The organism is Bradyrhizobium daqingense, assembly GCF_021044685.1.
Taxonomy (GTDB): domain Bacteria; phylum Pseudomonadota; class Alphaproteobacteria; order Rhizobiales; family Xanthobacteraceae; genus Bradyrhizobium; species Bradyrhizobium daqingense.
Genome location: NZ_CP088014.1, coordinates 3147037 through 3203906, shown reverse-complemented (window position 1 = coordinate 3203906; position 56870 = coordinate 3147037). Strand labels below are relative to the sequence as shown.

52 protein-coding genes, 1 tRNA gene and 1 pseudogene (2 of these 54 only partly in view) are annotated in these 56870 nt (G+C 64.5%); 28 read left to right on the top strand and 26 right to left on the bottom strand.

Features of this window, described 5'->3' with window-relative positions:
- Window positions 1–377, top strand: the final stretch of a protein-coding gene (locus LPJ38_RS15290) for a flavin-dependent oxidoreductase (protein WP_145636933.1). The gene continues 901 nt to the left of window position 1, outside the view; 377 of the gene's 1278 nt are visible here — the last part of the coding sequence; its start codon lies off the left edge, out of view; its stop codon occupies window positions 375–377.
- A 204-nt stretch (window positions 378–581) separates the two neighbouring features.
- Here LPJ38_RS15290 and LPJ38_RS15285 read toward each other — a convergent pair whose 3' ends face one another.
- Complete coding sequence (locus tag LPJ38_RS15285; RefSeq protein WP_145636929.1) at window positions 582–1004, bottom strand: PaaI family thioesterase; 423 nt, start codon at window positions 1002–1004, stop codon at window positions 582–584.
- A gap of 68 nt (window positions 1005–1072) precedes the next feature.
- Window positions 1073–2194, bottom strand: coding sequence for an A/G-specific adenine glycosylase (mutY, locus tag LPJ38_RS15280; protein WP_167520549.1), 1122 nt, complete (start codon window positions 2192–2194; stop codon window positions 1073–1075).
- Window positions 2195–2355: 161 nt separating this feature from the next.
- Here mutY and LPJ38_RS15275 point away from each other — a divergent pair, with 161 nt between their 5' ends.
- From LPJ38_RS15275 to LPJ38_RS15235, 9 genes are all read left to right on the top strand, one after another.
- Complete coding sequence (locus LPJ38_RS15275) at window positions 2356–2847, top strand: DUF721 domain-containing protein (RefSeq protein ID WP_145636923.1); 492 nt, start codon at window positions 2356–2358, stop codon at window positions 2845–2847.
- 137 nt (window positions 2848–2984) lie between these two features.
- Window positions 2985–3641, top strand: a complete 657-nt coding sequence (locus LPJ38_RS15270; RefSeq protein ID WP_145636920.1) for a DsbA family protein — start codon at window positions 2985–2987, stop codon at window positions 3639–3641.
- 216 nt (window positions 3642–3857) lie between these two features.
- Window positions 3858–7322 (top strand): chromosome segregation protein SMC, encoded by a 3465-nt coding sequence (smc, locus tag LPJ38_RS15265; protein WP_145636917.1) that lies wholly within the window; start codon window positions 3858–3860, stop codon window positions 7320–7322.
- 109 nt (window positions 7323–7431) lie between these two features.
- Window positions 7432–8409, top strand: coding sequence for a small ribosomal subunit Rsm22 family protein (locus LPJ38_RS15260; protein WP_145636914.1), 978 nt, complete (start codon window positions 7432–7434; stop codon window positions 8407–8409).
- Between the two features lie 138 nt (window positions 8410–8547).
- Window positions 8548–9108, top strand: a complete 561-nt coding sequence (locus LPJ38_RS15255; RefSeq protein ID WP_028179392.1) for a LemA family protein — start codon at window positions 8548–8550, stop codon at window positions 9106–9108.
- Window positions 9109–9142: 34 nt separating this feature from the next.
- Window positions 9143–10354: a M48 family metallopeptidase gene (locus LPJ38_RS15250; protein WP_145636911.1), complete on the top strand. Its 1212-nt coding sequence runs from the start codon at window positions 9143–9145 to the stop codon at window positions 10352–10354.
- Window positions 10355–10561: 207 nt separating this feature from the next.
- Entirely contained in the window at window positions 10562–11314 is a 753-nt protein-coding gene (locus LPJ38_RS15245; RefSeq protein WP_145636908.1) for a P-loop NTPase family protein, read from the top strand.
- A 60-nt stretch (window positions 11315–11374) separates the two neighbouring features.
- The gene (locus tag LPJ38_RS15240) at window positions 11375–12043 is read left to right on the top strand and encodes a hypothetical protein (protein ID WP_145636905.1); all 669 of its coding nucleotides are present in this window, start codon (window positions 11375–11377) and stop codon (window positions 12041–12043) included.
- A gap of 47 nt (window positions 12044–12090) precedes the next feature.
- On the top strand, window positions 12091–12396 hold the full coding sequence (locus LPJ38_RS15235) for a hypothetical protein (RefSeq protein ID WP_145636902.1): 306 nt from the start codon (window positions 12091–12093) through the stop codon (window positions 12394–12396).
- A gap of 36 nt (window positions 12397–12432) precedes the next feature.
- Here the strand turns inward: LPJ38_RS15235 and LPJ38_RS15230 are convergent, their stop codons facing one another.
- The 5 genes from LPJ38_RS15230 to petA all read right to left on the bottom strand — a co-directional run bounded on the left by LPJ38_RS15230 (window position 12433) and on the right by petA (window position 19157).
- Complete coding sequence (locus LPJ38_RS15230) at window positions 12433–12972, bottom strand: adenine phosphoribosyltransferase (protein WP_025038155.1); 540 nt, start codon at window positions 12970–12972, stop codon at window positions 12433–12435.
- A 118-nt stretch (window positions 12973–13090) separates the two neighbouring features.
- The gene (locus LPJ38_RS15225; RefSeq protein WP_145636899.1) at window positions 13091–15256 is read right to left on the bottom strand and encodes an anthranilate synthase component I; all 2166 of its coding nucleotides are present in this window, start codon (window positions 15254–15256) and stop codon (window positions 13091–13093) included.
- Window positions 15257–15562: 306 nt separating this feature from the next.
- On the bottom strand, window positions 15563–16252 hold the full coding sequence (locus tag LPJ38_RS15220) for a dienelactone hydrolase family protein (protein WP_145636896.1): 690 nt from the start codon (window positions 16250–16252) through the stop codon (window positions 15563–15565).
- A gap of 239 nt (window positions 16253–16491) precedes the next feature.
- Complete coding sequence (gene fbcH, locus LPJ38_RS15215) at window positions 16492–18564, bottom strand: cytochrome b/c1 (protein ID WP_145636893.1); 2073 nt, start codon at window positions 18562–18564, stop codon at window positions 16492–16494.
- 62 nt (window positions 18565–18626) lie between these two features.
- Window positions 18627–19157, bottom strand: coding sequence for a ubiquinol-cytochrome c reductase iron-sulfur subunit (gene petA, locus LPJ38_RS15210; RefSeq protein ID WP_060736750.1), 531 nt, complete (start codon window positions 19155–19157; stop codon window positions 18627–18629).
- Window positions 19158–19435: 278 nt separating this feature from the next.
- Here petA and LPJ38_RS15205 point away from each other — a divergent pair, with 278 nt between their 5' ends.
- From LPJ38_RS15205 to LPJ38_RS15175, 7 genes are all read left to right on the top strand, one after another.
- Window positions 19436–19897, top strand: coding sequence for a tRNA (cytidine(34)-2'-O)-methyltransferase (locus tag LPJ38_RS15205; RefSeq protein ID WP_145637233.1), 462 nt, complete (start codon window positions 19436–19438; stop codon window positions 19895–19897).
- Window positions 19898–19911: 14 nt separating this feature from the next.
- A complete protein-coding gene (gene queE / locus LPJ38_RS15200) occupies window positions 19912–20544 on the top strand; it encodes a 7-carboxy-7-deazaguanine synthase (RefSeq protein ID WP_145636890.1) in 633 nt (210 codons plus the stop codon).
- Window positions 20545–20561: 17 nt separating this feature from the next.
- Window positions 20562–20927, top strand: coding sequence for a 6-pyruvoyl trahydropterin synthase family protein (locus LPJ38_RS15195; protein ID WP_145637230.1), 366 nt, complete (start codon window positions 20562–20564; stop codon window positions 20925–20927).
- 15 nt (window positions 20928–20942) lie between these two features.
- A complete protein-coding gene (gene hemF / locus LPJ38_RS15190) occupies window positions 20943–21830 on the top strand; it encodes an oxygen-dependent coproporphyrinogen oxidase (protein WP_404438550.1) in 888 nt (295 codons plus the stop codon).
- Entirely contained in the window at window positions 21821–22567 is a 747-nt protein-coding gene (locus LPJ38_RS15185) for an HAD family hydrolase (RefSeq protein WP_145636887.1), read from the top strand. The genes hemF and LPJ38_RS15185 overlap by 10 nt, the downstream gene beginning before the upstream one ends.
- A 285-nt stretch (window positions 22568–22852) precedes the next feature.
- Window positions 22853–23899, top strand: coding sequence for a hypothetical protein (locus tag LPJ38_RS15180; RefSeq protein ID WP_145636884.1), 1047 nt, complete (start codon window positions 22853–22855; stop codon window positions 23897–23899).
- Between the two features lie 115 nt (window positions 23900–24014).
- Window positions 24015–24215 (top strand): YodC family protein, encoded by a 201-nt coding sequence (locus LPJ38_RS15175; RefSeq protein WP_145636881.1) that lies wholly within the window; start codon window positions 24015–24017, stop codon window positions 24213–24215.
- Between the two features lie 153 nt (window positions 24216–24368).
- Here LPJ38_RS15175 and LPJ38_RS38290 read toward each other — a convergent pair whose 3' ends face one another.
- From LPJ38_RS38290 to LPJ38_RS15165, 3 genes and pseudogenes are all read right to left on the bottom strand, one after another.
- A complete protein-coding gene (locus LPJ38_RS38290) occupies window positions 24369–24788 on the bottom strand; it encodes a GFA family protein (protein ID WP_430640291.1) in 420 nt (139 codons plus the stop codon).
- Window positions 24789–25585: 797 nt separating this feature from the next.
- Window positions 25586–26468: pseudogene (locus LPJ38_RS15170) on the bottom strand (LysR family transcriptional regulator).
- A 112-nt stretch (window positions 26469–26580) separates the two neighbouring features.
- Window positions 26581–27585 carry a zinc-dependent alcohol dehydrogenase family protein gene (locus tag LPJ38_RS15165; protein ID WP_145636875.1) on the bottom strand — a complete coding sequence of 335 codons (1005 nt, stop codon included), beginning with the start codon at window positions 27583–27585 and terminating at the stop codon, window positions 26581–26583.
- 153 nt (window positions 27586–27738) lie between these two features.
- On the opposite strand from LPJ38_RS15165, the gene LPJ38_RS15160 reads away from it, so the two are divergent.
- Both LPJ38_RS15160 and LPJ38_RS15155 read left to right on the top strand, forming a co-directional pair.
- Window positions 27739–28647 (top strand): LysR family transcriptional regulator, encoded by a 909-nt coding sequence (locus tag LPJ38_RS15160; RefSeq protein ID WP_145636871.1) that lies wholly within the window; start codon window positions 27739–27741, stop codon window positions 28645–28647.
- A gap of 81 nt (window positions 28648–28728) precedes the next feature.
- The gene (locus LPJ38_RS15155) at window positions 28729–28941 is read left to right on the top strand and encodes a hypothetical protein (protein WP_145636868.1); all 213 of its coding nucleotides are present in this window, start codon (window positions 28729–28731) and stop codon (window positions 28939–28941) included.
- Window positions 28942–29516: 575 nt separating this feature from the next.
- On the opposite strand, the gene LPJ38_RS15150 is transcribed toward LPJ38_RS15155, so the two are convergent.
- The 5 genes from LPJ38_RS15150 to LPJ38_RS15130 form a co-directional block, all read right to left on the bottom strand.
- A tRNA-Lys gene (locus LPJ38_RS15150) sits at window positions 29517–29592 on the bottom strand.
- 178 nt (window positions 29593–29770) lie between these two features.
- Window positions 29771–30373, bottom strand: a complete 603-nt coding sequence (locus LPJ38_RS15145; RefSeq protein ID WP_145636864.1) for a Spy/CpxP family protein refolding chaperone — start codon at window positions 30371–30373, stop codon at window positions 29771–29773.
- 191 nt (window positions 30374–30564) lie between these two features.
- Window positions 30565–31569: a TRAP transporter substrate-binding protein gene (locus LPJ38_RS15140; RefSeq protein ID WP_145636861.1), complete on the bottom strand. Its 1005-nt coding sequence runs from the start codon at window positions 31567–31569 to the stop codon at window positions 30565–30567.
- 213 nt (window positions 31570–31782) lie between these two features.
- A complete protein-coding gene (locus LPJ38_RS15135; RefSeq protein ID WP_145636858.1) occupies window positions 31783–33345 on the bottom strand; it encodes a 2-isopropylmalate synthase in 1563 nt (520 codons plus the stop codon).
- Window positions 33346–33721: 376 nt separating this feature from the next.
- Entirely contained in the window at window positions 33722–33991 is a 270-nt protein-coding gene (locus tag LPJ38_RS15130; RefSeq protein WP_145636854.1) for a hypothetical protein, read from the bottom strand.
- 181 nt (window positions 33992–34172) lie between these two features.
- Here LPJ38_RS15130 and LPJ38_RS15125 point away from each other — a divergent pair, with 181 nt between their 5' ends.
- From LPJ38_RS15125 to LPJ38_RS15110, 4 genes are all read left to right on the top strand, one after another.
- Window positions 34173–35408 carry an SMP-30/gluconolactonase/LRE family protein gene (locus tag LPJ38_RS15125; protein ID WP_145636851.1) on the top strand — a complete coding sequence of 412 codons (1236 nt, stop codon included), beginning with the start codon at window positions 34173–34175 and terminating at the stop codon, window positions 35406–35408.
- Between the two features lie 99 nt (window positions 35409–35507).
- On the top strand, window positions 35508–36593 hold the full coding sequence (locus tag LPJ38_RS15120) for an NAD(P)/FAD-dependent oxidoreductase (protein WP_145636848.1): 1086 nt from the start codon (window positions 35508–35510) through the stop codon (window positions 36591–36593).
- Window positions 36594–36671: 78 nt separating this feature from the next.
- A complete protein-coding gene (gene uvrA, locus LPJ38_RS15115; RefSeq protein WP_145636845.1) occupies window positions 36672–39182 on the top strand; it encodes an excinuclease ABC subunit UvrA in 2511 nt (836 codons plus the stop codon).
- 144 nt (window positions 39183–39326) lie between these two features.
- Window positions 39327–40637: an ABC transporter substrate-binding protein gene (locus tag LPJ38_RS15110; protein WP_145636842.1), complete on the top strand. Its 1311-nt coding sequence runs from the start codon at window positions 39327–39329 to the stop codon at window positions 40635–40637.
- A 66-nt stretch (window positions 40638–40703) separates the two neighbouring features.
- Here the strand turns inward: LPJ38_RS15110 and LPJ38_RS15105 are convergent, their stop codons facing one another.
- The 8 genes from LPJ38_RS15105 to LPJ38_RS15070 form a co-directional block, all read right to left on the bottom strand.
- The gene (locus LPJ38_RS15105; RefSeq protein ID WP_145636841.1) at window positions 40704–41873 is read right to left on the bottom strand and encodes a Gfo/Idh/MocA family oxidoreductase; all 1170 of its coding nucleotides are present in this window, start codon (window positions 41871–41873) and stop codon (window positions 40704–40706) included.
- Window positions 41874–41992: 119 nt separating this feature from the next.
- Window positions 41993–42838, bottom strand: coding sequence for a CmcJ/NvfI family oxidoreductase (locus tag LPJ38_RS15100; protein ID WP_145636837.1), 846 nt, complete (start codon window positions 42836–42838; stop codon window positions 41993–41995).
- Between the two features lie 329 nt (window positions 42839–43167).
- A complete protein-coding gene (locus LPJ38_RS15095; RefSeq protein ID WP_145636834.1) occupies window positions 43168–44106 on the bottom strand; it encodes an ABC transporter substrate-binding protein in 939 nt (312 codons plus the stop codon).
- Window positions 44103–45203: an LLM class flavin-dependent oxidoreductase gene (locus LPJ38_RS15090; protein ID WP_145636830.1), complete on the bottom strand. Its 1101-nt coding sequence runs from the start codon at window positions 45201–45203 to the stop codon at window positions 44103–44105. Before LPJ38_RS15090 ends, LPJ38_RS15095 begins: the two co-directional genes overlap by 4 nt.
- Window positions 45204–45233: 30 nt before the next feature.
- Window positions 45234–46406: an acyl-CoA dehydrogenase family protein gene (locus tag LPJ38_RS15085; RefSeq protein WP_145636827.1), complete on the bottom strand. Its 1173-nt coding sequence runs from the start codon at window positions 46404–46406 to the stop codon at window positions 45234–45236.
- On the bottom strand, window positions 46400–47191 hold the full coding sequence (locus tag LPJ38_RS15080) for an ABC transporter ATP-binding protein (RefSeq protein WP_145636824.1): 792 nt from the start codon (window positions 47189–47191) through the stop codon (window positions 46400–46402). The genes LPJ38_RS15085 and LPJ38_RS15080 overlap by 7 nt, the downstream gene beginning before the upstream one ends.
- Complete coding sequence (locus LPJ38_RS15075; protein WP_145636819.1) at window positions 47185–48207, bottom strand: ABC transporter permease; 1023 nt, start codon at window positions 48205–48207, stop codon at window positions 47185–47187. The genes LPJ38_RS15080 and LPJ38_RS15075 overlap by 7 nt, the downstream gene beginning before the upstream one ends.
- A complete protein-coding gene (locus tag LPJ38_RS15070; protein ID WP_145636816.1) occupies window positions 48185–49288 on the bottom strand; it encodes an ABC transporter substrate-binding protein in 1104 nt (367 codons plus the stop codon). The genes LPJ38_RS15075 and LPJ38_RS15070 overlap by 23 nt, the downstream gene beginning before the upstream one ends.
- A gap of 475 nt (window positions 49289–49763) precedes the next feature.
- Between LPJ38_RS15070 and LPJ38_RS15065 the strand changes: the two genes are divergently transcribed.
- Complete coding sequence (locus LPJ38_RS15065; protein ID WP_145636813.1) at window positions 49764–50744, top strand: ABC transporter substrate-binding protein; 981 nt, start codon at window positions 49764–49766, stop codon at window positions 50742–50744.
- Between the two features lie 123 nt (window positions 50745–50867).
- Here LPJ38_RS15065 and LPJ38_RS15060 read toward each other — a convergent pair whose 3' ends face one another.
- Window positions 50868–51308 carry a hypothetical protein gene (locus LPJ38_RS15060; RefSeq protein ID WP_145636810.1) on the bottom strand — a complete coding sequence of 147 codons (441 nt, stop codon included), beginning with the start codon at window positions 51306–51308 and terminating at the stop codon, window positions 50868–50870.
- 283 nt (window positions 51309–51591) lie between these two features.
- Here LPJ38_RS15060 and glgC point away from each other — a divergent pair, with 283 nt between their 5' ends.
- The 3 genes from glgC to LPJ38_RS15045 are packed head-to-tail and all read left to right on the top strand — an operon-like array spanning window position 51592 to window position 54618.
- The gene (gene glgC, locus LPJ38_RS15055; protein ID WP_060737592.1) at window positions 51592–52854 is read left to right on the top strand and encodes a glucose-1-phosphate adenylyltransferase; all 1263 of its coding nucleotides are present in this window, start codon (window positions 51592–51594) and stop codon (window positions 52852–52854) included.
- Window positions 52851–54305 (top strand): glycogen synthase GlgA, encoded by a 1455-nt coding sequence (gene glgA / locus LPJ38_RS15050; RefSeq protein WP_145636807.1) that lies wholly within the window; start codon window positions 52851–52853, stop codon window positions 54303–54305. The genes glgC and glgA overlap by 4 nt, the downstream gene beginning before the upstream one ends.
- Before the next feature lie 52 nt (window positions 54306–54357).
- A complete protein-coding gene (locus LPJ38_RS15045; protein ID WP_008557016.1) occupies window positions 54358–54618 on the top strand; it encodes a SemiSWEET transporter in 261 nt (86 codons plus the stop codon).
- Here the strand turns inward: LPJ38_RS15045 and LPJ38_RS15040 are convergent.
- Window positions 54615–55418 (bottom strand): DODA-type extradiol aromatic ring-opening family dioxygenase, encoded by an 804-nt coding sequence (locus LPJ38_RS15040; RefSeq protein WP_145636804.1) that lies wholly within the window; start codon window positions 55416–55418, stop codon window positions 54615–54617. The genes LPJ38_RS15045 and LPJ38_RS15040 overlap by 4 nt on opposite strands.
- A 154-nt stretch (window positions 55419–55572) precedes the next feature.
- Here LPJ38_RS15040 and LPJ38_RS15035 point away from each other — a divergent pair, with 154 nt between their 5' ends.
- Complete coding sequence (locus LPJ38_RS15035; protein WP_060737591.1) at window positions 55573–55752, top strand: hypothetical protein; 180 nt, start codon at window positions 55573–55575, stop codon at window positions 55750–55752.
- A 7-nt stretch (window positions 55753–55759) separates the two neighbouring features.
- On the opposite strand, the gene LPJ38_RS15030 is transcribed toward LPJ38_RS15035, so the two are convergent.
- On the bottom strand, window positions 55760–56870 hold the 3' portion of the coding sequence (locus tag LPJ38_RS15030; RefSeq protein WP_145636801.1) for a carboxylesterase/lipase family protein. The gene runs 344 nt beyond the window's last position; only the last 1111 of its 1455 coding nucleotides appear in the window; its start codon lies off the right edge, out of view; the stop codon is at window positions 55760–55762.

Here is a 56870-nt window from a genome sequence, read left to right as displayed (position 1 = left end):
CGCTGATGGGCGACGCCGCGCATCCCATGTATCCGATCGGATCGAACGGCGCCTCGCAGGCGATCCTCGATGCCCGGGTCATCACGCGCGAGATTCTGGCGCGCGGCCCGACGCAAGCCGCGCTGCTCGCCTATGAGGCCGAGCGTCGGCCCGCGACCACCGACCTCGTCCTGCTCAACCGCAAGAACGGTCCGGAGCAGGTGATGCAGCTGGTCGAGGAGCGCGCGCCCGATGGCTTTGGTCTCGTCACCGACGTGCTCTCGCAGCAGGAGCTGGAGGACATCGCCGCCAACTACAAGCGCGTCGCGGGATTTCAGGTCGAGGCGCTGAATGCCAAGCCGGCGATTGTAAGTAAGGACGCGCGCGTGGGAGCGTGATGCTTTCGCTCAAAACGAGATGCATATTGATGTGCCCTCGCACCTTGTGGGAGAGGGCAGCTCCGCTGTAGACACGGGCTCACTTGGGTGAGGGGTCTGTCTCCGCGCACTTATCTCGTTTTTGGAGTTCGTGGATAGAACCCCTCATCCGGCGCTTCGCGCCACCTTCTCCCGCAAGGGGAGAAGGAAGAAAGCGCTGCAGCACTATCTTCCCACCACCCTCGCCGCTTCCAGCAGCCGCTCGCTCGCACTCGCCGTCGCCAACACGGTGCCGTCCTCGGCCATCAGCTTGCCCTCGACGAAGGCAATGGTCTTGCCGAGCTGTGTCACCTGGGCTTCGCCGATGATCGGCCCTGGCTTGGCGGGACTGAGGAAGTTCACGGTCATGCTGATGGTCGTGGTGTAGAGCCGGCCCTCGCTCATCACCAAAACCGCCGGCCCCATCGTGTCATCGAGCATCGCCGAGAGCATGCCGCCCTGGATGAACCCTGCGGGGTTGCAGAATTCCGGCCTGCCTTCGAAACCGAGCCGGATCCAGCCCTCCTGCGGCCGGGCATCGAGCAGGCGCCAGCCCAACAGCTCGGCGCAGGGCGGCCTTCGAAAATTGTCGAGCGCCGTCTTGACCATGCGAACCTCCGTTGCCCGCGATCCTTAGTGCAAGCCTGCTGACAGCATGGTGTCAGCAGGCTTGGGTGCTAGAGACCCAATCCGTGCGCAATCACCTTGCGCATGACATTGGGCAGCGCTTCGCCGGCGAGCGTGGCGATCGGCACCCAGCGCATGCCCTCAGGCGCGCGGGCGCGGGCCTCCACCTTCGCCGTGTAGACCACCAGCTCCAGCGGGAAATGCGTGAAGACGTGCGTGACGACACCCAGCTTGCGCTGCCAGCGAGACAGCCCTTTCAAGTCCGGCGCCTGCAGCTTCGCCGCGCCGTCGTCCTGGCCGGCGAGCCAGTCCGAACCCGGCACTTCGGTCATGCCGCCGAGCAGGCCCTTTTCCGGCCTTGAGCGGACAAGCAGTTCATCGCCGCGCGTGACGACGAAGGCGGCGCCCCGCCTGAGCGTTCCGCTCTTCTTCGGCGCCTTGCGCGGGAACGTCTCCTGCGTTCCTTGCGCGCGCGCCATACAGTCTTGGTTCAGCGGACACAGCGAACAGGCCGGCTTCTTCGGTGTGCAGATCGACGCACCCAGATCCATCAGCGCCTGCGCGCTGTCGCCGGCGCGAGATCTCTCGTCGCCGGCGCGGGAGTCGGCCAGCAGCGTTGCAGCCAATTGCTGTATCCGAGGCTTGGCCTGTGGCAACTCCTCCTCGACCGCAAACAGGCGCGACACCACGCGTTCGATGTTGCCGTCGACCGGCATGGTGCGGCGGTCGAACGCGATCGCTGCGATCGCCGCCGCCGTGTACGGCCCGATGCCCGGCAGCGCACGCAGACCGTCTTCGGTGTCGGGAAAGACGCCGCCATGCTCGCACGTCACCGCGACCGCGCAGGCATGGAGGTTGCGCGCCCGCGAGTAATAGCCGAGCCCGGCCCACATCCGCAGCACGTCATCCTGCGACGCCCGGCCGAGCGCCGTGACATCCGGCCAGCGCGCCACGAATTTTTCGAAATACGGACCGACCGCCTTCACCGTGGTCTGCTGGAGCATGATCTCCGACAGCCAGACGCGGTACGGGTCCGAGGCCTCGCCGGGCGCGGCGCGCCAAGGCAGACGGCGGCGGTGGCGGTCGTACCAGGCGAGCAGCAAGGTGGGGCGGGTCGAAACGACCGCCTCAAATGGTTCCGGCTTCGTCTTAAGGGCGGATTTCGAGCTCATGTTTTGACTGTAGCGATGACGCGCCGATCTCTCCACGTCATGCCCGCGCTCGTCGCGGGCATCCACGTCTTTCTTCGCAGGAAGAACGTGGATGGCCGGGACAAGCCCGGCCAAGACGACTAGGAACCTGCCGGTTGCACGCGGTGATGCTATAAGGCCCCATGTCCAAATTCCCTCCCAAGCCCGGTCCCATCAGCGCCAAGCCGCTGTCGCTCCTGCTCGACGGCGTCTTTGCCGAGGCCTATGCCAAGCAGGGCTTTGCCGCGCGCGAGCTGGTGACGCGGTGGGCGCAGATCGCCGGGCCGGAGATCGCGGCCCATGCCGAGCCGCTGAAGATGCAATGGCCGCGGCCGGTGGAGGGCCAGCCGCAGGAGCCCGCGACCTTGGTGCTGCGGGTCGAGGGGCCGATGGCCCTGGAGATCCAGCACTCCGCCGATGTGATCCTGGAGCGGGTCAACCGTTTCTTCGGCTGGAGCGCGGTCGGCAAGCTGGCCTTCCGCCAGGCGCCCCTATCGCGGCCCCGAGCCCGGAAGCGGCCCGGCCCGCCGGACGCCCAATCGGTGGCCAAGGTGGCGGAGAGCCTGGGCGATATCGAAGATGAACAGCTGAAGACGGCGCTGGCCCAGCTCGGGGCGGCCATCAAGCGAAATTGAGCCTCATTCGGCGGCTAATCTGGACCCAGACTTGCCGCTCGCCATTGCCTCAATCGACGTTTCAAGCTAGCGACAGGCCGCCCGGGCGGGAACTTGATAGACCCCTGGGGCGACATTTTGCCAATCGGGAGCCGACCGTGATCATCACCCGCCGCGCCTTCACCACGATGCTGTCGCTGACCGGGCTTGCCGCGCTCGCCGGGCTCTCGCCGCTGCGGTTCGTGTCCGAGGCCATGGCGCAGGCTGCCGCCGATGTGGCCAAGCCGGTGTCGCTGCCCGACATGGCGCTCGGCCCGAACGACGCCGCCGTCACCATCACCGAATACGCCTCGATGACCTGCCCGCATTGCGCCGCCTTCAACGAGCAGGTGTTCCCCAAGATCAAGAAGGAATACATCGACACCGGCAAGGTGCGTTACATCTTCCGCGAGTTCCCGCTCGACATCAAAGCGGCCGCCGGCTCGATGCTGTCGCGCTGCATCGCCAATGGCGACGCCTCGAAATATTTCGCGGTGACCGACATGCTATTCCGCCAGCAGAGCGACTGGGTGATGAAGAACACCACCGAGACCCTGACGCGGATCGGCAAGCAGGCCGGCCTCACCCAGCAGCAGGTCGAAGCCTGCCTGAAGGATCAGGCGCTGCTCGACAAAATCGCCGCCGACCAGAAATATGCCAGCGACGTGCTCAAGGTGGATTCGACGCCAACCTTCTTCATCAACGGCGAGAAGATCAAGGGCGAGACCTCGTTCGAGGATTTCGCCAAGAAGATCAATCCGCTGCTCAAAAGCTGATTCGCAACGCGACAAACCTGATTCGCGCATCGAGAGCCGTATCATCCCGGCATAAATCCCTTGGGAAAAGCGGCTTTCGCCGGTTGCCCTCGCGGCGCACCGCGGCCATTGTCCAGCCGCACGAGCCGCCCTGCGCGACTCGCCCAGACAGCGACATTGCCTTCCATGGTATTGTCCCGGCAGGGGATTCGCGCCTGCCAACAGAGATGCGTGCTTATGAAAATCACCCGCCTGCGCCTTCACGGTTTCAAGTCCTTCGTTGAGCCCACGGACTTCGTCATCGAGCCCGGCCTGACCGGCGTGGTCGGCCCGAACGGCTGCGGCAAGTCGAATCTCGTCGAGGCGCTGCGCTGGGCGATGGGTGAGACCTCGTACAAGTCGCTGCGCGCCGCCGACATGGACGCGGTGATCTTCGCCGGCTCCGGCAACCGTCCGGCGCGCAACCATGCCGAAGTGACGATGACGATCGACAATGCCGATCGCACCGCGCCGGCGGCGATGAACGACAGCCAGCTCCTCGAAATCTCCCGCCGCATCGAGCGCGAGGCCGGCTCGGTCTACCGCATCAACGGCCGCGACGTGCGCGCACGCGACGTGCAGATCCTGTTCGCGGATGCCGCCACCGGCGCGCGTTCGCCGGCCCTCGTCCACCAGGGCAAGATCGGCGAGATCATCCAGGCCAAGCCCGAGCAGCGCCGCCGCGTGCTGGAAGACGCCGCCGGCGTCGCCGGCCTGCACGCCCGCCGCCACGAGGCCGAGCTGCGGCTGAAGGCGGCCGAAACCAACCTCACCCGCGTCGAGGACGTGATCGGCCAGCTCTCCGGCCAGATGGAAGGCCTGAAGAAGCAGGCTCGCCAGGCCGTGCGCTACCGCGAGGTCGCGGCCAAGGTCCGCAAGGCCGAAGCCACGCTGTATCACCTGCGCTGGATCAGCGCTCATGCCGACGTCAACGAGTCCGGCCAGACCCATGATCTCGCCGTCCGCGAAATGGCCGAGCGCACCCAGCACCAGGCCGAAGCCGCCCGCATCCAGGCCATCCGCGCCGCCGAAATGCCGGCGCTGCGCGATGCCGAAGCGCGCGCCGCCGCCGGGCTCCAGCGCCTGACCAATGCGCGCGAGTTGCTCGACCGCGAGGAAGAGCGCGCCAAGGAGCGCGTCGCCGAGCTCGAGCGCCGCCTTGCCCAGTTCGAAGGCGACATCTCGCGCGCCCAGCAGCAGACCATGGACGCCGACGTCGCCCTGCAGCGGCTCGATACTGAAGACGCCGAGCTGAAGGAAGAGATCAAGTCGCGCGTCGAGAAGCGCTCCGGGGTCGACGAGCGCGTCGCCGAAGCCGAAGCGGTGCTGACCGAAACCGAGCAGCGCTTCGCCGAGCTTACCACCGCGCTCGCCGACCTCACCGCCAAGCGCAACCAACTCGAAGCCAACGTCCGCACCCATCGCGACAAGCTCGCCCGGCTCGACCAGGAGATTGCGAACGTCGCCGCGGAAGAGCAGAAGCTTGCGCAGGAGACCGGCGGCTTCGGCGATCTCGACGAGCTGACCGCACTGGTCGAGACCGCGGAGCAGACGCTGGCGGCTTCGGAAGCCGCCGCGCAGGCGAGCGAAGCCGCGCATGTCGCCGCCCGCCAGACGCTGGAATCCTCGCGCTCGCCGCTGGTCGAAGCCGACAAGCGCGCACAGCGGCTCGAAACCGAGGCGCGCACGATCTCCAAGATCCTCAACGGCGAGACCAAGAACCTGTGGCCGCCGATCATCGACGGCATCACCGTCGACAAGGGATTCGAAAAGGCGATCGGCGCCGCGCTCGGCGACGATCTCGATGCGCCGGTCGATCCGTCGGCGCCGATGCGCTGGACCAATGCCGGCGTCACCGATGGCGATCCCGAGCTGCCCGAGGGCGTCACCCCGCTCGCCAATCACGTGCAGGCGCCGGCCGAGCTGGCGCGCCGCCTGGCGCAGATCGGCGTCGTGCCGCGCGAGCGCGGCGCTGAGCTGGTCTCGCAGCTCAAGACCGGCCAACGGCTGGTCTCGCCCGAAGGCGACGTCTGGCGCTGGGACGGTTTTGTTGCCGCGGCTCACGCACCGACCGGCGCCGCGCGGCGGCTGGCCGAGCGCGCCCGCCTCGTCGACATCGAGAACGAGCTGGAGCAGGCCCGCATCGACGCGCAGATCAAGCGCCAGGCGCTGGAGAATGCCGAGTCCGAGCTGCAGATGGCCGCCAGCACCGAAGGCGCCAGCCGCGAAGCCTGGCGCGCCGCGCAGCGCGAGCTCAACATCGCGCGGGAGCGTCATGCCAATGCCGAGCGCGAGATCAGCCGCCACGCCGCGCGCAAGGCGACGCTGTCGGAAGCGCACAGCCGTCTCGCCGCCGATCGCGCCGAGGCCGAGGCCGCCTACGAATACGCCCAGGCCGGCATCGGCGAGTTGCCGTCCAGCGAGGACACCGAGACCCGTCTCGCGGCGGTCCGCAGCGACATCGAGGGCCATCGCCGCATGGCCGCCCAGGTCCGCGCCGAGGCGCAGGCGCTCGCGCGCGAGGCAGAGCTGGCCGACCGCCGCGTCCAGGCGATCCTCGCCGAACGCACCGAGTGGCAGAACCGCAAGGAGAGCGCGGCCTCCCACATCGACACCATCCACGCCCGCATCGCCGAACTCACGATCGAGCGCAGCGAGCTCGAAAACGCGCCGGCCGTGTTCGCCGAGAAGCGCAGCGCGCTGATCACCGAGATCGAGTACGCCGAGAACGACCGCCGCATGGCCGCCGACGCGCTCGCCACCGCGGAGACCGCGATGGCCGAGACCGACCGCGTCGCCAAGCTGACGCTGGAGGCGCTCTCCAGCTCCCGCGAGGCCACCGCCCGCGCCGAGGAGCGCATGGAAGGCGCCCGGCGCCGGCTCGAAGACATCGAGCGCGAGATCCGCGACATGCTCGAGGTCGAGCCGCAGGCCGTCGCGGGCCTCGCCGAGATCGAGCCGGGCGCAGAGCTGCCGCCGCTGCACGACATCGAGGAGGACCTCGAAAAGATGCGCCGCGACCGCGAGCGCCTCGGCGCCGTCAATCTGCGCGCCGAGGAAGAGCTGCGCGAGGTCGAGACCCAGCACACCGGCCTCGTCACCGAGCGCGACGATCTGGTCGAAGCCATCAAGCGGCTGCGCCAGGGCATCCAGAGCCTCAACAAGGAAGCACGCGAACGGCTGCTGACCTCGTTCGAGGTCGTCAACAGCCACTTCAAGCGCCTGTTCGTCGAGCTGTTCGGCGGCGGCGAGGCCGCCCTGCACCTGATCGAAAGCGACGACCCGCTGGAAGCCGGTCTCGAAATCATCGCAAAACCTCCGGGCAAGAAGCCGCAGACGCTGTCGCTGCTCTCGGGCGGCGAGCAGGCGCTGACCGCGATGGCGCTGATCTTCGCGGTGTTCTTGACGAACCCCTCGCCGATCTGCGTGCTGGACGAAGTCGACGCGCCGCTCGACGACCACAACGTCGAACGGTACTGCAACCTCCTGCACGAGATGACCGGCTCGACCGACACCCGCTTCATCATCATCACGCACAACCCGATCACGATGGCGCGGATGAACCGCCTGTTCGGCGTCACCATGGCCGAGCGCGGCGTCTCGCAGCTCGTCTCGGTGAGCCTCGCCGAGGCCGTGGACATTCTCGACCAGAACGTGGCGTGATATCGCTAGCGTCATTCCGGGGCTCGCGAAGCGAGAACCCGGAATCTCGCACGACAATCTCGAACTTCCGGGTTCGCGCTACGCGCGCCCCGGAATGACGGTGGGCAACATGATCTCCCCCACCCTCCCCGCCGAACTGAAGGCCGCCCTCGACGCAAAGCTCCAGGGCTTCTCGCGCACCGACGCGGCACAACGATCACAGAAAATATCGACCGCCTATCGCGCAGGCGGCACCTCCGGCACGATCAAGTCGGAAGCCGATGCGCTCGCTTATGCGCTGGCACGCATGCCGGCGACCTACGCAGCCGTGGCGGCAAGCGTGAATGCGCTGACCGAGATCGCGCCCGACCTCGCCCCGGAAACACTGCTCGACGTCGGCGCAGGTCCGGGTACCGCGAGCTGGGCCGCCGCGGAGGCGTTTCCGTCGCTGCACGACTTCACCCTGCTCGACGCCAATGCCACCCTGAGCCGGCTCGCGCTCGAATTGGCACGCGACAGCACACGCCTCGCCGAGTGCCGCTATCTGCCCGGCGACGCCGGCGGCAACCTCGCCGAGGCCTCGCCAGCCGATCTCGTCATTGCCAGCTACGTCATCGGTGAGCTCAGTGAGGCCGACCAGCGCGCGCTCACCGAGACGATGTGGGCGAAGGCGCGCCACGCGCTGGTGGTGATCGAGCCCGGCACACCCGCCGGCTATGCCCGCATTCTCGCGCTGCGCCAGCAACTGATCGCAGCTGGCGCCTACGTTGCCGCGCCCTGCCCGCACGAAAGGCCTTGCCCGCTCACCGCGCCCGACTGGTGCCATTTCTCCCAGCGCCTGCCGCGCTCACAGGCGCACCGGCAGATCAAGGGCGCAGAGGTGCCGTTCGAAGACGAGCGCTTCATCTACGTCGCCCTCACCCGGACGCCGCCCGCCGCGCGTGCCGCGCGCGTGCTGGCGCCGCCTGATGTCGGCAAGGCCGAGATCGCGGCGAAGCTCTGCACGGAAAACGGTGTCACGCTGGCGAAGGTCCCGCGGCGTAACAAGGCCGCCTATGCAAGTGCCCGGCGATGGCGCTGGGGCGACGCGGTCATTGCCGAAAGTTAACCTCGTTCAGGCCTTTCGCCTTGAACTCCGATGGCTCTTCGCCAGACCAAATCCTACCTCCCCTCCGCGACGGGCTCTCGTTCGGCGTCAATTTGGTCTACGCTAGCGCCCGCCTTCTTCCCTCTTCAGGAGTTCTCCATGTCGACCGGCTGGATCGTTCTCGGCGTCATCGTCGTCCTCGCGCTGTTCGCCTTCAGCGCCTACAACCGCCTGGTGGCGCTGAGCCAGCGCGTCGGCCAGGCCTTTGCCGACATCGATGTCCAGCTCAAGCAGCGCCACGATCTGATCCCGAACCTGGTCGAGACCGTGAAGGGCTACGCCTCGCATGAGCGCGGCACGCTCGACGATGTCATCAAGGCGCGCAACTCGGCGATGTCGGCGCAGGGGCCTGCGCAGGTGTCGGCCGCCGAGAACCAGCTCTCCGGCGCGCTCGGCCGGCTGATCGCGTTGTCGGAGGCCTATCCCGACCTCAAGGCCAACGCCAATTTCCAGCAGCTCGCGTCCGAGCTCTCCGATCTCGAGAACAAGATCGCGGCCAGCCGCCGCTTCTTCAACAACGCAGTCCAGGAATACAACACCGGCATCCAGCAGCTGCCCGCCGCCTTGTTCGCCGGCATGTTCGGCTTCACCAAGAAGGATTTCTTCGATCTCGGCGCCAGCCGCACCGAGGTCGAGACGGTGCCGCAGGTGAAGTTCTGATCTCGAGCCGATAGGCCGGCAGGACACCCGCGTCATGGCCGCGTATGGTCTCTACACGCACATCGCCTCGAACAAGTTTCGTTCGATGCTGCTGCTCGCCGGCCTGTTCGCGCTCGTCTACGTGCTGATCTATGCCGGCGCGCTGGTCGCCGAGGTCGTCATCAACGGCAATGGGACCGTCGCCTATTATCTGAGCGCCGCCTTCGCCGACCTGCTCAAGGCCGCGCCCTTCGCGACCATTGCGGCCATCGCCTGGATCGCGATCGCCTATTTCTTCCACCAGTCGATGATCGACGCCGTGACCGGCGGCCACGCCGTCACCCGGCAGGAACAGTCACGGCTCTACAATCTGCTCGAAAACCTCTGCATCTCGCGCGGCATCACCATGCCGAAGCTGAAGATCATGGAGAGCCCGGCGCTGAACGCGTTCGCGACCGGCCTCAATCCGCGGCAATATTCCATCACCGTCACCACCGGCCTCCTCGATACGCTGAACGACAAGGAGATCGAGGCGGTGCTGGGCCATGAGCTGACCCACATCAGGAACGGCGACGTGCAGCTGATGGTGGTCGCCGTCATCATCGCCGGCGTGGTCGGCTTCTTCGGCGAATTGTTCTTCCGCCTGTTCACGAATCTCAACTGGAGCTCCGGCTCCGGCGGCTCGTGGTCCTCGGGCTCGTCCTCGTCATCGCGGTCGTCCTCTTCGTCGAGCGACAGCAAGAGCTCCGGCGGCGGCGCGGTGATCGTCATCGTCATCGCGGTCGTGCTGATCGTGCTGGCCTGGCTGCTGTCGCAGGTGGTCAAGCTCGCGCTGTCGCGGTCACGCGAATATCTCGCCGATGCCGGCTCGGTCGAGCTGACGAAAGACCCTGATGCGATGATCTCGGCGCTGCGCAAGATCGAGGGCCGCGGCGAGCTGCCGGGCGCCACGTCGGCGGTGATGGAGCTCTGCGTCGACAATCCCCGCGAGGGCTTCGCCGATCTGTTCGCGACCCACCCCTCGGTGCCGTCCCGGATCGACGCGCTGGTCAAGTTTGCCGGCGGCCACGATCCCGGCCCGCTGCCGGACCCCGCGGATGACACTAATCAGGCCGAGGCAGAGGCGGATCCGCAGGGCGGGCCGCCGCCTCTGCGCCATGGCCCGTGGGACGATGCCGGAAACCCGGTCAATCCGCCGCCGGTGCCCGCGCCAGGTCCTTCAGGGACTCCGGCCGTCAATCCGATGGGACCCTGGGGCCGCCACTGAACCGGCGCGATTGGCCGCGATTGCGTCAGGTTCCCTGTGATCGGGAAAAACCTCGGGAATTGGCCCCACGATGTACCGAGGAATTGAATTCTCCCTTGTTTCTGCCATGTTCGCGCCCAACAGCAGACTGGGGACATCCTTCGGACATCGATTTGGGGCCCGGCCGATTGCGACCTCGCGATCGGGGGCGCGCGTTAGGGGACAGCAATGGCAAAGCCGGCAGTGGTTGTGGTGGGCGCGGACAAGGGCGGGGTCGGCAAGACCACGGTGTCGCGTACCTTGCTCGATTATTTCTCAGCCAACAACGTGCCGACGCGCGCCTTCGACACGGAGTCGCCGCGCGGAACCCTGAAGCGCTTCCACCCCGACATCACCGAGATCGTCGACATGACGACGACCTCAGACCAGATGAAGATCTTCGACACGCTCAACGCGGTCAGCCCGTCGGTCACCGTGATCGACGTCCGCGCCGGCCTGCTCTCGCCGGCCCTGGCCTCGCTGCGCGACATCGGCTTCCTCGACGCCGCCAAGGCCGGCCAGATCACCTTCGCCGTGTTCCACATTCTCGGACCCTCGATCGCCTCGCTGGAGGAGATCGCGGAGACGGCGGGCTTCATGACCGGCGCGAAATATTTCCTGGTGAAGAACTTCATCAACGACACCCAGTTCTTCCAGTGGGACCAGGCGACCTACAACTCTTACTTCCACCGCATCAAGGACGCGACCGAGCTGACCATCCCCAAGCTCAACGAAATGGCCTATGAGCAGGTCGAAGTGTCCTCCGTCCCGTTCCTGAAATTCGTCGCCAACAAGGGCATCAACGACGAGGCCGCGAACTATTCGTTCGTGCTGCGTGGCTATGTCCGGCATTGGCTGGCCAATGTCTGGAGCGAATTCGACCGTATCCGCCTGACCGACATCGTCGGATCGAAATCCGTCACCCGCAACAGCGAAAAATAGTTGCGAAGCCCGGGCTGATACGGCTGGATTGGGCGGTGAGTTGGCCTGATATAGCTGTCAATGCCCGCAACGCCCGTCTACATCATCTGCTCGCCCCGCCCGCTGGTCGGCAAGACCCTGCTGGCGCGGCTTTTGAGCGAATTCCTGCTGCTCAAGAACGGCAACGTCGCGGCCTTCGACGTCAATCTGAAGGAGCCGTCGCTGCTCGATTACCTTCCGAAGGTGACCGAGACCGCCGACGTGATCGACACCTACGGCAAGATGCAGCTGATGGACCGTGTCATCGTCGATGACGGTCTCGCCAAGGTGATCGATCTCGGCTTCCACGCCTTCGACGAGTTCTTCAAGATGACCGAAGAGATCGGCCTCTTGAAGGAGGCCGCGCGCCGCCATGTGGCGCCGATGATCCTGTTCGTCGCCGACACCGACCGCGCCTCGGCCCGCGCCCACGAGATGCTGCGCGGGCAGATCCCGCGCATGAACCTGGTGACGGTGGACAACGAATACGTCGTGCGCGGCGAGCTGCCGCCCGCGATGGCAGGCGGCCGGCTGTACCGCCTGCCGGCGCTACCGGGCTTCCTCAAGACCTATATCGACCGGCTGAACTTCTCCTTCACCGGCTACCTGCGCCAGGAGAAGGACTCCTCGACCGAGCTGCACCAGTGGACCCGGCGGAACTACATCGCCTTCCGCGAGCTGGAGCTGAGCCTAATCTTGCAGCGTTCGTAACCGAAAATCTACCCGAGCATACTGCCTAGGTACGTTGCGGAGTGCCCATGATGAACGACGTCGTGCAACAGTTGCTCGATCGAATGCGTGCGTCAGAACGCCAGGAGCTGCTGATGCTCTTGGCGGCGTCCATCCATGCGATGACCATTGTTGGTCGCATGCATTACGATGACGAAGATTCAGCAAACCATCTTCGTCAAACCAATGAATCGATCCACCGCCTGGTGGGCCACTTGTGGGATCTGTGCGATCCGAACGAAGCTTTCACCGAAAGCCGCGCCGGTGCAGTATGGCACCTTCTGGCAGTCCTTCCCTCATCCTTCGTCGTGCACATCTGCGGACTCAAGGCCTAGGGATGGCGCCACCACGCATCCTGCGTCCTCCCTCGATCAATGCCCCTCGAACGTCATCAGCGTGCGGACTGGCACGTCCATGGCGCGCAGCTTGGCGGCGCCGCCGAGCTCGGGCAGGTCGATGATGAAGCAGGCGGCGACCACATTGGCCCCGATCTGGCGCAGCAGCTTCACCGCGCCCTCGGCGGTGCCGCCGGTGGCAATGAGATCGTCGACCAGGATCACGCGCTCGCCGGGATGGATCGCGTCGACGTGCATCTCCATCTCGTCGATGCCGTATTCGAGCGAGTAAGCAATGCGCACGGTGGTGTGCGGCAGCTTGCCCTTCTTGCGGATCGGCACGAAGCCGGCCGAGAGCTGATGCGCCACCGCCCCGCCGATGATGAAGCCCCGCGCTTCCATTCCGGCGACCTTGTCGATCTTGTTGCCGGCCCAGGGATTGACGAGCTCGTCGACCGCGCGGCGGAACGCCCGCGCGTCCGCAAGCAGGGTCGTGATGTCGCGGAACATGATCCCGGGCTTCGGATAGTCCGGGATGGTGCGAACGCTGGCCTTGATGTCGTGATCAAAAGTCATGGTTATCTCGCTTTGGTTGTCTCCCCGTCATTGCGAGCGAAGCGAAGCAATCCAGACTTTCTTCCCGGCGGCAGCCTGGATTGCTTCGTCGCTCCGCTCCTCGCAATGACGGCCTCACTCAATTCGCTTCAGCACTAAGCCGGAACGCATTCTCGACGATCCTTAATCCCACCTCGCCGCTGAGCGACATCAGCGATTCCGGATGGAATTGCACGCCGGCCACTGGCAGCGTCTTGTGCTCCAGCGCCATGGCGACGCCGTCCTCGGTGCTCGCTGTCACGTTCAGCACCTCGGGCATGCTGTCGCGCTCGACATAGAGCGAGTGATAGCGGCCGATGACGATCTCGTTCGGCAGGTTGCGCATCAGGCGACCGCCGCGCACCTGCACCCGCGAGGGCCGGCCGTGGGCGGGATGGGTGAGCTGGCCGAGCTCACCGCCGAAATATTCGCCGATCGCCTGCACGCCGAGGCAGACGCCGAACACCGGCAGATTCTTCTCCAGCGCCGCATCGATGGTCTTCCTGATCGCGAAATCCTCCGGCCTGCCGGGCCCGGGCGACAGCACCAGCAAATCCCACTTCTTCTGCTCGAGCATGTCGAGCGCATGCACGTAGCGAACCACGGTGACGCTGGCGCCGACCTGGCGGAAGTAGTCGGCGAGCATGTGCACGAAACTGTCGTCGTGGTCGATCAGCAGCACCTGCTTGCCGCTGCCGGTCGCATCCGGCGCGAAGGTCGACAGCGGCTTCGGCGGATCGCCGCGCAGTGCCTGGAACAGCGCGGCCGCCTTGACCTGGCATTCGCGGTCTTCCGCGGCGGGATCTGAATCGAACAGGCAGGTCGCGCCGACGCGCACTTCGGCGAGGCCATCCTTCATGCGGATGGTGCGGATGGTGAGGCCGGTGTTGATGCTGCCGTCGAAATTCACCGCACCGATCGCGCCGGCGTACCAGCGCCGCGGCGAGCGCTCGTGATCCTCGACGAACTGCATCGCCCAGAGCTTTGGCGCACCTGTCACCGTCACCGCCCAGGCATGGGTCAGGAAGGCATCGAGCGCGTCGAAGCCGGGGCGCAGCATGCCCTCGACGTGATCGACGGTGTGGAACAGCTTCGAGTAGGTCTCGATCTGCCGCCGCGCCAGCACCTTGATGGTGCCGGGCACGCAGACGCGCGCCTTATCGTTGCGGTCGACGTCGGTGCACATGTTGAGCTCGAACTCGTCCTTCTCCGAGTTCAGCAGCTGGCGGATCTGCTCGGCGTCGCCGATCGCATCCCTGCCGCGCGCGATCGTGCCGGAGATCGGGCAGGTCTCCACGCGCCGGCCGTCGGAGCGCACGAACATTTCCGGCGAAGCCGAGACGAGAAACTCGCCTTCCCCGAGATTCATCAGCGCGCCATAGGGCGACGGGTTGATGACGCAGAGCCGCTGGAACACTTCGGCCGGGGAGCGGTCGCACGGCTCCGCGAAGAGCTGTCCCGGCACCGCCTCGAAGAGATCGCCGCGCGCAAAAGCGGCGCGCGCGGTTTCGACCGTGGCTTGGTATTCGCCGGGCGCGTGATCGGCGAAGCCCTGGCGGGGCGTCTTCAGATACGGGCTGTCGGCGGTCTCGCGCGGCAGGCCCTTGGTGGACTTGCCGTTCCAGGCGAAGTCGTATGCGAGCACGACGCCGCGGCCGGTGGCGCGGTCATAGGCCAACAGGCGATCGGGAACATAGAGCACGATGTCGCGCTGGTCGGCCTCGCGCGGGCGCTTCTGCACGAGGTCCTCGATCTGGAAGACGAGGTCGTAGGCGAAGGCGCCGAACAGGCCGAGCAGCCCGTCGTCACTGGCAGAGAAAGCGGCAATGATATCGCGCACCAGCGACATCACGCTGGCGCGCCGGGTGCGCTGGTCCTCTTCGACCGGGGCATCGCCGCGGATGATGTGGCCGGCCAGGCGCGTTGCCGTCCTCTCGGAGATCACCACGCAGGGCTCGCGCAGGACGTCGCCGAGGAAGGCGATCAGCACCTGCCCGCGTTCGTTCAGCGCTTCCAGCTTGAAATCGACGCCCGTGGTCTCGAGCTTGAGCGGGGGATCGGAGAAGCCGAGGTCGAAGCTCTCATAGCGGCCGGGCACGGTCGTGCCCGAGGACAGCACCACGCCGCGGCGGCGGTCGAGCAGGCTGATGAGGTCGTCGAGCCTGTTGGCGCCGCCGGTGAACTGCTCGGCCACGCGCGTGATCGCAAGACCTGCGCGGGTCATGTAGTCGCTTCGAGCCGGGAGGGCAAAGACGGTCCTGTTCATGTCGTCCTCTTACGAAACTTGCCGAGGGAACGCCACACAGGACAAACGATCGGGCCGCCGCGCTGTGCTGGCGACCTCAGACGATTTGGGAAAGGAAAATCGCACCGGCCACCTCGTCAGGAGGTGCGCCACCAAAAACGGGCTGGGCGGACGGCGATGCTCATGGGGGAACTAACATCATGGCGCGGAGGCGGCGTCAAGGGTACGTCGGAGTGGCAGCCCGGATGGAGCGCAGCGCAATCCGGGGTTCGTGCCACGATGAGAGGACCCCGGATTACGCTGCGCTCCATCCGGGCTACGGATTGATTAAGCTGCGCTGTTGCCTCCTAGATGATTGGCGAAGAACTTGATCGCCCTGCCCCAAGCGAGCTCGGCGGCTTCGCGGTCGTGGACGGCCTGGCGCTGCTCGTTGACGAAGGCGTGCTCGGCGTCATAGCGGAACAGCTCGAGCGACTTGCCGGCCGCCTTCATGGCCTTTTCGAAGCCGTTGACCAGCTCCGGCGTGCACCAATCGTCCTTGTTGGCGAAGTGGGCCTGGAGCGGGATCTTGACGTCGGCGGGCTTGGCCGCCTGCTCCGGGGGAATGCCGTAGAACACGACGCCGGCCGCGAGCTCCGGGATCTTGGTCGCGCCGATGATGGTCACGGCGCCGCCGAGGCAGAAGCCCGTCAGGCCGATCTTGGCGCCATTGCGCGACAGATATTGCGTGGCGCCGCGCACGGTCTGCGTGGTGGCATCCATGAAGTCGAGCGAGTTCATCTCCTTGTTGGCGCTGTCCGTGTCGTGGTAGGGCACCACCTTGCCCTTGTAGAGATCCGGCGCCAGCGCATCGAAGCCGGCGAGTGCGAAGCGGTCGCACAGGCCCTTGATCTGGTCCGACAGGCCCCACCATTCCTGGATCACGACCACGCCCGGCGCATTGCCGCGTGCGGCATTGGCGAGATAGCCCGAGGCGTCCTTGCCGTCCGGGCGCTTGAAGGTGATGCTGGTTCCCATGGTGTCCTCCGACGCGTTTTGGGGGAGCGGTTGGCGCTATTTTGGCGGGCGCGCGCGTGGGACGCAATCCACACTCTCGTCATTCCGGGGGCGCCGTGCAGCGCGAGCCCGGAATCCATCAAGCCGCGGCGTCGGAGGATGAATGGATTCGGGGCTCGATGCCCGCGCATCGCCACCGCATGACAGGCCAACAAAAAAGCCCCCTTGCGGGGGCTTTTTCATGTCTCATCTCGCGCCGCTCAGTGCGAGGCGGCCCAGACCTTCTTCTTGGTGAAGTACATCAGGCCCACGAAAATGATCAGGAAGACGAAGACCTGGAAGCCGAGGCGCTTGCGCGCTTCCATGTGCGGCTCGGCGGTCCACATCAGGAATGTCGTGACGTCCTTGGAATATTGCGCGACCGTGGTCGGCGCGCCGTCGTCATAGGTCACCTGGCCGTCACTGAGCGGCTTCGGCATCTTGATCGCATGGCCCGGGAAGTACTTGTTGTAGTAGGAGCCCTCCGGGAGGGTCACGCCCTCCGGCGTCTTCTCCTCATAGCCCTGGAGCACCGCGGTGACGTAGTCGGGCCCCTGCTCCTGGTACTGGGTGAAGACGTCGAAGATGAACCAGGGGAAGCCGCGCTTGTACGAGCGTGCCTTGGTGATCAGGGACAGGTCGGGTGGCGCCGCGCCTCCGTTCGCCGCACGCGCAGCCTGCTCGTTCGGGAATGGCGAGGGGAAATAGTCGGCCGGCCGGCCCGGCCGCTCGAACATGTCGCCCGCATCGTTCGGGCCGTCCTTGACCTTGTACTCGGACGCAAACGCCGAAGCCTGCGCCACCGAATAGCCGGGCCCGCCGGGCTCGGCGAGGTTGCGGAAGGCGACGTAGGACAGGCCGTGGCAGCTGGCGCAGACCTCCTTGTAGACCTTCAGGCCGCGCTGGAGCGCGCCGCGATCGAACTTACCGAAAGGACCCGAGAACGACCATTTGTTGCCCGGCGGCTTGTCGCCGCCCTCGGCCGCTTTCGCGCTGTCCATCGAGCCCGCGAACAACGAAGCGGCCAGCGCCAGCACGATCGCAGTCGAGACCATCGGCGTCGACCTGCTCCCGGTCTTGGCCAGCACCGCATCCGAGATCGAGTTCGGAACCGGCCGCGGCTTCTCGATGCGCGCGAGCAGCGGCAGCACGATCAGGAAGTAGGCGAAGTAGCAGAACGTCAGGATCCGGCCGGCAATGACGTAGATGCCTTCCGGCGGCTGTGCGCCGAGATAGCCGAGCAGGATGCAGACCGCGACGAAGATCCAGAAGAACTGCTTGGCCAGCGGACGGTACTTCGACGACCTCGTCTTTGCGCTGTCGAGCCAGGGCAGGAAGCACAGGATGATGATCGCTCCGAACATGGCGATGACGCCCGCGAGCTTGTCCGGGATCGAGCGCAGGATCGCGTAGAACGGCAGGTAATACCATTCCGGCACGATGTGCGGCGGCGTCACGCCCGGGTTCGCCGGAATGTAGTTGTCGGCGTCGCCGAGATAGTTCGGCATGTAGAAGATGAACCAGGCATAGAGCAGCATGAAGCAGGCGACGCCGAACATGTCCTTGATGGTGGCATGCGGCGTGAACGGCACCGTGTCCTTTTCCGTCTTCGGCTCGACACCATCGGGGTTGTTCTGGCCGGCGACGTGCAGAGCCCAGACGTGGAGCACGACCACGCCCGCGATCACGAACGGCAGTAGATAGTGCAGCGAGAAGAAGCGGTTCAGCGTCGGGTTGCCGACCGCGTAGCCGCCCCACAGCAGCGTCACGATGCTCTCGCCGACATAGGGAATCGCGGAGAACAAATTGGTGATGACGGTAGCGCCCCAGAAGCTCATCTGGCCCCACGGCAGCACGTAGCCCATGAAGCCCGTCGCCATCATCAGGAGGTAGATGATGACGCCGAGGATCCACAACACCTCGCGCGGCTCCTTGTACGACCCGTAGTAAAGGCCGCGGAACATATGGACGTAGACCGCAACGAAGAACATCGAAGCGCCGACCGCGTGCATGTTGCGCAGCAGCCAGCCGTAATTCACGTCACGGACGATCAGCTCGACCGACTTGAAGGCGAGATCGGCATTCGGCGTGTAGTGCATCGCCAGGATCACGCCGGTCAGGATCTGCATGCCCAGCATGAAGGAGAGGATGGCGCCGAAGGTCCACCAATAGTTCAGGTTGCGCGGGGTGGGATAGGCGACGAAGGAGGAATGGATAAGACCAAAGATCGGCAGGCGCCGCTCGATCCATTGCAGGGCCGGATGACTCGGCTGGTAGTCGGATGGTCCGCTCATGATGCGATCCTGAGGAAATAGTACGACGAGACGGCGCGAAGCTTCGGACTAAGGCCCGAAGTTCAGCCGATCTGGATTTTGGTGTCGGAAACGAACGTGTACGGGGGCACAGCCAGGTTCGAGGGCGCAGGGCCCTGGCGGATGCGGCCGGACGTATCGTACACCGAACCATGGCAGGGGCAGAAGAAGCCGTCGTAGCTGCCTTCATGAGCGATCGGGATGCAACCGAGATGGGTGCAGATGCCGATGACGACCAGCCACTGCTCGTGACCGGACTTGACGCGGGCATCGTCGGCTTGCGGATCGGGCAGGCTCGCCACGTTGACGGCGCGCGCCTCGTCGATCTGCTTCTTGGTGCGGTGGCTGATGTAGATCGGCTTGCCGCGCCAGAACACCTTGATGTCCTGGCCCTCGGCGATCGGGCTGAGATCGACCTCGATCGGCGCACCGGCGGCGATGGTCGAAGCGTCCGGATTCATTTGAGAGATGAAGGGCCAGAGCGCAGCCGCACCCCCTACTGCTGCAAATGCCCCGGTTGCAACGAATAAGAAATCACGGCGTGTCGGATGGTCCGCCGAAGACGCTGTCGTCACGATTCCAACCCTTTCTTCTGTGCGACCGGTGGAACCGCTCCAGGGGGCGCCCATGAGGTCCCCGGAAAGGCTGCCGGCGCCCGCGGCCCCCCGCGGCGGCAGAACTTTGCTTGCTCACGCCCAAAATGGGGAAAACAGCAGTCCAGAATCGTTCTATTGGCACCCTTGCCGGGCGAGCGCAAGCCCGCTATCGGCGCGGGAGCGTGCAATGCACGAATTCCGGGGCGAGCGATGTTTTATTGAGACATTTTGCGCCCGCAACCAGCCCGTCGCCGCCCATGCAGATAGCTCTTTTTCAGCCCGACATCCCCCAGAACACCGGCACGATTCTCAGGCTCTGCGCCTGTCTCGGCATGGCAGCCCACATCATCGAACCCGCCGGCTTCCCGGTCTCCGACCGCCATTTCCGCCGGGCGGGAATGGATTACCTCGACCATGTCAGCATCACCAGGCACGACTCCTGGGCGAGATTCGAGGAGTGGCGTGCGGCACAAGGCTACCGCCTGCTGCTGTTCACCACCAAAGGGGCCACCGACTACCGCGATTTTCATTACCAGACGTCGGACATCCTGCTATTCGGGCGCGAGAGCGCCGGCGTCACCGACGCGGTGGTCGAGGCCGCTGATGCCCGGCTGGTGATCCCGATCACCCCAGGGCTGCGGTCGCTCAATGTGGCCATGACCGCGGCGATGGCCGCCGGCGAGGCGCTGCGGCAGATCCGGAACCCGCAAGTTCGATAGTTGAGGAGAGACGAGTGAGTTACGCGGTCAAGGAAATCTTCCTGACCCTGCAAGGCGAAGGCGCCCATGCCGGGCGCGCGTCGGTGTTCTGCCGTTTTGCCGGCTGCAACCTCTGGAGCGGCCGCGAGGCGGACCGAGCCGAGGCGACCTGCAAGTTCTGCGACACCGATTTCGTCGGAACCGACGGCACGCTCGGCGGCCGCTACGCCTCGGCCGCGGAACTCGCCGACACCATCGCCTCGCAATGGACAGGGACCGCCGCCAACCGCTACGTGGTGCTGACCGGCGGCGAGCCGCTGCTCCAGGTCGATGCCGCCCTGATCGAGGCGCTGCACGCCCGTGGCTTCGAGATCGGGGTCGAGACCAACGGCACGATCGCAGCCCCTGATGGCCTCGACTGGATCTGCGTCAGCCCCAAGGGCGGCAGCGAGCTCGTGCAGCGGCGCGGCCACGAGCTGAAGCTGGTGTATCCACAGGCGCTGGCGGCACCCGAGGCGTTCGAGGATCTGGCCTTCGAGCGCTTCTCGCTGCAGCCGATGGACGGACCCGAGGTCATCCAGAACACCGCACGCGCGATCGACTATTGCCTGCGCCACCCGCAATGGCGGCTGAGCGTGCAGACGCACAAGTCGCTCGGCATCAGATAGGATTGGTTTTCGAACAGATGTGGGAATTGACGAAATCGTTCCGCTTCGAAGCGGCGCACTCGCTCTCGGGCACGACGTTCGGGGCGGCGAGCGAAGAGATCCACGGCCACTCCTTCCGCGCCGAGGTGACGGTGCGCGGCACGCCGGACCCCGAGACCGGCATGGTGGTCGATCTCGGCCTGCTCCAGCGCGCCATCGAGGACGTGCGCCTGGTTCTGGATCACAAGTACCTCAACAAGATCGAGGCGCTGGGTACACCGACGCTGGAAAACCTCTCGCGCTTCGTCTGGGAGCGGCTCGCGCATGTCGGCAAGCTCACCCGCGTCAGCATCCACCGCGACAGTTGCAACGAGAGCTGCACCTATTACGGTCCGCAGGGCTGACGCATGGCATCCACGATGGACCCGACGCTGATCGACGACCGCAAGGCCCGCGCCCGCGCCTGGTTCGAGCGCTTGCGCGACGACATCTGCGCGAGCTTCGAGCGGCTGGAGGCCGACGCGCCGCAAAACCTCTATCCGGGCGAGGCCGGCCGCTTCAAGCGCACGCCCTGGCAGCGCACCGATCATACCGGCGCGGCCGGCGGTGGCGGCGTGATGTCGATGATGTCGGGCCGCCTGTTCGAGAAGGTCGGCGTGCATTGCTCAACCGTGCACGGCGAGTTCGCCCCCGAATTCCGCGCGCAGATTCCGGGCGCCGCGGACGATCCGAAGTTCTGGGCCTCCGGCGTCTCGCTGATCGCCCACATGCGCAATCCGCACGTCCCTGCCGTGCACATGAACACGCGCTTCGTCGTCACCACCAAAGCCTGGTTCGGCGGTGGCGCCGACCTGACGCCGGTGCTGGCGCGACGGCGGACGCAGGAGGATGTCGACAGCGTCGCCTTCCACGCCGCAATGAAGGACGCCTGCGCGCAGCCGAACGGCGTTGCCGATTACGACAAATACAAGAAATGGTGCGACGAGTATTTCTACCTGCCGCACCGCCAGGAGGCGCGCGGCATCGGCGGCATCTTCTACGACTGGCACGATAGCGGCGACTGGGATGCCGACCTGTCCTTCACCCAGGACGTCGGCCGCGCCTTCCTGAAGATCTATCCCGAGATCGTCCGGCGCAATTTCGCCAGCGCCTGGACCACTGCGGATCGCGAGGAGCAATTGATCCGGCGCGGACGCTATGTCGAGTTCAACCTGCTTTACGACCGCGGCACCATCTTCGGGCTGAAGACCGGCGGCAATGTGGATTCGATCCTGTCGTCGCTGCCGCCGGAGGTGAAATGGCCGTGACCACGATGATGCCCCTCCCCCGCGCCATGCTGATCGACATGGACGATACCATCCTGTCGGCCTATGGCCGGCCCGAGATCGCCTGGAACACGATCACGGCCGAGTTCGCGGACGAGCTGGCGCCGCTGCCACCGCCGCTGGTCGCAACCGCGGTGCTCGCCTTTGCGCGAAACTTCTGGGCCAATGCGGAAGCGGCATGGCGGCTGAAGCTCGCCGAGGCCCGCCACCTCACCGTCAAGGGCGGCTTTGCCGCGCTCGCCGCGGCCGGTCACCGCGCCCTGCCCGACGACCTCGCCATCCGCCTCGCCGATCGCTTCACCGCCTATCGCGAGGAGGAGATGTTCGTCTTCCCCGGCGCGCATGATGCGATCGACAAGTTGAAGGCGCTCGGCGTCAAGCTGGCACTGGTGACCAATGGCGCCGCCGACACCCAGCGCGCCAAGGTCGAGCGCTTCGAGCTCGCGCACCGCTTCCACCACATCCAGATCGAGGGCGAGCACGGCTTCGGCAAGCCCGAGGAGCGCGCCTATCTGCACGCGATGGAGGCGCTCGGCGTCACCGCCAAGGACACCTGGATGATCGGCGACAATCTCGAATGGGAAGTCGTGACGCCGCAGCGCCTCGGAATCTATTCGATCTGGATCGACGTGCATGGCGACGGCCTGCCCGAGGGCTCGACGGTGAAGCCCGACCGCATCATCCGCTCGCTGACCGAGCTGTTGCCCGACCGGCCGTAACCGGGGCGCAAAACGAAGCCGCGAAAACAACCCCATGCACAGTAGCGCGCTGCTGCAAAATCAAAGGCTTACGGATTTTGCGAAAAATCTCTGATCCGTCGGGCAAAACAGGGGTACTATGGCATCGTCGGGAGGGTGCGACCGCGCCTGGTCGCGATCCCCGTCTGGTCGTGCCTGCCCGATACCCGACGACCCCCCGCCTCACCTGAAGTGAAATGCTTCACAATCCGCAATCGGGGATTGCGGTACGCTCGCTGCGATGGCGCGGGGTGGGTTGGAGGCACCATGGAGCAGAACAAGGAAGCAGCGCGCGCGTACTCTCGGACCGGGCCACTGAGGTGGTTGACGCAATTCGATCGCCGATTGACCCTCGTCAAGGGCCTCTCGCTGGTGACGGTGCTGAGCAGCCTCCTCGTCGGCTACTTCCAGTATCTGAACTCCTATCGGGAGAAGGTGAGCGCGCACGCCAAGGAGAACATGCAGACCGCGGCGGAGGCGTTCGACACCATCGCAACGAAGTTTTCCAAGGTTCAGGCCCTGCAACAGCAGTTGTTTTCCGACTATACGATCGTACTCGATGATCGCGCCGACTCCGACGAACAAGCTCTCGCCGTCAAGAGCGCTCTGGAAAATCTGAAGGGCTACGAAGAGGCCCAACTGGCCTTGTTCGAGACGAGCGAGTTGCTGGCGCGCAAGGCGCAGATGCACATCGATTGGGCGACGCATTTCAGGCTCAATCCGTATGAGCAGCAAACTCCGACCAGTGACCCGCTCGACCAGGCACTGCTCCGGGCCTTCGACTTCGATTGCGATCATAACTTGCCGCAATTCGCGCCTCCGAAAGGCGCCGCGACGGCCACCCCGCGCGTGCCCGCCGAGAATGCGTGCTCGGTGGCCGGGTATAATTGGGATCCGCCCCATTCCTATGTCGATATTTGCCCGAAGAACCGGGAAAAGGCCGGGTCAAACGAGTCCGTCACGATTCACTGGTTCAGCGCGAAGCATCAGCTGGTGGTGATGCACTATTGTCTTCGCAATCTGCACGAGAAACTGGCGCCGGTGCGCTCCTGGGCCGCGAACCCCGACGCGAGGCCCGCAGGCAAGATGTCATCACCGGTCGATCGCGACCGCATTCAGACCGCGCTTGACTTTCAAGCCAGGCGGCTCAACGCCTTCATGAACCTCGCGACATTCCACATGGACGGCCTCCGAGAGGCCTATCGTCCAGACAGCTTCGCCTGCCATGTCCCGGTCGTGACCTCCGTGGTCGGTCTCTTCAACGACGCTTGCAGCCCGATCAAGACGACACCGATCCTCGCCGTCAAGCGTTGATATCGCGCCAGAATTTGGACGGTCCACGCTGTAGACCGATGCCAGCCATCGGTGATCACGCTGTCATGACTGCCTGTTAGCCTCGTCCGGCTCGATCAAATCGGAAGGACAATCCATGGAATTGAAAGCCGGCGATGTCGTGATGCTGAAATCCGGCGGCCAGCCGCTCACGGTGGCGGAGGTCAAGGGAGACGAGGTGCTCTGCCTCTGGATGGGCATGGAAGGCGATCTGTTCCGCGAGACGCTGCCGCTGGCGACGCTGGTGCAGGTGGAGGAGGAAGACGACGAGGACGACGACGATGAGGATGAAGAGTAAGCGCGCTTAGGATCGCATCCTCGCTGGATCGGAGCGTTCCGTTCCGCAGCTCCCGGTGCCCGCTGCTCCGCCAATCCCGGCGCGATAGCGGACATTGCTGGACTGTCGGCTACGGGCCAGAAGCGGAAACAGCCACGCGCGTGAACTCAGTACTTATTGGGTTTCCATGGGCCGACTTTGGTCGCGCAGCAGGAGCGCTCCCCGAGGGAATTGAACCCATTCAAGCTTCGAGTCGCACCAAGCGGCTATCTTGGGTCCAGGAAACGTCGGATCAGCGAAACATCCAACTGGAATGCCAATATGGTCGGGCAAGAGCTCAAGAACTGTACTCACGGTCGAGCCACATTGGGGGCAGAAAACGCATTCGACGTTCCCGCCTGACGCGCCTTTGCGAGCATACGTTGCGCTGTCACCAGAGCGCTCCGTTAGTTGGTTCTTGTTCCATCGGGACGTAAGAGCAAATGCGCTTCCCGAGCGTCTTTGACACCGAGTGCAGTTGCAAGCAGAGACTAATGCGGGTTCACCCTCGACGCTTAGACTTAGCTGTCCGCAATGGCAAGTCGCTCTGCGCATCATGTCGCTACCCCTTTTAGCTCTTTCAGGTGCGGTACAACATCGGACGTCGTACAATCTTAGATAGATCATTGTTGTGGCGTCAAGCAGCGCATAAGACGCTTCTGCTTCGGGTCAATCGCATCATTTTGGACCCCTTGGGCAGGTCCGATCTACCCTTGCCACATGAGGCGACAGACGGATTCAATCGCATCCGCAAACGTCGAACTTTTAATCCCGGCTGCTCTGACCTTGGGTCAGTTCAGCCGTTGCTTCGGGGGCATCGAAGCCAAAGTTGATGACCAAGTGCCCTTGGCTTGCTTTCGCCAAAGCTAGTGGAGAAGCTGGGGCATGTGATGGGGGTCGTGCGGGAGCGAGGGTCACTCGCTCGCATCACGCTGGGAAGCATGAACGCGGATCGCAGCCACTTCAATTCGTCGTGGTCTTGCCACCCTGCATCAACACGAGCTTGTCCTCACGAAACCGGAGAATGAACCATGCGGTCTCATCGAAACCGTTTGCGAGCTTTCCTGCGTGAGAATACATCATCCGAGCAGCCTCCGACTCCGACGGCGGTCCCAGCGCTTTGACGACCTCCCAGACGAGGCCACGCAAAACGGTTCGGCCGTACGTTAAGGCGCGACATTTAGTGCCTCGATTGAACCCGACTTAGACGAAGACCTACCATCTGCCGACCGATCGCATCACGTCCATGATTCGTCGTATTCGCAGCGGAAGCACGCGCTCCTTAGCGAGTGCCACACGGGGCACGGCACTCAGTTTGCCGGGTGGCCCACTACATCGGTTGAGGCGCCTATTTAATCAACTCGGCTGGGGCGCCCAAAACATTCGATCAGCATCTCTGTGAGAACTCTCACCTTGCGTGCGGGATACTGTCCGGGCGGTCGGATCACATAGATGCCCAGGTCAGGAGAGGGATACTGCGTCATCACTGGGACCAACGCTCCAGACGCCAAATGCTCCTTAATAAGCGCTTCCGGAACGCCAGCGAGACCTATCCCAGCGAGCGCCGCGGATACCAGAGCGACGGCATTGTCGGCCACGAATCGCCCCTGCGGTTTCAGAGTAACGATCTTGTCACCATCCATTGCCAGCCATGTCTTGGTTCCTTGCATAGCAACTTCGTGTGTGACGAACTCTTCTGGTGTTGCAGGCGAACCGTGTTTCAAAATGTAGTTCGGGCTCGCTACATATTTTGCGGAGATCCACCCCACTCGTCTGGCAAGCAAATTGGAGTTCGCGAGGTGACCAACCCGGATTGCGCAGTCGAGCCCTTCCGCAATCAGGTCAACAAATTGATCGGTAAAACTAGCCTGAATGTGAAGTTGTGGGTGGCGCTGAGCTAAAGACGCGAGTACAGGGGCGAAATGCGTCGAACCGAGTGTGAGCGGGGCCGTAATGCGGAAAGCAACCGCGGAGGTCGCCGTTTGGCGAGAGCGTTTCCCTGGCTTCGTCAACTTGGGCACAGATCTTTGCTGCGTGATCGCGGAATATGGCACCGGCTTCTGTTATGGCAGCACCGCGGGTCGTCCGCGAAAGTAGTTGTATCCCGAGATCTGCTTCAAGACGTGCAAGCCTTCGACTGACCAACGACTTGGCCACGCCAAGCCGCCGCGCAGCGGTTGTTATTCCTCCGGCGCCGGCGACTTCAATGAAAATTCGAAGGTCCTCGATGTCCACGAGGTATTCCTACAGTTGCGACAGAATACGATCTTTACGTGGACCTGGCTCTCGAACGCCCGCCTTTTCGTAGACTCCTCCTCCCGACACTGCGGTCTTAATACGGGAGGTTTCAGCGTTGCGAAGGAAGGGAGACGGTTTCACCGGCGACGTCGATCGCAACCTTGCCGCGCAGTCCGCGAGAGCTTCCGTTCTCCAACAAGTCGTGCGCCTCGCCTATTCGAGTCAGAGGGAGCACCGCGCCGATGACCGGCTTCACGAGACCACGTTCAACAAGATTGGTGAGAGCATCCAGCTTGCCTCTATTCTGGCGCGTGAAGACAAAGTGGTAAGCTGCATTCTTGCCCCAGGCCTCTATGAGGTTTTGCGGCTGCTTGATGTCGACGATACTGACGACACGTCCGAAGTCGGCAAGGACCAAAGGGCTTTTCGTCAGTGCGTCACCGCCGATCGTATCGAATACGACGTTCACCCCTCTTCCTTGAGTGAGCTTCGAGACGCCATCAACGTAGTCTTCCAAGCCGTAGTGAATCACCTCATTTGCCCCCAGGCCGCGTACGAAGTCGTCGTTGTGGGGGCTGGCAGTCGTTATCACCCTCGCACCGATCGCCTTCGCAACCTGGATCGCGATGCTACCGACGCCGCCTGCGCCGCCATGGATCAAGACGGTCTCGCCGACCCCGAGCTGAGCCCTGGTAACAAACGCCTCCCAAACCGTTCCGCCCACGAGCGTCAAACTCGCTGCCTCCAGATGGCTGATGTTCTTTGGCTTGCGCCCTACGAGGGATACATCGGCGACGTGTTGCTCGGCATAGGAGCCCGCGCCGCCGAATATCTTGGGCGTGTAATAGACCTCGTCGCCAACGGCGAACTCTGTCACATGAGATCCGACTTCTTCGACGACGCCCGAGACGTCGTGCCCGATAATCGCGGGAAGCCGGACATATTCCGCGTAATCGCCGCGACGGATTTGGTAGTCGAGGGGATTGATGGCGGTCGCGTGTACACGCACGCGGACCTCGCGAGGCCCTACTGCAAGGACCGGAACCTCCCGCAAGTCGAACGCGCCGCTGTCTCCAAACCTGCTTAGAACGGCCGCTTTCATTTTGTCGCTCATCTCAGGACACCTTGTTGCTGAAGTCTATTTGGCTTACAAAGAATGGAATTGGTACCCGGCCAAAGACTGAAGCTTCTTCAATGATTTTTTGAAAGTGAGCCGCCCGTATTGCCACCCCGAGTGGTGTCAAAATGGAGACCTCAATGGACAGAGATGGATCTCGACGACCTTAACCTATTCGTGCGCATCGCTCGGTTGGATAGCATTAGCGCCGCCGCTCGCGATCTGAATATCACTCCAGCTACGGCGAGCGCGAGACTCTCAGCTTTTGAGAAGCGCCTTGGAGCACGCCTCTTGCACCGTACGACTCGGCACGCGACGCTGACGGAGGATGGCTGGGCATTCCTACCTCATGCTGAGAATGTACTGGACGCGGCAGCGTCTGCTCGCGCGGCCTTGGGCCGCGAGCAGACATCACCACGCGGGACGCTTCGGATCGCAGCCCCCTCCTCATTCGCACGAATGCATATCGTGCCAGGCCTGCCGGACTTTATGGATCGGTATCCGGACCTCAAGCTCGACATGCGCATCTCCGACAGCGTCGTCGATCTGGTTGAAGGGGCATTCGATGTTGCCGTTCGATATACTGAGCTCAGTGACTCTTCATTCGTGGCGCGGCGGCTCGCCCCTGATCGGCGTGTTGTCGTTGCCGCTCCCGATTATCTTGAACGTCGCGGCCACCCCGATCTTCCGAGTGATCTCGAGGCTCATGACTGCTTGGTCGTTGGCACCCTGGATGTTTGGACATTTTCAACACCGCAAGGAGAGCCGATCATAAAACGAGTTACGCCAGCGCTTCGTATCAACGACGGCAGCGCGGTACGCGATGCGGCGTGCGCCGGATTAGGCATTGCACTGATGGCGACTTGGTGCGCCGCTGACGAGCTTCGATCTGGAAAACTTGTTCCAATACTTCGAGATTATCCGCTGGTATCCACACAGACGCTCTGGGCCCTTTATCCTAGCTCACGCGAGCTCGCGCCGAAGGTTCGTGTCTTTCTCGATTGGCTTCTCGCACGGTTCGGTCCTGAGCCCTATTGGGACAAGGGGCTCTTCGGTTAGGCAGCGGCGTAATCGTTCCAGACGTAATCGAAAAACCCGAACGAGGCGGCTCTTCAGGCCTTGTCGACAACGACGTCTACCGTGAGCATGGTCGTCTGTACGCTTGAACGCGCGCAGATTGCCGGTGGCGTCAACGGTTGCTGGAATGCCGATGCCTATTTCGCTGCGGTGATCGTGGCCTCTAGAGGGCGGCTGCCCCCGTCGCGGTTGATCGACGCAAAAGAGCGTGGCTGGGCGGACACGGCACCGACCTGGTACCAAACCTCGCTTACTAAGCGCTTCTGCTGTCCCTGACAATGCGTGCCGGCGGCTAGCCGGCATGTTGCGACTGGAGCACGAGTCCGCCGCTGCACATTCCGCATCTGAACCCATAGGCCCGTCACAGACGATTGACTAAACGATCGACGGCCGGATCTGTGGCCTCCTGTACTGCAGCAGACTTTCGATGCGGCGAAAGTCATGTGCCTAAAAGTCGAATTGCTCGGTGCCCGAGATCGCCGCGGTTACCGGGCACTCCATGGCGACGGTGCGGCAGATACTCGACGCACACGACCTTCGGGGGTCGCGTTGAACTCGCGGAATCAGCGATCAAGAAGCTGAGCGCGGTCTACGGAGAGGAAAAAAGCGAGGATTTGGGATATGGACGGTTGCAGGTGTAGGCGTTCACCGGTCGCCAAGGCTTCTGCGTGAGAGAGCGCTCCACGCCGCCGGGAATGAGATTGCCGCTGCGGTACGTGCAGCCATCCCGCCACCCAATTTGTTGAGCGGACGGCAGTGTCGACGAGCACGGAAATCGAACAAAAATCCCCAACTGACCTCCCAACTGAAAGGCCCGTTCTGCGCGAGGTCTGGCCAAGTCTTTGAAAGCTTGGTGGGCGCACCAGGGCTCGAACCTGGGACCCGCTGATTAAGAGTCAGCTGCTCTACCAACTGAGCTATGCGCCCGAAAGGCGGTCAATGCCTTGCGAGGCCGGTCGTTTAGCAAAGCGATCCGGGTCTGGCAAGCGATGGGACGGAAGTTTTCCAAGGGTTCGTCCACAAGTCCAGAGAAGCGAAAAGCCGCTGGATTCCAGCGGCTTCGCCAAGGTTAATCTCGGGGTTCCCCCCGCCAAACCGCCCCCGCTCAGAGCCGGCCCTCGCGGTCCCGGTCCGGGCCGCTGTCGCGGTCAAAACGGTCGCGGTGGAAATGGTCGTCCATGCCGCGCTCCATCATGCGATCCATGCCGCGTTCCATGAAATGGCGGCGCGGACCGTCCCCGCCGCCGCCGCCGAACGGGCCGCGGTGGCGGGTCAGCACGGCGAGCCGCCGCTTCTGGCCCTCGTCCAGCGTCTTGTAGAGCGGGTCGGCGGCATCGGCGATCTTCTTCAGGGCCGCGGAGCTGGCGCCCATGTCCTCGGCGCGCTGGCGCAGGCGGGCGATCGGATCATCAGGCTTGTTGGCATCGCCCGGGCCGGCATTCATCCGCGCATTGGCGCGGTCGATGCGCAGCTTGGCGAAATCGCGCACGGCGGCCTCGACCGGCGGCCACAGCTTCTCCTGGTCGGCGTTGAGCTTCAGCCCGGCATGGACGGCGGCGATCCGCGCGTCGACGAAGGCGGCGCGATCTTCCGGGTTGATGCGGATGTGACGGACGTGCTCCATCCACGGCCGATGATATTGAGCATAGACCGCGCCCGAGCCGGCGATGCTGAGCACGGCGATGGCTGCGATGGTGAACTTCCTCATACAGACCTCCTCTGGAAGGGTCCCTGAGGATGAGCGCGCCGCGGCTGACGCGCAACTTACAACTTGGACAGGGAGCGCGTTGTTACGAAGATGTAAGGCCGATTTTTACCTCCTGCCGCAATCGGAAATCACTCGCAACAAAAAGGCTTCCGTGCAGCCCGCACGGAAGCCTTCGTTCATGGTCCGTTGGATCAGTTCGTGGTGCTCTTGGCTTCCTTCAGGAACTCGTCGATCAGTTGCTGGCCGACGCGGCCTGCCGCATCCTTGTAGGCCGGCTCCATCGCCTTGCGCAGCGCCTCGTCCTGCTCCGGCGTGAGCTTGATGATCTCGCTCTTGCCGCTCTTCTTGATCTCGGCGAGCGCGTCGTCGTTCTCCTTTTGCGACTGCGCGTTGCTGAAGGCGGTCGCCTCCTTCATCGCCTTGGAGAGCTGGTCGCGGATATCGGCCGGCAGCTCGTCCCAGAACTTCTTGTTCACGATCACGACGTAGCCGATGTAACCATGGTTGGTCTCGGTGATGTACTTCTGCACCTCGTGCATCTTTTGGGTGTAGATGTTCGACCAGGTGTTCTCCTGTCCGTCGACGACGCCGGTCTGGAGTGCCTGGTAGACTTCCGAAAACGCCATGACCTGCGGCAGGGCGCTGAGCGCCTTGAACTGGGCCTGCAGAACGCGCGAGGACTGGATGCGGAACTTCAAGCCCTGATAGTCGGCCGGCGTCACCAGCTTCTTGTTGGCGCTCATCTGCCTGAAGCCGTTGTCCCAATAGGCAAGCCCGGTGATGCCCTTGGCATCCAGCAGCTTGAGCAGCCTTGCGCCGAGCGGGCCTTCCGTCACCTTCCGCAGCGTCTTCAGGTCCGGAAGGATGTAGGGCAGGTCGAACACCTCGAACTCGCGGATGCCGAGCGGGCCGAACTTCGAGTTGGACGGCGCCAGCATCTGCACGCTGCCGAGCTGCAGCGCCTCGAGTTCTTCCTTGTCCTTGTACAGCGTCGAGTTCGGATAGACTTCGACCTTGACCTTACCGCCGGTGTATTTCTCGGCGAGCTCCTTGAACTTCTCCGCCCCCTTGCCCTTCGGCGTGTCGGTGGCGACGACGTGGCTGAACTTGATGATGATCGGTGATTGGGCCAGTGCGGGCCCGGTCAAGCCAAGTGCCAGGACCGCGATGGACGCGGCGATCGCGAAGCTGCGCATAGTCTCTCCCTTGCTATTATTTTGGCCGCCCGGCGACGCGGGGCACCCATCTTGGCTGCATCAATAGCGGCTCGCACACGCCGCCGCTATTGGCTCTTAGCAGGGCAGCTATTCACCACCACAGCCGCCGTCATTCCGGGATGGTCCGCAGGACCAGACCCGAGATTCCGGGTTCGGCTCTTGGAGCCGTCCCGGAATGACAAGCTTCGCTTGTCAGCTCGCAGCAGCCGTCGTCACCGTGTCGCGCTGACGCTTCATGACGATCTTGTTGAGCGCGCCGAGATAGGCCTTGGCCGAGGCGACCAGCGTATCCGGATCCGCCGCGCGCGCCGTCATCGCACGTCCCTCATGCGACAGCCGCACCGAGACTTCGGCCTGCGCGTCGGTGCCTTCGGTCACCGCGTGCACCTGGTACAGCTCGAGCTTGGCCTCGTGCGGCACCAGGCGCTTGATGCAGTTGAACACGGCGTCGACCGGACCGTTGCCCTCGGCTTCCTCGATCTTGATCTGCCCTTCGACGTCCAGCTTCATGGTCGCGCGCTGCGGGCCGTGGGTGCCGGCGATCACCGTCAGCGAGGTCAGCTTGATGCGGTCGTGCGAGGCTGCCATCTCCTCATCGACCAGCGCCTCGATGTCCTCGTCGTAGATGTCCTTCTTGCGATCGGCCAGCGCCTTCATCCGCGTGAACGCGTCTTCCAGCTGGTTGGGGCCGAGCTTGTAGCCCATCTCCTCCAGCTTGTGCACGAAGGCGTGACGGCCGGAATGCTTGCCGAGCACCAGCGAGGACTGCTTCAGGCCGACCATCTCGGGCCGCATGATCTCGTAGGTGGAGGCGTCCTTCAGCACGCCGTCCTGGTGGATCCCGCTCTCATGGGCGAAGGCGTTCCGGCCGACGATGGCCTTGTTGTACTGGACGGGGAACGAGGTCGCGGCCGACACCACCTTCGAGGCGCGGGTGAGCTGCGTGGTGTCGATCTTGTTCCAGTAGGGGAATTTGTCGTTGCGCACGTTGATCGCCATCACGATCTCTTCGAGCGCAGCGTTGCCGGCGCGCTCGCCGATGCCGTTGATGGTGCACTCGACCTGGCGCGCGCCGCCGACGATGCCGGCCAGCGAGTTCGCCACGGCCATGCCAAGGTCGTTATGGCAGTGCACGGAGAACACGGCCTTGTCCGAATTCGGCACGCGCTCGATCAGCGTCTTCATGAAGTGGGTGTATTCTTCCGGCACGGTGTAGCCGACGGTGTCGGGGATGTTCACCGTCGTCGCACCGGCCTTGATCACGGCCTCGACGATGCGGCACAGGAAGTCCATCTCACTGCGGGTGCCGTCTTCCGCCGACCATTCGACGTCGTCGATCTGGTTGCGGGCGCGCGCGACCATGGCGACCGAGGTATCGAGCACCTCTTCCGGCGTCTTGTTCAACTTCACCCGCATGTGCAGCGGCGAGGTCGCGATCACGGTGTGGACGCGGCCGCGCTTGGCGAACTTCACCGCTTCGGCGCAGCGGTCGATGTCGGCCGGATGCGCGCGGGACAGGCCGGCGATGATGGAATTCTTGGAGCGGCGGGCGATCTCGCTCACTGCTTCGAAGTCACCCTGCGAGGTGATCGGGAAGCCGGCCTCGATCACGTCGACGCCCATATCGTCCAAGAGCTCGGCGACCTCGAGCTTCTCCTCGAAGGTCATGGTGGCACCGGGGCACTGCTCGCCGTCGCGCAGCGTGGTGTCGAAAATGATGACGCGGTCCTTGTCGGACTTGTTCACGGTGGCCATTCGCAAATTTCCTTTTGAGCTTTTGCGCCGTTCACGGGTCTGGGCGCTTGAGGTGTCCGGTGATCTCGACCAACCCCTGAGCGCCCAGGCGCGTGGCGCCCAGCCGGCCCTCAGGGGCAGCTAAGAAGAAGCCCGCCAAGAAGGAGGGTGGGCAGCGCGGCCGGGATCGTGGCGGCGGCCAGAGCCACCTTCCCCGAAATCCCATCGATTTGGCCGCGAATCAGCATTGCCAGACCCTTTTGAGCCACAAATCCTTGGCCAAAACCGTTGACGGTTGGTTGCCAGAAGGCTCAGTACGGACCGTTTCTAGACGAGAAACAGCCGCAACTGCAACGCCAAAAGATGGTCAGGAGAACTGACCTAGTGCTGCAAGGGGCTATCCCGTGCCGGTGCGGCGGGCGCGGGCTCTGCTCTCCCAGCGGTTCAGCATCTGGCCGAGCTCACCCGTGGTGCCGGGTGCGGCGGCGCCGGGCTTGGGTATCTCGTTGGTGTTGGCCGGCGTGTTGGCGGAGAGCCAATCCGGCTCGGCGTATTCGCGCCAGCGGCGTGCCTCTGCCCGCCTTTTGCGGGAGACATGGTCACGCATGAAATAGCCGCCCGCAAAAGCAATCGCGAGCAGGATGATCAGGACGACAATTTGCACAATGAGCTCCGGCTTGATCCCCGTCAGCGCCCATCAATCCAAACGCATTTGAAGGTGACGAAATTGCGGCCCGTCATCGCGCAGCGGTTTTGATTCCACCCCTCGCAACCGTCATCGGACCGGACTAACCTTTCGCGCGGCTCGACCGGATCAACCGGTCAGCGAACATGATCGGGAGGACGCGATGACACGCCAAGAGGCTCGTGACGGAGAGCTGCATGACCGGAATGCTGCGCTTTCACGACGAACACTCGTCCAAGGGCTGGCAATCAGTGCCGCCAGCATGGCCGGAGCCGGGGCTGCGCTGGCCCAGACCGGACCCGCCGCACCGCCAACGACGATCACCACGCCGCCGCGCGATTTCAGCCCGAACGGCGCGCCGACGACCTATTTCTGGGACCCCGACATCATCGCGGTCGATCCGTCCTTCGACGATCTTGCGCAGCCCAACACCGCGATCAAGCGTCTCTACACCGGACTGCTCTGGGCCGAAGGCCCGGCGTGGAGCGCGCAGGGCCGCTACCTCCTATGGAGCGACATTCCCAACAACCGGCAGATGCGCTGGACCGAGGACGACGGCCGCGTCAGCGTATTCCGCACGCCCTCGAACAATTCCAACGGCAACTCGTTCGACTTCCAGGGCCGCCAGCTCTCCTGCGAACACCTAACGCGGCGGGTGACGCGCTACGAGCATGACGGCACCGCCACCGTGCTCGCCGACTCCTATCAGGGCAAGAAGCTGAACTCGCCGAACGACATCGCCGCGCATCCCGACGGCAGCTACTGGTTCACCGATCCGCCCTATGGCGGCCAGCTCTACGAAGGCGAGCCCGACGCTGCCGGCGGTCCGAGCAATGCGAGCGGCAAGCTCAATCCGCGGATCGGCCAGCCGGCCGGCTTCGTGCCGGGCAAGCGCGAACTGCCGACCAACTGCTATCGCATCGATCCCACCGGCCGCATCGATCTCGTCGTCACCGAGGACCAGGTGCCCGATCCGAACGGCCTGTGCTTCTCGCCGGACTACAAGAAATTGTACGTCGCCTCGACCGGCAAGGGACCGGGCGACACCGGTCCCGGCGGCAAGGGCGAGATCTTCGTGTTCGACGTCGGCAGCGACAACAAGCTCACCAACTTCAAGAAGTTCACCGATTGCGTGATCGACGGCGTGAAGTGCGGACCGGACGGGCTGCGCTGCGACGTCAACGGCAATCTCTGGGCCTCCAGCAATGCCGGCCGCGCGGTCGGCTACAGCGGCGTGACGGTGTGGTCGCCGGAAGGCAAGCTGCTCGGCCGCATCCGACTGCCTGAGGTCTGCGGCAACGTCTGCTTCGGCGGCCCCAAGCGCAACCGCCTGTTCATGGCGGCGAGCCAGTCGCTCTACGCGGTCTACACGGCAACGCAGGGGGCCGGGCCGGGCTGAGCGAGACGATCAGGATCACCAAGCGGCGCCGGCCTGCCTCGCCGGCGCCGAATTTTTTGGATAGGCCTTTCGCCATAAATCGAACGTCCAGGAGAGACCATGCGCGTTGTGATCTGCGGCGGCGGCGTTATCGGGGCCTGCATTGCCTGGTTTCTCCAGCGCCGCGGCATCGACGTCATCGTCGTCGAGAGCACCGAGGTGGCGGCGGCTGCGTCGGGCAAGGCCGGCGGCTTCCTCGCGCGCGACTGGTGCGCCGGCACGCCGCTCGACGCGCTGGCGCGGCGCAGCTTTGCGCTTCATGCGGAACTGGCCGGGGAGATCGCGGGCGATTGGGGTCATCGCCCCATGACCGCCTATAGCGGTTTCGTTGTCGGCGATGGCGATGCGCGACGGAATCGCCCCTGCTCGCTCGACTGGCTCGCCGATGGCGTCGTCATCGCCCAGCGCATCGGCACGCGCGAGACGACTGCGATCGTCCATCCCCGCAAGTTCACCTCCGCCATGATGGACGCCGCGCAGCTCCGTCGCGGGCGCATCACGGCGATCGCGCGCGATACCGACGGCGTGGCGGTGAAAGGCGTCGAGACCGATGCGAATTTCATTGCAGCGGACGCCGTCGTCATCGCGATGGGCCCCTGGTCGCTGCTCGCCGCGCAATGGATGAGCCTGCCCGCCGTCTATGGCCAGCGCAGCCCAAGCATCGTGTACGACACCGGCACCGATGTGCCGGCCGATGCGCTATTCCTCGAGCATGAGGACGACGGCAGCACCGTGTCGATCGAGGTTTTTCCACGGGCCGACGGCAGCACACATATCACCGCGCTCTCCGACATCGCGCCGCTGCCGCTCGATCCTGCTTCCGTGACGCCCGATCAAGGCGCGATCGCGCGGCTGCAAGCGATGAGCGAACGGGTGTCGCCGCTGTTCAGGCCCGACAGGATCATCGCGCGACAGGCCTGCTTCCGACCGGTGACGGAGGACGGCCTGCCGCTGATCGGCAAGGTGCCGCTGAGCGAGGGTCTCTATGTTGCGACCGGACACAATGTCTGGGGCATCCTCAACGCGCCCGCGACCGGCGAAGCACTCGCGCAACTGATCGCCGATGGCACCGCGCAGATCGACCTCTCGCCATTCGATCCCGCCCGGCTCAGTCCGCTCGATCCGTCGCTGCTGCATACGCACTGACCCGGTGCGATCAGCTGGCATCTCGGGACCCATCCTGCGATCCTGCCGTTACCTCCTGTGGGAGGCTGGAGGAGCCAGATGGATGACAGAGCGAAACAATCTCACAACCTGATGCAGGACGACGGCTTCGTCCGGGTGCGCGGCGCGCGCGAGCACAATCTCAGAAATGTGGACGTACGTATTCCCCGCAACGCGCTGGTCATCTTTACCGGCGTCTCGGGCTCGGGGAAATCCTCGCTGGCCTTTGGAACGATCTACGCCGAGGCGCAGCGGCGCTATCTGGAATCGGTCTCGCCCTACGCGCGGCGCCTGTTCCACCAAATGCAAATCCCGGAAGTCGACGACATCGAGGGCCTGCCGCCGGCCGTGGCGCTCCAGCAGCAGCGCGGCGCACCGACGACGCGGTCCTCGGTCGGCAGCGTCACGACCATCTCGAACCTGCTCAGGATGCTCTATTCCCGCGCCGGCGATTATCCGCGCGGACAGCCGATGCTCTATGCGGAGGCGTTCTCCCCGAACACGCCCGAGGGAGCCTGCCCGACCTGTCACGGCATCGGCAGGATGCTCGACGTCACCGAGAAGTCGATGGTGCCCGACGACACCAAGACGATCCGCGAGCGTGCCATCGCGGCCTGGCCGAGCGCCTGGCAGGGCCAGAACCTCCGCGACATCCTGACGACGATGGGCTACGACGTCGACAAACCCTGGCGCGAGCTGCCCAGGAAGGACCGCGACTGGATCCTGTTTACGGAGGAGCAGCCGACGGTTCCGGTCTATGCCGGTTACGACGCTGCCGAGGTCAAGCGCGCCCTGCGCCGCAAGGAAGAGCCGAGCTATCAGGGCACGTTCACCGGCGCCAAGCGCTACGTGATGCAGACCTACGCCAAGTCCGAGAGCGCGATGATGAAGCGCCGCGTCGCGCAGTACATGATCACGCGGGATTGTCCGAGCTGCCATGGCACGCGGCTGAAACCCGAGGCGCTCAAGGTCAAGTTCGCGAGCCTCAACATCGCGGAGATGTCGCACCTGCCGCTCAAGGAGCTGCAGGAGCTGATCAAGCCATATGCAAAAAGCTCGGCAGACAGGTCGGAGAAGGCCGTCGTCGCGCGGCGCATCTGCGAGGATCTGTCGGCGCGGCTCGCCGTCCTGCTCGACCTCGGTCTCGGCTACCTCGCTTGCGAACGCAGCACGCCGACGCTGTCGCCGGGCGAGCTGCAACGGCTGCGCCTTGCGACCCAGGTCCGCTCGAACCTGTTCGGCGTCGTCTACGTGCTCGACGAGCCGTCGGCAGGCCTGCATCCCGCCGACACCGAGGCGCTGCTGCGGGCGCTCGATCGCTTGAAGCACGCCGGCAATTCGATCTTCGTGGTCGAGCACGAGATCGAGGTGATCAGGCATGCCGACTGGCTGGTGGACGTCGGACCTGAAGCCGGCGAGCACGGCGGCCGCATCCTCTACAGCGGGCCGCCAGAGGGGCTAGGCCAGGTCGAGCAATCGCGGACCGCCACCTATCTCTCACATCCGCGACGGCCGCTGCCGACGATCCGTCGCGAGCCCGAGGGACATCTCAAGGTCCGAGGCGTGACCCGCAACAACCTTCGCGGCCTCGACGTCGACATTCCCCTCGGTGTCATCGCCAGCGTGACCGGCGTATCGGGTTCGGGCAAATCGAGCCTGATCAGTCAATTCCTGGTCGACACCGTGGCCGCGCATCTCGGCCACACGCTTGCAACCGATTCCGACGACAACAGCCTGGCTCCCGCGGTCGCGACATTGGGCGGAAAGATTGCTGCGGGTCTCGATCTCGTCGATCGGCTCGTCGTGGTCGATCAGAAGCCGATCGGCCGCACGCCGCGCTCCAACCTTGCGACCTATACCGGACTGTTCGATCATGTGCGGAAGCTGTTCGCGGCGGCGCCGCAGGCAAAATCCCGCCGCTACGATGCCGGACGGTTCTCGTTCAACGTCGCCAAAGGCCGATGTGCGACCTGCGAGGGCGAAGGCTTCGTATGCGTCGAGCTACTGTTCCTGCCCAGCGTCTATGCGCCGTGCCCGACCTGCAAGGGTGCGCGCTACAACGACAAGACGCTGGAAGTGAAGATCCGGGGCAAATCCATCGCGGACGTGCTGGCGATGCGCGTCGACGAGGCCTTCGACTTTTTCCGCGATGATGCCGGGCTCAACCGCTCGTTGTCGGTCGTCCGCGAGGTCGGCCTCGGCTATATCCGGCTCGGGCAGTCCGCGACCGAATTGTCCGGCGGCGAAGCCCAGCGCATCAAGCTCGCGACCGAACTGATGCGGCCGCAACGCGGCCACACCCTCTATGTCCTGGACGAACCGACGACCGGGCTGCATCCCAGGGACGTCGAGCGGTTGATCGCCCAGCTCGATCGCATCGTGGATTCCGGCAACAGCGTGATCGTGGTCGAGCACGATATGGACGTCATCTCCCACAGCGACTGGATCATTGATCTCGGCCCCGGCGCCGGCGACGAAGGCGGCCGCATCGTCGCCGCGGGTAAGCCGGAGCAGGTTGCCCGAACCGGCGGGAAGACGGCGCATTACCTAGCCCACCGCTTGAAGCAGTGAGCGCTTGCGTCACTCCTTATCTCGCAGTTGCGTTCGCCGACGAGGCTGACGCCCCCGCGACTTTCGCGATGTTGACTTTCCGCCGTCGTCCTCTCCATACTTCGCAAAAAGCAAGATCATATGACTGTTCAGAGGGAGGATAGGATGCCGACTTCACGCAGGCAGCTGCTGAAGACCTCGGCGGCTGCCGCCGCCGCACTCAGCCTCGATTGGACACGCGCCCAGGCGCAAGCCGAGAACTTACGCATCGGCGTCGTCTACGATCTGACCGGCCCGTTCGCCGCCGGTGGTTCGGTCGCCTCCTCGATCGGCGCGCAGATCGCCATCGATCTCGTCAACGAGAAAGGCGGGATCGGCGGCAAGACCAAGATCGTGCCTGTCGCCGCCGACTCCCAGAGCAAGCCTGATGTCGCGATCAACGAGGCCGAGCGGCTGATCAACCAGGAAAAGGTCGACATCCTCAACGGCGTCTATGCGAGCTCGCACGCCGTGCCGCTCGCCGCCAAGGTGGAGCAGCAGAAGAAGATCCTCTGGATCACGACCGCGGTCTCGACCGCCGTGTTCAAGGACAAGAACCTGCAATACGTCTTCCGCGCGCAGATTCATTCAGATCAGTACGGACAGGCCTTCGCAAGCTTCATCAACGAGCACGCAAAAGCCAAGCTCGGCATGGACCCGAAGGAGGTCAAGGTCGCGTTGATCCACGAGGACGGCCCTTACGGCGTCGGTGTTGCCTCCGCCGACGAGGCCTATGCCAAGGAGGCCGGCATCCCGGTGGTGCTGCGCGAGGGCTACTCGGCCTCGGCGCCCGATCTCTCGGTGCTGGTGACGAAGATCAAGCGGGCCAAGGCCGACGTGATCTCGCATGCCGGCTACAACCCCGACATCACCCTGTTCCTGCGCCAGGCGCGCGAGAGCGGCCTGCGTTTCAAGATGCTGTTCGGCGCCGGCGCCGGCTACAGCCAGCTCGACAAGCTGCGCGCCACCTTCGGCGCCGACATCGACAATTTCTGCAACATCGATCCGGTGCCGGCGCAGCTGCTCGATCCCGCCAAGCTCGCGCCCGGCATGGGCGACCTGATCAACGCAATGGTCACGCGCTACAAGGCCAAGACCGGCGCGACCGACGTGCCGCCGCACTGCTCGATGGGCTTCAATCAGACCTGGGTGCTGCTCAACAATGTGCTGCCGGTTGCCAAGGAGAAGTATGGCAGCTTCGAGCCCGAGGCCATCCGCAAGGCCGCGCTGGACGTCGACATCCCCTCCGGTGGCACCATCCAGGGCTATGGCGTAAAATTCTACCCGCCCGGCACGGCGCTCTCCGGGCAGAACGAACGCTCGACACCGGTGGTGATGCAGAACGCCGGCGAGCACATCTCGGTGGTGTGGCCATCCAACATCCGTACGAGGGACCCGGTCTTCCCGCTGCCAAAGGGATCGACCTACGGGGCGTAGAAGGGCGGCGCGCGGCGACGATGCTCTTACCCTCCCCTGCGCCTCCAGGGGAGGGTAAGAGAGCCCCTACAACACCACCCGTCTCCCCTCCTCCGCCGCCCAATAGCCGGCGTAGTTCACCTTGATCGTCTCATAGGCCAGCGCGAGGTCCGACAGCGGCTGGCGGCCGGTTGCCACGCATTCCATGAAGTCCTGGATCTCCTGCAAGTAGCCGCGCGTCCATTCCTCTTCGAGGCAGACATATTGCCAGCCGGTTTTGCGGTCCACCTTCTCGGTGATGTAGACGCTCGCGAGCTTTTCCTCGCTGGTCTGGTAGGTCATCAAATGGTTGTTCGGGGTGATGTTGGCGAACAGCGAGCCGCCGCTCGTATAGGTCTCGATCAGATTGCGCACCCCGCCCATGATCATGTCGCCGGAGAACACGGTCGCCTTGGTGCCGTCGGAGAAGGTGGCGGTGAGCGTGCCCCAGTCCTCGACGTCGACCGGATTGGCTTTGATGTAAGTCCGCTCTTCGGGCTTCAGCCCCGCGGTGACGTTGCCGACATCGCAGGTGACGCTGGCGACGCGGATGGTCTCGCCGCGCGCCCTGGCTTCCACCTGTTTCAGATACAGCACGGCCGAGAGCGGATGACAGCCCATGCGGATCAGCGAACCGCCACCGGTCATGGCCCATTGCGCGGCGTGGGCCGCGTGCGATCCGGAGTGGCTCTCCTCGCCCTTCATGAACAGGATCTTGTCCCTCGTCGCTCTGAGGATCTCCGCGGTCTTGGTCACCGCGGGCGTGTAGACCCAGTCCTCAGCATACATGAAGAGCTTCCCGGTGCCCTCGATCGCGGCGCGCGTCGCGTGCATCTCCTCCAGCACGCGCTCATACATCAGCGCCTTCGGCACATGCTTGCCGATCGGCTGCGCATCGCCCTCGCGTCCGAAATAGCCGGCAAAGGGCTTTTCGCAGATGACATGCTTGCCGGCCTGCATGGCGCCAATGATCATCTCGGCATGGAGATTGGGCGGGGTGCAGATGTCCACGACATCTATCTCGCCGTCCGCGATCAGGTCGGCAAAACTGCGATAGACGCGCGGGATGCCATGGCGGGCGGCGAAGTCGACGACATGATCGCCGCGCGCGGCCACCGCCGCAACCTCGACGTCCACGCCATAGACGCGCCGGAACGCATACATGTGCAGCTCCGACACGAAGCCGCAGCCGACGAGTCCCACCCTGATTTTGGCCATAGCGCCCCTCACCCGGTTTGGGGGCAATATAGCGCGCCCGCGGTCCTAATCCACTGTGGCCCGCACCACGCCCGCGCGCATTATGCCGAGCGCGCGGGCAGCAGTGCCATCGCCCTTTGCTACTGCTTATGGAACACCAGCGTGCGCACCTCGATGCTTTCGCGGGGCGCAGCATCTTGTGGCGTCGTCGGATCCACGAACGCCGTATGCGGCCCGAACCGGGTGCGGCCGTCGGTTACGGAATCGTAGCATTTCAGCAGTAGCGCCTCTTCCGGGGTCATCTCGGGAAAATAGAACCAGCGATGGTTCGGATTGTACTTCACCGAATAGGTCTCGCCGCGGCGATTTGGATAGATGAGATCCGAGGCGACGAGATCATCAGGCGCGACCGTGGTGCCGTCGGCCATCGCCAGCGGCGAATCGCGCAAGGGACCGCGGATCGGCCGCCACAGGTTGATCACCTGCACCCGGCCCTTCAGCAACTCGTCGGCTTCCTCGGGCAGATGCTCGCGCACGCGGTTGGCGCCGGAGATTGCGGTCTGGTCGACATGGACGCGCGTCGCGGGCTGGCGTGGGCCGCCATCGCGGATGTCCGCCGCGCCCTCGACACGCCTGCGCACGGTATGATCGAAGATGACGACGCGGTCGGCCCGCAGCGTCGCGCGCAGGAATGCTTCGACGGCGGGATAGTAGACCGCCCTCACCTCGGCGTCGTTGTAGAAATCTTTTACCTGGGTCGGATGGCGCACCAGCGCGAAGCCTTCGCGATCGAGCGAGAAGTTCTGCGCGATCAGCCGCGCATCGAAGATCGGCACCTGATGCGGCTCCGGCAGCGCCGTGCTCTTCGGCTCGCCCGGCGGCGGATCGAAGGCATAGGTGCGCGGCTTGGCTGTAACAGGCGCGAGATAGTTGAGTTCGGCAGTGACGAAGGGAAGCGACTCGATTTTTGCTTCTTGCAGGCCCATGGCCGGTCTCCCGATGTGGTCGTCGGATTGATTTTTGAGGGGATGCGGCGCGTTGCAAGGGAGGTGGTGCAAATAGCAATAGGGGTGTTGTCGGCGACACGGAACGAGGAAGGAAAGCGTCGAGGAATGCGCGCATTATGGAAGCGCTGTTCTCCATCTCACGAGGCCTTGAGAGGGTTGTGATATCTCGTGCTCTGGACGCAGCGCATCACGCAGTGGTGCGCTGCTGAGCCCGGGGCCCATCTCACCGCGAGCACACTGCGCAGCATGGGTCCCGGCTCTGCGCAGCAGCGTTTCACGCTGCAGCACGTCCGGGACACGAGGCCTGCCTACAGCCCCGCCCTCGCAATCGCATCCGTGAAGGAGCGATCCACGATCTCGGCTGCATCCAACTTCCGCTTGATCAGTCCCCAGCGGAAATAGAGATCGATCGTGCTCTGCTCGTCCGCGACCACGCCGTCGTCGATCGGCGTAATGCGGATCTTGGCGCGCGACAGCCAGTTCTGCGGCACGGCGGTCGGGATGTTCATCAGCCGGCCCCAGGTCGCAGCATAGCTGTCGATGTTGTTCAGCGACCACGCCCGCGCCGCGCTGAGGCGGCGGATGAAGTCCGTCAGCTCCGCGCGCTTGTCCCTGATCGCATCGGGCCGCGCGACCTGGAAGCTTAGCCCCGGCGTCAGGCCTTCCGAGGTGATGATGCGGCGGGATTTGAACAGCACCTCTTCCTGGCTGACATATGGCTCCCAGGTCGACCAGGCATCGACGGATCCTTGCGTATACGCGATCTTGGCATCCGACGGCGCCAAGAAGGCAATTTGCACGTCGCTCGCAGCCCAGCCGTTCTTCTCGAGCGCGGCGAGGATCAGCTGATGACCGATCGAGCCGCGGCCCGTTGCAATCTTCTTGCCGCGCAAATCGGCAAAGCTCTTGATCGACGAAGTCTCCGGCACGAGGATCGCGAGGCCCTCGCGGGTTTGCCGGATGGCGGCGATCGCCTTGACCGGCGCGCCGGAAGCGGCGGCGAAGGTGAAGGGCGCGTCGCCCACGAGTCCGGTCTCGATCGCACCGGCGCTGAGCGCTTCGAGCAAGGGCGCTGCCGCCGGAAACTCCTTCCACTCGATCTTGTAGGGAACGTCCTTGAGCACGCCGGCCGCTTCCATCACGGCCTGTGCATTGCCCTTCTGGTCACCCACGCGCAAGGTGGTTTGCGCCGCTGCAAGCTCCAATGAACCGAACAGCAGCGCGCCGGCCAACATGAGGCGGATCATTCCGCGGCCTCGCCGCGCACGGCCTGACGCTTGGCGACGATCTCCCGCGTCAGCGGGATCAGCTCGCGGCCATACTCGATGGCGTCGATCAGCGGATCGAAGCCGCGGATCAGGAAGTGGCTGATGCCGAGGTCGTAATAGTCGCCGAACACTTCGGCGACCTGCTCGGGCGTGCCGACGAGTGCGGTGGTGTTGCTGTTGGCGCCGGTGAGCTTTGCGATCTCGGTCCACAGCCGCTTGTCGATGCGGCTGCCCTGATCGGCGAGCGCAAGCAGGCGCCGCGCACCGGCGGTGGCATGGCCGTCCGCGGGCTTGCGATAGCCGGTCTTGTCCTGAAGCGCGGTGGCGCGCGCCAAGATCTCTTCCGCCTTCTCCCAGGCCTGCTTCTCGGTCGGCGCAATGATCGGCCGAACCGACAGGCTGAAGCGCGGCGTCGGCCGCCCCTGCCGGACCGCTGCGTTATGGACGCGCGAGGTGACGTCGCGCACCTGCGCATAGGATTCGCCCCACAGCGCGAAGGTGTCGGCATGCTTGCCGGCGACGTCGATCGCCGCATCCGAGGCCCCGCCGAAATAGACGCGGATGCCCTCCGGCCGATACGGCTTCACCTGCGAGAACGCGTTCTCGACCTGGTAGTACTTGCCTCTGTAGGTGAACGGCTTGTCGCTGGTCCATTCCAGCTTGAGCACGTCGAGGAATTCGGATGTGCGGGCGTAACGCTCGTCCTTGTCGTCGAGCGTGTTGCCGTCCTGCCTGAGCTCGGCGGCATTGCCGCCGGTGATGACGTGCAGGGCCACCCTGCCGCGCGAAAACTGGTCGAGCACTGCAAACTGCCGCGCCAGCAGCGTGGGCGCAGTGAAGCCGGGCCGCTGCGCGATCAGCACGTTGAGGCGCGAGGTGTGATTCAGGACGTGCTGAGCAACCTGGAGCGCGTCGGGCGAGGTCGAATGAAACGCCAGCAGCGCGCGATCGAAGCCGGCATTCTCATGCGCCTTCGCCACCGTCTCGATGTGGGTGGGGTTGAGCATCGGACCTTCGCGGACCACGGTCTCGGATGAATTGTTGTTGCTGATGAAGCCGATGAACTCGATCGACATGATCGTCTCCCTGATTGTTTTCCGGATAGGCTAGAGGCCCAATGCGGCGCGGCCGAGGCCGATGCGCGTGGAATCGTCCTGCGGCGTGTGCACGCGCCCGCACAGCACGTCGCGATAGTGCCGCTCCAGCGGATTGGTGCGGGACAGGCCGTGATTGCCGGTGAGCGACAGCGCGTCCTCGACCACGGCGACGGCATTGTTCGTCACGGTGAGCTTGATGACGTTTGACTCGCTTCCCGAGAGCTGGACGCCGTCATCGAAATCACGCGCGAACGTATCTATCAGCCGCGCATCGACCGTGAGCCGTGCCTCGATGCCGCCGAGGATCTCCTGTGCCCGCGGCAGGCTCGCCAGCGGTGCGCCGAGGCTGGCGGGAACACGCTGCTTGAGGAAGGTGATCAACCAGTCGCGCGCGGCGCGGGCGACGCCGTCATAGATCGCGGCGACGAAGAGCGTGTGAACGCTCGCCTGCGTGACGTCGAGCGTGCGCCAATCGGCCGGCTTGCGCACGTCGACTTCGGCATCGAGCGGGATCACGACGTCGTCGAAAACGACGTCGTGGCTGCCACTAGCGCGCAGGCCGTGATGGTCCCAGGTCTCGACGATGCGCGTGCCCGGCAGGCCCGCCGGCACCAGGAACTGTCCGACGCGCGGCTCGGCCTCGTCGGTCCGCGCCCAGACTAGGTACCATTTCAGGATCGGCGAGCCCGTCGAATAGATCTTGTGGCCGGTGAGCCGCCAGCCGGTGTCGGTGCGCCGCGCGATCGTCGCCGGCAGGCCGCCGCGGGCGGGTGAGCCGAGCTCGGGCTCGACCCGCAGCGCGTTGACCAGCGCGAGGCCCTCGACGCTTTCGCGCGCCAACTTGCGCGACAGCTTCGCCGGCCAGGTCGGGCTGCGCGCCATCACCAGATGATTGATGTAGTGCATCGACAGCACCAGCGCGGTCGACGGATCGGCCTTGCCGATGATGCCGAGGACGCGCGCGGTGTATCGCGCGCCGGCACCAGCGCCACCATGAACGGCGGGCACCGTCAACGATAACAGGCCTGCTTCAGACAGCTCGCGAAAGTTCTCGAATGGAAAGCTGCCGGTACGGTCATGCTCGGCCGCGCGCACGGCGAAGCCTTCGGCAAGCACTTCGGCGCGCGCGATGTAGTCGGGCTCGCTGTGGGCCGTGCGACCCGTGGCTGCGGAAATTACCATGTGGCGTCCAGTCCCAAGAGGCCGAGGATCTGGCGGCGCAGATCGGCGAGATATGGATCGCCGCGATGCCGCGGATAAGGCCGATCGACGCGGATGTCGGCCTTGACCCGCGCCGGCCGGTCGCTGAACACGATGACGCGGTTGGCGAGCACCAGAGCCTCCTCGGCATCGTGCGTCACCAACAGCGTGGTGAAACCCTTGCGCTGCCAGAGCGAGACGAGCTCGGCCTGCATGATGATGCGGGTGAGCGAGTCGAGCTTGCCGAGCGGCTCGTCGAGGATCAGGATCTTGGGATCATTGACCAGCGCTCGCGCCAGCGCGACGCGCTGCGCCATGCCGCCGGAGAGCTGGTGCGGATAGGCGTTGCGAAACGACGCCAGCCCGACGAGGTCCAGCGCGGCATCGACGCGGTGACGCTGGCTCTTCAAAATGCCCTGGGCCTCGAGGCCCAGGGCGACGTTGTCCCAGACCGACCGCCAGGGAAACAGGGTCGGATCCTGGAACACGACGACGCGCGAGGGATGCGGACTTCGGATGCGGTCCTCGTCCTCCCGCAGCCTTCCCGCCTTGGGCTTGTCGAGCCCGGCGACCAGGCGCAGCAAGGTCGACTTGCCGCAGCCGGAGGGGCCAAGCAGCGCGACGAACTCGCCGGGCTCGACCGAGATGCTGACGTCGCTGAGCACCGGCAGCTCGGTGCCGCCGATGTCGAAGGCGTGGCTAACCTGCTCGATGTCGAGCGCGGCGCCGGCCGCGGGATGTGTGACAGTTTCAGCCAGAGCTACCATTTCACGGTCCCCTTCTGCCAGACCAGGAGACGGTCGCGGATCGAAAACAGCAGCGTGATCGCGCCGGAGCACAGCAGCGACATCACGATCAGCGCGGCATACATGTTGGCGTAGGCGGCCCAGCCCTGCGCCCATTGCAGGTACCAGCCGAGGCCGGCCTTGACGCCGATCATCTCGGCGACGACCAGCACCGCGAAGGACGAGCCCAGCCCCATGAACAGGCCGACGAAGACGTGCGGGAGGGCGGCGGGGATCGCGACTTTCAGCACCAGGAAGGACGGCTTGGCGCCCAGCGTGCGCGCGACGTCGTAATAGGCATTGCTGACGCTCGCAACGCCCGACCAGGTCAGCACGGTCACGGGGAAGCCCGTCGCCAGCGCGATCAGGAACGTCGAGGCGCTCCAGCTCGACGGAAACGTGAAGAAGGCGATCGGCAGCCACGCCGTTGCCGGCAGCGGGCCGATGAAACGCAGCATCGGATGCACCCAATAGCCGACCGCGCGCGACCAGCCGATCGAGACGCCGGTGAGGAAGCCGATCGTGGCGCCGATCAGATAGCCGCCGAGCTGGAGCTTGACCGAGGCGAAGACGCTGTCGAGCAGCTTTGGCAGATCGTCGGTATAGACCTCGATGATCGCCTGCGGCGGCGGAAAGAACGGCAGCGGCAGCCAGGCGAATTTCGCGGTCGCGACCTCCCATAGCGTCAGGAACGCGCCGAGCGCGACCAGCCAGGGCGCGCGCTTGTGCAGGGCCCGACCGGCAGAGCCGAGATAATCGGCCCCGATGGTGCCGAACAGCGCGATGGCGGCGATGATGAAGGCAGCAATACCGAGCGAATGCGTGCGCGACCAGTCGCCCACATCCTGCCACCACAGGCAGGACAGGCCGAAAGCGATCCAGGCGATGCTGGCGAGCACGCCGACGCCAGATTCCCGGATCCAACTTGCCAGCAGCGGTGCGCGCGAGACGCGCGGCGCGCCGGAGGCAAGCCCGTCAGACAGCGAATACGTCGACATAGATGCGCTCCGCGAATTTGGCCGTATCGGTGCTTTGCTTGAACACCTGCACGCTCTTGAGATCGTCGGCATAGGCCTTCAGCTCGCGCTTGAGCACGTCGCCGACGGGATGATGATGGTGGGTATGGTAGCGCACCATGCCCTCGATATCGGCGAGCGTCGCCGCCTTCGGCGCGTAGGGCTGGAACGATTTTGCCGCAACCGTCGCATTCTGCGCGGTGAACATCGCAGCATCCAGCAGCGCCTGGGTGATGGCGCGGGCAACCTGCGGCTCCTCGCGCACCAGGCTGCCGCGCAGGCCGAGGATGCAGCAGCTCTTCTCGCGATACTCGCCGTCGAGATTGGAGGCGACTTCCTTGTATTGGGTGTCCTTGAGCCAGAGATAGGCCAGCGGATCGGACGACAGGAACGCCTGCACCTCGCCCTTCTCGACAGCAACGTTGAGAAGGTTGCCGGGATAAGCGCGCCAATCGACACCCTTGACCGGATCGATGCCGAGCTTTGCGAGCTGGATCGAGAAGAAGTTCTTGTCCGGGCCGGCGAGATCGCCGACCGCGACGATCTTGCCCTTGAGATCGGCGAGCTTGGCGACGCTGGAATCGGTGCGCGACAGCACGCGCATGCAACCACCATGGGTGCCCGCGGCGATCTTGACGTCAAAGCCCTGCTCCAGCGGCTTCAGCCAGCGCAGCGCCATGCCGAGGCCGGCGTCGCTCTTGCCCGTCGCGATCGCCTCGAGCAGCTGGTCGGTCGAGCCGGAATAGTTGACGAGCTCGACGTCGAGATTGTGCTTCTGGAAGAAGCCGTACTCGATCGCGACCGGCACGGGCGCAAGACAAACCGCGCCGGCATTCCACGACAGTTTCAGCTTGCGCGGCGCGCCGGTGAGCGCAGGCGCGCTCGATGCCGTCCGGCACAGCGGAAACTCGGAGAAATCGACGCCGGTCGCAATCCCGCCCGGTGCGAAGGCCTGCGCTGCACCGAACGCGCCGAGCGGTGCAGCGAAGGCTGCCGCGAGTCCCGCCTGAAGCAGATGGCGCCGGTCGAATTTCGATCCGCCGCGCTTTTCATCGTCGTTCATCGGTCCCGCTCCTGCGCTGGCACGGCTCCGCCGTCGGCGCGACGCGTGGCGTTGCGCATGTTCCGTGCGGAGCTGCGTTGAGAGAATGTCGTTCTGCGGCGCTTCACGCGCCGCGTTGAAGCGATGCGCAAATCATGCGGCGCACGCGCCTCATCGTCAATGAAATGGAATTTCGAATGTTGCGCGAAGCGAGGTCATTCTGTCCATCGCCGCACGCAGGAACGATGAAAGGATTTTCGCGAATGCAGTGGCCAATGCCGAGCGAAGCGGGGCACGCATCTGCATCATTCCTGTGCAGCTCTCCGTCGCAAGCATGCCGTCTTCTCACGCGCGGCCGTTCGATGAAACGTCCTTGCCTGAGGCGTGCGCAATACGAACGCCCATTTCATTGACGGCGCATCGCACGCTCATAGACTTGATCGTCTCGCTGCATCGTCCGCTCACGCGTCGTGAGCAAAGCAACAAGACAGGCCACATGCGCATCAACTCCCGTCATCATTCCATCACCCGCCGGTTCGCAGTATCGCTGTTCGCCGCGGCCATTATCTTGTCGACGGCCGCCGCGACCTTCGCCGCCGAAGCCGTCGTGCTGCGCGTCGGCGACCAGAAGGGCGGCAACCGCTCGCTGCTCGATATCTCCGGCTATGCGAAGAACCTGCCCTACAAGATCGAGTGGTCGGAATTCCCTGCGGCCGCGCCGATCCTCGAAGCGCTCAACGCCGGCGCGCTCGACGTCGGCTACACCGGCGATCTCTCCTTCCTCTCGGTTTACGCGGCCGGCGCACCGATCAAGGCGATCGGCGGCACGCGGTCGGACGCGAGGACGCAAGCCATCCTGGTGCGCCAGGATTCGCCGATCAAATCGGCCGCCGACCTCAAGGGCAAACGGCTCGCGGGCACGCGCGGCGGCTGGGGCCAGTTCCTGATCGACGCCACGCTGGAGAAGGCGCAGATCAAGCTTGAGGATGCGACCTTCGCGCCGCTCGGGCCCGTCGACGCCAAGATCGCGCTGCTCGCCGGCTCGATCGATGCATGGGCGGTGTGGGAGCCCTACGTCTCGTTCGCGACGCTGAAGGACAAGGCCCGCGTCATTGCGGACGGCGAAGGCCTGACGCCGACCATCACCTTCATCGTCGCCTCCGACAACGCCATCGCCACCAAGCGCGCCGCGGTGCAGGATCTTGTGCAGCGCTTGAACAAGGCGCGGCTGTGGTCGCTCGATCACCTTCCCGAATACGCCAGGAACACGGCCGAACTGACCAAGCTGCCAGAGGACGTGCTGCTGTCGGCCTACACGGCGCAACGCACCAGCCCGATCGTGATCGACGAGAACGTGGTGAAGGAGGTGCAGGCAGCGTCCGACCGCTCGACGCGCTACGGCATCCTGCCGAAGAAGCTCGACGTGAGCAAAGCCGTCGATCGCAGCTTCACCGCTGCGGCCGCGGGATCGAATTAAGCGGAGGCGGCGCGATGCGCGGGCTCGATCTCGAGGCCGGCCCGCTGCATCTCGCCGCGATCGTGCTCATGCATCTCGCATGCATGAGCCTGATCGTGTGGCTCTCGCTCTAGCCGCGCAAGGTCACCAATAGGCGCGGTAGTAGTGACGCGGATACGGCCGGTAGAAGCCACCGTAGTACGGGCGGTAGGGCCGATAGTAGCTGCGATAGCCGTAATATCGCGGATAGGAGTAAACCGGGGCGTAGCCACCGTAATAGGCGGGTGCGTAACCATAGCCGTAGCCCGGATATCCATAGCCTCCGTAATACGGGCGCCCATAGTAGCCATAGCCGTACGGCGCGCCGCTGGCGATGGCGCCTCCGATGATCGCGCCGGCTGCCAGACCACCGATAGCCAAGCCCCAACCGCCGCCGCGCCAATGCACCGGCGTGACGTCGTTGCCGGCCGCAGCCTTCATCGTCGCGACATTGGTTGGCAGCGGGGCTGCCGCCGCCTGCTGAACTCCGCCGGCGACGACCGCGCCGGCCAGCGCACAGGCAATTGCCGTTCTCCAGATCCTCATCGTCCTACTCCCTGTCTGACGTTTCGCTTGGAAAAGGATCGCAACACCATGATCGGGCATTCGGGCGCCAAGTCAAAGCCCGGAATTTGCGTGCGGCGCACAAGCCGCGCCCACGGTGCGCTGCTGGATGGCCAAGACAAAAGCATTAAGCTTCCCATGCTCGCAACCAACAACCTACTTCCCGATTGACTATGCATACCATTACTATCGGTTCCAATGGGCGCGGGACCGCGGGGCATTTCGCGACAAAAAGCCCCGGTATGCCAAAGCGTGGGAGGATGACATGAGTGCCGTCGGTAATGAGCCGCTTGCCCGTCAGGCGCTGGCGTTCGTCCTGGCCGGGGGGCGCGGCAGCCGGCTTCTGGAGCTGACCGACCGGCGCGCCAAGCCCGCCGTCTATTTCGGGGGCAAGTCCCGCATCATCGATTTCGCGCTGTCGAACGCCGTGAACTCCGGTATCCGCCGCATCGCTGTTGCCACCCAGTACAAGGCGCACAGCCTGATCCGGCACCTTCAGATGGGCTGGAACTTCTTCCGTCCGGAGCGAAACGAGAGCTTTGACATTCTGCCCGCCAGCCAGCGCGTGTCCGAGAACATGTGGTATGTCGGCACGGCGGACGCGGTCTATCAGAACATCGACATCATCGAGTCTCATGCTTGCCGGTTCATCGTCGTGCTGGCCGGGGATCACATCTACAAGATGGACTATGAGGTGATGCTGCGCGAGCATGTCGAGAGCGGCGCCGATGTCACGGTCGGCTGCCTCGAAATGCCGCGTGCGGAATCTTCCGGCTTCGGCATCATGCATATCGACGAGAAAGGTTGGATCCAGTCGTTTCTGGAGAAGCCGAAAGACCCGCCGCCGATGCCCGGCAAGCCGGACGTCTCGCTCGCCAGCATGGGCATCTACGTGTTCAACGCGAAATTCCTGTTCGACCAGCTCAAGCGCGACGCCGAGGATCCGGACTCCAATCACGATTTCGGCAAGGACATCATTCCCTACCTCGTCAAGAACGGCCGCGCCTTTGCGCACCAGTTCTCGACCTCCTGCGTGCGCTCCAGCGCCCACAACGGCGCCTATTGGCGTGACGTCGGCACAGTCGATGCCTATTGGTCGGCCAACATCGACCTCACCGACGTCGTGCCGGAGCTCGATTTGTTCGACCGCGCATGGCCGATCTGGTCCTATGCGGAGATCACGCCGCCGGCCAAATTCGTCCATGACGAGGAGAGCCGGCGTGGCCAGGCCGTGAGCTCGCTGGTCTCGGGCGGCTGCATCATCTCGGGCGCGTCGCTGCGCCGCTCGCTGCTGTTCACCGGCGTGCGCATCAACTCCTATGCCAATGTCGAGAACGCCGTGATCATGCCCTATGTGAACGTCGGGCGCGGCGCGCGTCTGAAGAACGTGGTGATCGACCGCGGCGTCGAGATTCCAGAAGGCCTCGTCGTCGGCGAAGATCCCGAGTTCGACGCCAAGCGATTCCGCACCACCGAGCAGGGCATCTCGCTGATCACGCAGCCGATGATCGACGGGCTCAATAAATGACGCCTGTTCGCGTCCTCGCGGTCGCTTCTGAAGTCTATCCCATCATCAAGACCGGCGGCCTCGCGGATGTCGCCGGCGCGCTGCCGGTTGCGCTAAAGGCACACGGTGTCGAGATGCGCACGCTCATGCCGGGCTATCCCGACGTGACGCGGACGCTCGCGGGCGCGCAGGAGATCCGGCGCTGGCCGGACTATTTCGGCGGGCCGGGCCGGCTGCTCGCTGGCTCCCATGACAGCCTCGACCTGTTCGTGCTCGACGTGCCGCATCTCTATGCGCGCCCCGGCAACCCCTACGTCACGAGCGAAGGCGTTGACTGGCCGGACAACGGCGTGCGCTTCGCCGCGCTGTCCCGAATTGCTGCCGATATTGGCCACGGCCTCGTTCCGGCCTTCGTACCCGACATCGTCCATGCCCACGATTGGCAGGCGGGGCTGGCGCCGGCCTATCTGCACTACGACAACCGTCCGCGGCCCGGCACCGTGATGACCATCCACAACATGGCGTATCAGGGCAAGTTCGCGCCTGAACTGATCGGCGCGATCGGCCTGCCCTGGCATTCCTTCAACGTCAACGAGCTCGAATATTTCGGCGGCATCAGCTTCCTGAAGGCCGGCCTGCAATTTGCCGATCGCATCACCACGGTGTCGCCGACCTACGCGCGGGAGATCCAGAGCGACGAAGGCGGCATGGGGTTCGGCGGTCTCCTGCGCGCACGTGCCGGCGTGCTCAGTGGCATCCTCAACGGCATCGACATCGAGGTGTGGAATCCGCAAACCGATCCACACATCGCCTACCGTTTCGGCGCGGAGGATCTGACGTTCCGGGCCGCGAACAAGGCGATGCTTCAGCAGCAGTTCAATCTCGATTCCTCGGACGAGGCGCCGCTGCTCGGCGTCATCAGCCGGCTGTCGTGGCAGAAGGGCCTCGATCTCCTACTCGAAGCCATTCCAACCATCCTGGGCGAAGGCATGCAGCTTGCGCTGCTCGGCAGCGGCGACCGCGATCTCCAGGATGCCTATCAGGCGGCCGCGCGCGCCAATCCCGGCCGCATCGGCGTCGTGATCGGCTACGACGAGATTTTGGCGCATCTGATCCAGGCCGGCTCGGACGCGCTGATCGTGCCGTCGCGCTTCGAGCCTTGCGGACTGACCCAGCTCTGCGCACTACGCTATGGCGCGGTCCCGATCGTGTCGCGCGTCGGGGGCCTGGAGGACACCATCGTCGATATCGGCGAAGCCGACGCGTCCGGCCGCGAGGCCACCGGCTTCAAGTTCGGCCCCGTGACGGCAGCCGCCCTCGCCGGCAGCTTGCGCAAGGCCAACACCGCCTTCCACGACAAGGTGACCTGGCGCCGACTGCAACGAAGCGGCCTTGCGACCGACGTCTCCTGGCGCAACCGCGCCGGCGACTATGCCGCGCTCTACCGCGGCCTCATGGCCGCGCGGGCGTAGAGCGTTTCGGCTCGAAGCATGGTCCTCGTCGAATCCATGCTATAGAGCCGGCATGGACCCCTTCGTCATCAAGCTGATCGGCTTTGCCGCCGCCACCTGCACCACCGTGGCCTATGCGCCGCAGGCCATCAAGGTGTGGAAGACCCGCTCCACCGGCGACATCTCGCTCGGCATGTTCCTGGTCATGGTGCTGGGACTTGCGCTCTGGCTGATCTACGGCCTGCTCTCCGGCGACGCTCCGCTCGTCGCCGCCAACGCCATCACCATGGTGCTCGCCGGCGGCATTTTGTTCATGAAGCTGAAATACGGCTAGGCTTGCTGTCCAAACACATACGACGCCATCGCTACGTTCGAGACCTCGTCGACGAAGACGCGTTTGCCCGTGTCGCTGCCGGCGGCGCCGGCTGCGACCATCAGCGGCAACAGATGATCCTCCCGCGGATGCGCAAGGCGCGCGCTGGGGGCATTCTCCCAATCGACCAGCATCGCATTGCGGCGCGCCGCATCCGGATTGCCGATGGCCTCGTTCAGATAGGCCTCGAAGTCATACGAGACCGGCTTGGACTCCGGCCGGTTGAAGCCGCGCATGTTGTGATAGGTCAGCCCGCTGCCGACGATCAGGATCCCTTCGTCGCGGAGCGATGCGATCGCCTGCCCGACCCTGATATGCTCGGCCGCGTCATAGCTCGACTTCAGCGACAGCAACACGATCGGCATGTCCGCGTTCGGATACATCAACCCGAGCGGCACGAAGGTGCCGTGGTCGAAGCCCTGGTTGGGATCCTCCCGGCAATCGACGTCGGCGCGCGCGAGCAGCGCCTTCACCTGCGCGGCGAGCTCCGGCTGGCCCGGCGCCGGATATTTGAGATGGTAGGTATGCTCGGGGAAACCGTAATAGTCGTACACCATCGGCGGATGCGCCGAGGTCGACACGGTGAAGTCGTCGGCCTCCCAATGGCCGGTGATGACCAGCACGGCCCTCGGTCTCGCCGGCAACAGCTGCGGCAGCCGGGCGAACTCCGCGGCGGTCTTCGCATATTGCACCCGTCGATCTTCCATGAACGGCCAGGGGCCGCCGCCATGCGACAGGAACAAGGTGGGAAATCGCGTCATGGGCTCGTATCTCGTCCGCAACAGGCGCGTGCGAGCTGCCCGCGCGACCGGCGGCGAGCATAGGCCAAGCCGTATGGTTAGCAAGCCGTTAACGATTTGCCTTCCAAAATCCCCGGACATGGCCGAAGCAGTCGGCCAGATGACGAGGACGAAGATGAGGAAGTTTGCGCTGGGGGACGTGGTCAACAGTGACAAGGGCCGCCGCGGCGTCGTGCGCGCCGCCTTCAAGTCACGGGAAGGCCTGCAGTTCTACGCCGTCGAGAAGGACGGCGCGATGGACTATCTGGAGGAAAGCCGGCTGAGCCCCGCGCCGCGCGTCGAGCTCGCGGCTTAAGTCCAACTCATTTCCTGCTCTCACCTGCCAGCCGATCGAGACGCTCCGCCAAGGGGTCGTCTCCGCTCGCGATGCCGTCATTCGTGACGAGCAGCAGACGATCGCGGTCTGCGGCTGCGTCCCAATGGGGGAGACCCGGACCATTGGGATTGCCGCTTCTCGCGAAATTGATCCAATAGCCGCGCATGCGACTTGCGACCTCGCGGTCGCGCCGCGACAGGATGCCGGCACCGGGGACGCCTTCGACGCCGAAGATGAACTGCAACTCGCGTCCATGCCCATGATCGGGATTTGCCCGCTTCGCCTCGGGCACATAGCCGAAGCGATAGCGAAAGGTCGGCGCACCAGTGGCGGCGTGAAGACGAGCCAGCAATCGGACCGGCTCGGAGAAGACCTTGTCGGTATAGAACCTGGCCTTCAGTTCCGGGGGCTTCGAAAGGTCGGGGTAGAGTTCGCGCAGACCGTCGGTTCCGCTGTCCTGGGCATCTCCTTCACCGCCGAAACGCGTTTCGTCGTCATTCGAGCCGATAATGAGAGGGATGCGGCTTTCGTGTCGCGCGGTGAATGCCGTAACGATGTCCTCCGCCACCAGGCTTCCGTCCACGACCGGGCCAAAGGCACGCGTGAGTTTCGCCAGGGTGCGATCTTGAGCAGCCAGCAGTTTCGCCGGCGGGACGTCGCGCAAATCCGGCTCGGACACGAACTCCGCGACGAACTGCGCGCTCACGAGCTCGGCTTCCCGCCGTGACTGCAGAGCGGCGCGGCCCGGCAGCGATTGCAAAATGGCTTTATGGAATAGGCCGCGCGCCTGCCGGCACAGCATCAGCAATGCGATCGATGTCGCGCCTGCGCCGTTGCCGAACAGGGTGACATTGTTGGGATCGCCACCGAACGCCGCGATGTTGTCGTGCACCCAACGCAGTGCCGCGATCTGATCCATCAGGCCGAAATTGCCGGAGCCGTCTTCCGACAGCGCCGGATGCGTCAACCAGCCGAGCACGCCGAGGCGATAATTCACGGTGACGACGATGAGGCCGGCCTGCGCCAGCTTTGCACCGTCGAACAACGGATCGTTCGCGGTGCCGCTCACGAAGCCGCCGCCATGAATGAACACCATC

Excerpts from the sequence above, each read along its gene's own strand:
- LPJ38_RS15285 (WP_145636929.1), bottom strand. The coding sequence starts at position 1,004 with ATGGTCAAGACGGCGCTCGACAATTTTCGAAGGCCGCCCTGCGCCGAG.
- mutY (WP_167520549.1), bottom strand. The coding sequence starts at position 2,194 with ATGAGCTCGAAATCCGCCCTTAAGACGAAGCCGGAACCATTTGAGGCG.
- LPJ38_RS15275 (WP_145636923.1), top strand. The coding sequence starts at position 2,356 with ATGTCCAAATTCCCTCCCAAGCCCGGTCCCATCAGCGCCAAGCCGCTG.
- smc (WP_145636917.1), top strand. The coding sequence starts at position 3,858 with ATGAAAATCACCCGCCTGCGCCTTCACGGTTTCAAGTCCTTCGTTGAG.
- LPJ38_RS15260 (WP_145636914.1), top strand. The coding sequence starts at position 7,432 with ATGATCTCCCCCACCCTCCCCGCCGAACTGAAGGCCGCCCTCGACGCA.
- LPJ38_RS15255 (WP_028179392.1), top strand. The coding sequence starts at position 8,548 with ATGTCGACCGGCTGGATCGTTCTCGGCGTCATCGTCGTCCTCGCGCTG.
- LPJ38_RS15250 (WP_145636911.1), top strand. The coding sequence starts at position 9,143 with ATGGCCGCGTATGGTCTCTACACGCACATCGCCTCGAACAAGTTTCGT.
- LPJ38_RS15245 (WP_145636908.1), top strand. The coding sequence starts at position 10,562 with ATGGCAAAGCCGGCAGTGGTTGTGGTGGGCGCGGACAAGGGCGGGGTC.
- LPJ38_RS15240 (WP_145636905.1), top strand. The coding sequence starts at position 11,375 with ATGCCCGCAACGCCCGTCTACATCATCTGCTCGCCCCGCCCGCTGGTC.
- LPJ38_RS15235 (WP_145636902.1), top strand. The coding sequence starts at position 12,091 with ATGATGAACGACGTCGTGCAACAGTTGCTCGATCGAATGCGTGCGTCA.
- LPJ38_RS15230 (WP_025038155.1), bottom strand. The coding sequence starts at position 12,972 with ATGACTTTTGATCACGACATCAAGGCCAGCGTTCGCACCATCCCGGAC.
- LPJ38_RS15225 (WP_145636899.1), bottom strand. The coding sequence starts at position 15,256 with ATGAACAGGACCGTCTTTGCCCTCCCGGCTCGAAGCGACTACATGACC.
- LPJ38_RS15220 (WP_145636896.1), bottom strand. The coding sequence starts at position 16,252 with ATGGGAACCAGCATCACCTTCAAGCGCCCGGACGGCAAGGACGCCTCG.
- fbcH (WP_145636893.1), bottom strand. The coding sequence starts at position 18,564 with ATGAGCGGACCATCCGACTACCAGCCGAGTCATCCGGCCCTGCAATGG.
- LPJ38_RS15205 (WP_145637233.1), top strand. The coding sequence starts at position 19,436 with ATGCAGATAGCTCTTTTTCAGCCCGACATCCCCCAGAACACCGGCACG.
- LPJ38_RS15195 (WP_145637230.1), top strand. The coding sequence starts at position 20,562 with ATGTGGGAATTGACGAAATCGTTCCGCTTCGAAGCGGCGCACTCGCTC.
- hemF (WP_404438550.1), top strand. The coding sequence starts at position 20,943 with ATGGACCCGACGCTGATCGACGACCGCAAGGCCCGCGCCCGCGCCTGG.
- LPJ38_RS15185 (WP_145636887.1), top strand. The coding sequence starts at position 21,821 with ATGGCCGTGACCACGATGATGCCCCTCCCCCGCGCCATGCTGATCGAC.
- LPJ38_RS15180 (WP_145636884.1), top strand. The coding sequence starts at position 22,853 with ATGGAGCAGAACAAGGAAGCAGCGCGCGCGTACTCTCGGACCGGGCCA.
- LPJ38_RS15175 (WP_145636881.1), top strand. The coding sequence starts at position 24,015 with ATGGAATTGAAAGCCGGCGATGTCGTGATGCTGAAATCCGGCGGCCAG.
- LPJ38_RS38290 (WP_430640291.1), bottom strand. The coding sequence starts at position 24,788 with ATGCGCAGAGCGACTTGCCATTGCGGACAGCTAAGTCTAAGCGTCGAG.
- LPJ38_RS15165 (WP_145636875.1), bottom strand. The coding sequence starts at position 27,585 with ATGAGCGACAAAATGAAAGCGGCCGTTCTAAGCAGGTTTGGAGACAGC.
- LPJ38_RS15160 (WP_145636871.1), top strand. The coding sequence starts at position 27,739 with ATGGATCTCGACGACCTTAACCTATTCGTGCGCATCGCTCGGTTGGAT.
- LPJ38_RS15145 (WP_145636864.1), bottom strand. The coding sequence starts at position 30,373 with ATGAGGAAGTTCACCATCGCAGCCATCGCCGTGCTCAGCATCGCCGGC.
- LPJ38_RS15140 (WP_145636861.1), bottom strand. The coding sequence starts at position 31,569 with ATGCGCAGCTTCGCGATCGCCGCGTCCATCGCGGTCCTGGCACTTGGC.
- LPJ38_RS15135 (WP_145636858.1), bottom strand. The coding sequence starts at position 33,345 with ATGGCCACCGTGAACAAGTCCGACAAGGACCGCGTCATCATTTTCGAC.
- LPJ38_RS15125 (WP_145636851.1), top strand. The coding sequence starts at position 34,173 with ATGACACGCCAAGAGGCTCGTGACGGAGAGCTGCATGACCGGAATGCT.
- LPJ38_RS15120 (WP_145636848.1), top strand. The coding sequence starts at position 35,508 with ATGCGCGTTGTGATCTGCGGCGGCGGCGTTATCGGGGCCTGCATTGCC.
- uvrA (WP_145636845.1), top strand. The coding sequence starts at position 36,672 with ATGGATGACAGAGCGAAACAATCTCACAACCTGATGCAGGACGACGGC.
- LPJ38_RS15110 (WP_145636842.1), top strand. The coding sequence starts at position 39,327 with ATGCCGACTTCACGCAGGCAGCTGCTGAAGACCTCGGCGGCTGCCGCC.
- LPJ38_RS15105 (WP_145636841.1), bottom strand. The coding sequence starts at position 41,873 with ATGGCCAAAATCAGGGTGGGACTCGTCGGCTGCGGCTTCGTGTCGGAG.
- LPJ38_RS15100 (WP_145636837.1), bottom strand. The coding sequence starts at position 42,838 with ATGGGCCTGCAAGAAGCAAAAATCGAGTCGCTTCCCTTCGTCACTGCC.
- LPJ38_RS15095 (WP_145636834.1), bottom strand. The coding sequence starts at position 44,106 with ATGATCCGCCTCATGTTGGCCGGCGCGCTGCTGTTCGGTTCATTGGAG.
- LPJ38_RS15090 (WP_145636830.1), bottom strand. The coding sequence starts at position 45,203 with ATGTCGATCGAGTTCATCGGCTTCATCAGCAACAACAATTCATCCGAG.
- LPJ38_RS15085 (WP_145636827.1), bottom strand. The coding sequence starts at position 46,406 with ATGGTAATTTCCGCAGCCACGGGTCGCACGGCCCACAGCGAGCCCGAC.
- LPJ38_RS15080 (WP_145636824.1), bottom strand. The coding sequence starts at position 47,191 with ATGGTAGCTCTGGCTGAAACTGTCACACATCCCGCGGCCGGCGCCGCG.
- LPJ38_RS15075 (WP_145636819.1), bottom strand. The coding sequence starts at position 48,207 with ATGTCGACGTATTCGCTGTCTGACGGGCTTGCCTCCGGCGCGCCGCGC.
- LPJ38_RS15070 (WP_145636816.1), bottom strand. The coding sequence starts at position 49,288 with ATGAACGACGATGAAAAGCGCGGCGGATCGAAATTCGACCGGCGCCAT.
- LPJ38_RS15065 (WP_145636813.1), top strand. The coding sequence starts at position 49,764 with ATGCGCATCAACTCCCGTCATCATTCCATCACCCGCCGGTTCGCAGTA.
- LPJ38_RS15060 (WP_145636810.1), bottom strand. The coding sequence starts at position 51,308 with ATGAGGATCTGGAGAACGGCAATTGCCTGTGCGCTGGCCGGCGCGGTC.
- glgC (WP_060737592.1), top strand. The coding sequence starts at position 51,592 with ATGAGTGCCGTCGGTAATGAGCCGCTTGCCCGTCAGGCGCTGGCGTTC.
- glgA (WP_145636807.1), top strand. The coding sequence starts at position 52,851 with ATGACGCCTGTTCGCGTCCTCGCGGTCGCTTCTGAAGTCTATCCCATC.
- LPJ38_RS15045 (WP_008557016.1), top strand. The coding sequence starts at position 54,358 with ATGGACCCCTTCGTCATCAAGCTGATCGGCTTTGCCGCCGCCACCTGC.
- LPJ38_RS15040 (WP_145636804.1), bottom strand. The coding sequence starts at position 55,418 with ATGACGCGATTTCCCACCTTGTTCCTGTCGCATGGCGGCGGCCCCTGG.
- LPJ38_RS15035 (WP_060737591.1), top strand. The coding sequence starts at position 55,573 with ATGAGGAAGTTTGCGCTGGGGGACGTGGTCAACAGTGACAAGGGCCGC.